The organism is Siphonobacter sp. BAB-5405 (genome assembly GCF_002872335.1).
GTDB lineage: Bacteria > Bacteroidota > Bacteroidia > Cytophagales > Spirosomataceae > Siphonobacter.
In genome coordinates, this window is the sequence record NZ_NJAG01000009.1 from 1 (window position 1) to 57671 (window position 57671).

Annotated in this window: 44 protein-coding genes and 1 pseudogene (1 of these 45 running past the window's edge); 20 read left to right on the forward strand and 25 right to left on the reverse strand. The window is 48.2% G+C overall.

Going from position 1 to position 57671, the window contains the following annotated elements; genetic code table 11:
- Positions 1-732 precede the first annotated feature (732 nt).
- From BWI97_RS09115 to BWI97_RS09165, 11 genes and pseudogenes are all read right to left on the reverse strand, one after another.
- On the reverse strand, positions 733-1932 hold the full coding sequence (locus BWI97_RS09115) for a serpin family protein (protein ID WP_102200808.1): 1200 nt from the start codon (positions 1930-1932) through the stop codon (positions 733-735).
- 139 nt (positions 1933-2071) lie between these two features.
- Positions 2072-4693 (reverse strand): glycoside hydrolase family 2 TIM barrel-domain containing protein, encoded by a 2622-nt coding sequence (locus BWI97_RS09120; protein WP_102200809.1) that lies wholly within the window; start codon positions 4691-4693, stop codon positions 2072-2074.
- A 109-nt stretch (positions 4694-4802) separates the two neighbouring features.
- Positions 4803-7094, reverse strand: coding sequence for a GH92 family glycosyl hydrolase (locus BWI97_RS09125; protein WP_102200810.1), 2292 nt, complete (start codon positions 7092-7094; stop codon positions 4803-4805).
- A 243-nt stretch (positions 7095-7337) separates the two neighbouring features.
- Positions 7338-8300 (reverse strand): lipid A deacylase LpxR family protein, encoded by a 963-nt coding sequence (locus tag BWI97_RS09130; protein WP_102200811.1) that lies wholly within the window; start codon positions 8298-8300, stop codon positions 7338-7340.
- Between the two features lie 169 nt (positions 8301-8469).
- Positions 8470-11579: pseudogene (locus BWI97_RS09135) on the reverse strand (efflux RND transporter permease subunit).
- 27 nt (positions 11580-11606) lie between these two features.
- On the reverse strand, positions 11607-12683 hold the full coding sequence (locus tag BWI97_RS09140; protein WP_102200812.1) for an efflux RND transporter periplasmic adaptor subunit: 1077 nt from the start codon (positions 12681-12683) through the stop codon (positions 11607-11609).
- A 30-nt stretch (positions 12684-12713) separates the two neighbouring features.
- Positions 12714-13973 carry a TolC family protein gene (locus BWI97_RS09145; protein WP_146010902.1) on the reverse strand — a complete coding sequence of 420 codons (1260 nt, stop codon included), beginning with the start codon at positions 13971-13973 and terminating at the stop codon, positions 12714-12716.
- Between the two features lie 253 nt (positions 13974-14226).
- Entirely contained in the window at positions 14227-15045 is an 819-nt protein-coding gene (locus tag BWI97_RS09150) for an ion transporter (RefSeq protein WP_102200814.1), read from the reverse strand.
- 193 nt (positions 15046-15238) lie between these two features.
- On the reverse strand, positions 15239-16750 hold the full coding sequence (gene pyk / locus BWI97_RS09155; RefSeq protein ID WP_094815743.1) for a pyruvate kinase: 1512 nt from the start codon (positions 16748-16750) through the stop codon (positions 15239-15241).
- 566 nt (positions 16751-17316) lie between these two features.
- Positions 17317-17733, reverse strand: a complete 417-nt coding sequence (locus tag BWI97_RS09160; protein WP_094815567.1) for a biopolymer transporter ExbD — start codon at positions 17731-17733, stop codon at positions 17317-17319.
- Between the two features lie 77 nt (positions 17734-17810).
- A complete protein-coding gene (locus BWI97_RS09165) occupies positions 17811-18500 on the reverse strand; it encodes a MotA/TolQ/ExbB proton channel family protein (RefSeq protein WP_094815565.1) in 690 nt (229 codons plus the stop codon).
- A gap of 248 nt (positions 18501-18748) precedes the next feature.
- Here BWI97_RS09165 and BWI97_RS09170 point away from each other — a divergent pair, with 248 nt between their 5' ends.
- From BWI97_RS09170 to BWI97_RS09200, 7 genes are all read left to right on the forward strand, one after another.
- Entirely contained in the window at positions 18749-19510 is a 762-nt protein-coding gene (locus tag BWI97_RS09170; protein WP_094815563.1) for a hypothetical protein, read from the forward strand.
- 92 nt (positions 19511-19602) lie between these two features.
- Positions 19603-22416 carry a pitrilysin family protein gene (locus tag BWI97_RS09175; protein WP_102200816.1) on the forward strand — a complete coding sequence of 938 codons (2814 nt, stop codon included), beginning with the start codon at positions 19603-19605 and terminating at the stop codon, positions 22414-22416.
- 179 nt (positions 22417-22595) lie between these two features.
- Positions 22596-23918 carry an MFS transporter gene (locus BWI97_RS09180; RefSeq protein ID WP_102200817.1) on the forward strand — a complete coding sequence of 441 codons (1323 nt, stop codon included), beginning with the start codon at positions 22596-22598 and terminating at the stop codon, positions 23916-23918.
- 85 nt (positions 23919-24003) lie between these two features.
- A complete protein-coding gene (locus BWI97_RS09185) occupies positions 24004-24657 on the forward strand; it encodes a GDSL-type esterase/lipase family protein (protein WP_094810060.1) in 654 nt (217 codons plus the stop codon).
- Positions 24658-24798: 141 nt separating this feature from the next.
- Positions 24799-25755 (forward strand): D-2-hydroxyacid dehydrogenase, encoded by a 957-nt coding sequence (locus tag BWI97_RS09190; RefSeq protein WP_102200818.1) that lies wholly within the window; start codon positions 24799-24801, stop codon positions 25753-25755.
- A gap of 125 nt (positions 25756-25880) precedes the next feature.
- Positions 25881-26228, forward strand: coding sequence for a BlaI/MecI/CopY family transcriptional regulator (locus BWI97_RS09195; RefSeq protein ID WP_094810171.1), 348 nt, complete (start codon positions 25881-25883; stop codon positions 26226-26228).
- Between the two features lies 1 nt (position 26229).
- Positions 26230-27579, forward strand: coding sequence for a M56 family metallopeptidase (locus tag BWI97_RS09200; RefSeq protein WP_102200819.1), 1350 nt, complete (start codon positions 26230-26232; stop codon positions 27577-27579).
- A gap of 32 nt (positions 27580-27611) precedes the next feature.
- Here the strand turns inward: BWI97_RS09200 and BWI97_RS09205 are convergent, their stop codons facing one another.
- From BWI97_RS09205 to BWI97_RS09240, 8 genes are all read right to left on the reverse strand, one after another.
- Positions 27612-28409: a YgcG family protein gene (locus BWI97_RS09205; RefSeq protein ID WP_102200820.1), complete on the reverse strand. Its 798-nt coding sequence runs from the start codon at positions 28407-28409 to the stop codon at positions 27612-27614.
- Positions 28410-28478: 69 nt separating this feature from the next.
- Positions 28479-28904: a TPM domain-containing protein gene (locus BWI97_RS09210; protein WP_102200821.1), complete on the reverse strand. Its 426-nt coding sequence runs from the start codon at positions 28902-28904 to the stop codon at positions 28479-28481.
- Between the two features lie 58 nt (positions 28905-28962).
- Positions 28963-29544, reverse strand: coding sequence for a LemA family protein (locus BWI97_RS09215; protein WP_094810068.1), 582 nt, complete (start codon positions 29542-29544; stop codon positions 28963-28965).
- Between the two features lie 159 nt (positions 29545-29703).
- Entirely contained in the window at positions 29704-30654 is a 951-nt protein-coding gene (locus tag BWI97_RS09220; protein ID WP_094810070.1) for a glycosyltransferase family 2 protein, read from the reverse strand.
- A gap of 51 nt (positions 30655-30705) precedes the next feature.
- Positions 30706-32385 carry a hypothetical protein gene (locus BWI97_RS09225; RefSeq protein ID WP_102200822.1) on the reverse strand — a complete coding sequence of 560 codons (1680 nt, stop codon included), beginning with the start codon at positions 32383-32385 and terminating at the stop codon, positions 30706-30708.
- Positions 32369-33328, reverse strand: coding sequence for a glycosyltransferase family 2 protein (locus tag BWI97_RS09230; protein WP_199181999.1), 960 nt, complete (start codon positions 33326-33328; stop codon positions 32369-32371). Before BWI97_RS09230 ends, BWI97_RS09225 begins: the two co-directional genes overlap by 17 nt.
- 116 nt (positions 33329-33444) lie before the next feature.
- The gene (locus BWI97_RS09235; RefSeq protein WP_102200823.1) at positions 33445-34854 is read right to left on the reverse strand and encodes a hypothetical protein; all 1410 of its coding nucleotides are present in this window, start codon (positions 34852-34854) and stop codon (positions 33445-33447) included.
- A gap of 15 nt (positions 34855-34869) precedes the next feature.
- Positions 34870-36006, reverse strand: coding sequence for an acyltransferase (locus BWI97_RS09240; protein ID WP_102200824.1), 1137 nt, complete (start codon positions 36004-36006; stop codon positions 34870-34872).
- A gap of 488 nt (positions 36007-36494) precedes the next feature.
- On the opposite strand from BWI97_RS09240, the gene BWI97_RS09245 reads away from it, so the two are divergent.
- Entirely contained in the window at positions 36495-37331 is an 837-nt protein-coding gene (locus BWI97_RS09245) for a polyprenol monophosphomannose synthase (protein ID WP_369826553.1), read from the forward strand.
- Positions 37332-37421: 90 nt separating this feature from the next.
- Here BWI97_RS09245 and BWI97_RS09250 read toward each other — a convergent pair whose 3' ends face one another.
- On the reverse strand, positions 37422-38162 hold the full coding sequence (locus tag BWI97_RS09250; RefSeq protein WP_102200825.1) for a glycosyltransferase family 2 protein: 741 nt from the start codon (positions 38160-38162) through the stop codon (positions 37422-37424).
- A gap of 250 nt (positions 38163-38412) precedes the next feature.
- Here BWI97_RS09250 and BWI97_RS09255 point away from each other — a divergent pair, with 250 nt between their 5' ends.
- Positions 38413-42324, forward strand: a complete 3912-nt coding sequence (locus tag BWI97_RS09255; protein ID WP_233207793.1) for an AAA domain-containing protein — start codon at positions 38413-38415, stop codon at positions 42322-42324.
- Positions 42325-42376: 52 nt separating this feature from the next.
- Here BWI97_RS09255 and BWI97_RS09260 read toward each other — a convergent pair whose 3' ends face one another.
- From BWI97_RS09260 to BWI97_RS09275, 4 genes are read right to left on the reverse strand one after another with little or no spacing between them, the layout of a single operon-like run.
- The gene (locus BWI97_RS09260; RefSeq protein WP_102200827.1) at positions 42377-42919 is read right to left on the reverse strand and encodes an NADH-quinone oxidoreductase subunit C; all 543 of its coding nucleotides are present in this window, start codon (positions 42917-42919) and stop codon (positions 42377-42379) included.
- Positions 42916-43458, reverse strand: coding sequence for an NADH-quinone oxidoreductase subunit B family protein (locus BWI97_RS09265; RefSeq protein WP_094810084.1), 543 nt, complete (start codon positions 43456-43458; stop codon positions 42916-42918). The genes BWI97_RS09260 and BWI97_RS09265 overlap by 4 nt, the downstream gene beginning before the upstream one ends.
- Positions 43455-43919, reverse strand: coding sequence for an NADH-quinone oxidoreductase subunit A (locus BWI97_RS09270; protein WP_094810086.1), 465 nt, complete (start codon positions 43917-43919; stop codon positions 43455-43457). Before BWI97_RS09270 ends, BWI97_RS09265 begins: the two co-directional genes overlap by 4 nt.
- Positions 43916-44350, reverse strand: coding sequence for a DUF4296 domain-containing protein (locus BWI97_RS09275; protein WP_102200828.1), 435 nt, complete (start codon positions 44348-44350; stop codon positions 43916-43918). The genes BWI97_RS09270 and BWI97_RS09275 overlap by 4 nt, the downstream gene beginning before the upstream one ends.
- 98 nt (positions 44351-44448) lie before the next feature.
- Between BWI97_RS09275 and BWI97_RS09280 the strand changes: the two genes are divergently transcribed.
- The 11 genes from BWI97_RS09280 (at position 44449) to BWI97_RS09330 (ending at position 54789) form a co-directional block, all read left to right on the forward strand.
- Positions 44449-45306, forward strand: coding sequence for a DUF58 domain-containing protein (locus BWI97_RS09280; protein ID WP_094810090.1), 858 nt, complete (start codon positions 44449-44451; stop codon positions 45304-45306).
- Between the two features lie 72 nt (positions 45307-45378).
- Positions 45379-46278: a hypothetical protein gene (locus tag BWI97_RS09285; RefSeq protein ID WP_102200829.1), complete on the forward strand. Its 900-nt coding sequence runs from the start codon at positions 45379-45381 to the stop codon at positions 46276-46278.
- A gap of 39 nt (positions 46279-46317) precedes the next feature.
- Positions 46318-47337 carry a VWA domain-containing protein gene (locus BWI97_RS09290; protein ID WP_102200830.1) on the forward strand — a complete coding sequence of 340 codons (1020 nt, stop codon included), beginning with the start codon at positions 46318-46320 and terminating at the stop codon, positions 47335-47337.
- 199 nt (positions 47338-47536) lie between these two features.
- Positions 47537-48187, forward strand: a complete 651-nt coding sequence (locus tag BWI97_RS09295; protein WP_094810096.1) for a ribonuclease HII — start codon at positions 47537-47539, stop codon at positions 48185-48187.
- A 209-nt stretch (positions 48188-48396) separates the two neighbouring features.
- On the forward strand, positions 48397-49236 hold the full coding sequence (locus BWI97_RS09300) for a MotA/TolQ/ExbB proton channel family protein (RefSeq protein WP_094810098.1): 840 nt from the start codon (positions 48397-48399) through the stop codon (positions 49234-49236).
- 124 nt (positions 49237-49360) lie between these two features.
- Positions 49361-49981, forward strand: a complete 621-nt coding sequence (locus BWI97_RS09305; RefSeq protein ID WP_094810100.1) for a biopolymer transporter ExbD — start codon at positions 49361-49363, stop codon at positions 49979-49981.
- Positions 49982-50023: 42 nt separating this feature from the next.
- Positions 50024-50569, forward strand: a complete 546-nt coding sequence (locus BWI97_RS09310) for a biopolymer transporter ExbD (protein WP_094810102.1) — start codon at positions 50024-50026, stop codon at positions 50567-50569.
- A gap of 93 nt (positions 50570-50662) precedes the next feature.
- Positions 50663-51502 (forward strand): energy transducer TonB, encoded by an 840-nt coding sequence (locus BWI97_RS09315; RefSeq protein WP_094810104.1) that lies wholly within the window; start codon positions 50663-50665, stop codon positions 51500-51502.
- A gap of 68 nt (positions 51503-51570) precedes the next feature.
- Positions 51571-51798: a hypothetical protein gene (locus BWI97_RS09320; RefSeq protein WP_094810106.1), complete on the forward strand. Its 228-nt coding sequence runs from the start codon at positions 51571-51573 to the stop codon at positions 51796-51798.
- 10 nt (positions 51799-51808) lie between these two features.
- Positions 51809-52756: a PstS family phosphate ABC transporter substrate-binding protein gene (locus BWI97_RS09325; RefSeq protein WP_094810108.1), complete on the forward strand. Its 948-nt coding sequence runs from the start codon at positions 51809-51811 to the stop codon at positions 52754-52756.
- A gap of 224 nt (positions 52757-52980) precedes the next feature.
- Complete coding sequence (locus BWI97_RS09330) at positions 52981-54789, forward strand: hypothetical protein (protein ID WP_094810110.1); 1809 nt, start codon at positions 52981-52983, stop codon at positions 54787-54789.
- A gap of 372 nt (positions 54790-55161) precedes the next feature.
- On the opposite strand, the gene BWI97_RS09335 is transcribed toward BWI97_RS09330, so the two are convergent.
- A protein-coding gene (locus tag BWI97_RS09335) for a sialate O-acetylesterase (protein WP_102200831.1) crosses the window boundary here: on the reverse strand, positions 55162-57671 show its 3' portion. It continues 349 nt past the right edge of the window; 2510 of the gene's 2859 nt are visible here — the last part of the coding sequence; the start codon falls outside the window, past its right edge; it ends in the stop codon at positions 55162-55164.

Below are 57671 nucleotides of genomic sequence, written 5' to 3' on the forward strand. Positions count from 1 at the left end.
ATTGATCGTAGTAGCTACGCAGGATCATATGGTTAATCCGGCGGCGGCAAGCGAATTTTCAGGGTACCTAAAAGCTCCATTGGTTGAACTAACGAGCAACTGCGGTCACCTGGCAACTTCCTGCGAATCAGAGAAAGTGACGAGTTTTGTACGGGCGTTTTATGGGTTGTGAGGAATTGGTTTCCGTTTTCCGTTTTCCGTTTTCCGTTTTCCGTTTTCCGTTTTCCGTTTTCCGTTTTCCGTTTTCCGTTTTCCGTTTTCCGTTTTCCGTTTTCCGTTTTCCGTTTTCGTAGGATAAATCCAGCAAAGGTAGCGGGGCGTGTTGTCCGTAGTATGTACTACGGACGCAAAAGTTGGTAGGCTGTGCCTACCGGGCGGGACGCACCCATACCCCGCATTGCATACGGGGCTATTGATAGGGAACCCCTTCGGGGTTAGTGAGTCGGGATCCAGGCCTGAATGAATTAGGAAAGGTATGGCAATTTAACCCCGGAGGGTTTTCATTTGACTAGCCATGGGTGCAACCCATGACTAGCTTCGCATTAGATTCCCCGCATTGCATACGGGGCTATTCAGGTTGAACCCCTTCAGGGTTTGTAATGAAGAAGCGGCCCTTTCGGATTTATAATCCATACCGCACAAAGGTACAATAGACGCGTCATTCGTAACATTCGCCACGGACGCAATAAATGGGCAAACTCACGTGTAAGAACTGACAGAAATAGACCGTACTTACAACGTCGCTACTTTTCCCGCAAACAAAATGACGTTGGAATTCTTTTCGCTGATGAAGAAAGCAAATGGACGATTGCAGACAAATGGAGCAGACGTAGAAGCAGAATTAGTTGGGAATAAGCCAATAGCAGTTACCGCCGCCGCTTCAGAGCCTTTTTCATCGGTGTTGATGTACGCCTTTTGCTTGACAAAGCCTACGAATAAATCATTCTGAGGGCGAATCCTGGTCAGGTTTGCTTCCTGTCTGCTAAAAACTTTCGACATACCCATTTGTGGGAGAATTGTATTCAGCTGATCTTCCGAGTCAAATTCGATTTCAAACCTGGGCAAAGCTACTTGGACACTTAGGGTTTGTAGTCTTTTTTGCAATTCATTCCAATGCGTCGTCGTATAGTTTTGAACCAGTGAATCAATCGATTGTCCTAAGTCAGGTAGCAGAATCGTCATGCGGTAATCACCTTTGCCGTAAGGTAGCTCGCAGGCGGCGTACCCTGGCATGGTTGCGTACTCAAAGTTATTCTCCTGACGCATCATTTTCACCAGCTTGGTGGTACCGTTAGCCTGACTAAACGACTCATCCCGCGTATGGGAGGTTTTGAACTGACTTTTCCAGTCCCCTTTGAAATACACGGCATTCATCAAAAGCATGAAGAGGTCAGAATCTACCGTATCCAGAATTTTATCAATTTTATTATTGGTTTTTTGCCGTGCCCAGTCATTGACGGGTCCAACTGTGGTAAGTGGTTTTACCTCCGCCTGAAAGTATTGTTTGAGGGTTTCGGTGTAGGAAGCCTCGACGCTCTTATCCTGTCGGTACCAGACTGAATTGGCGAGATTAACGGTAACCCGGTTGTCTACTTTGGGTAAGCCCTCCATCAGGATTTTGTACAGGCTGTTATACCCTTCATCCGTCAGGCGTAATACCTTTTTAACTTCCTCATACGATTCCTTTTCCGCACCGTTCAACAGCATACCCAGGGCAATGTGCAGACTCAGCGGAGAAACAAATACATTTTCAGAAGAATTAACCTGATTGATGCGGCGGAAGAAATCAAAGGCAAAATTCGTAGAATGCTCGACATAAGCCCGATTACCTAAGGCAAGCGGAATGCCTCCATCCTTGACCTCATCCCCGGATTTACAGCTCACGAAACCAAGAAGCAGAAAGAAAATCAATACAGAATTATAGCGTGTCATAGCGAGAAAGGTTTAGTACGGCTATGACACAAGCTCTATACGTTAAGTTGGAATAGATTCAGGAAATCAAGGCATTAAAACAAAACTTCCCGAAAGCGTTGTACTTTCGGGAAGCCAAATTTGAATCAATCTATAGCTACTATTGGATCGAAATATACCGTTCCGTTACATTCCAGCCTTCCAGTGAAACCAGCGGTTTGTTTTCCGAACCTGGCGTGTACTCCAGCGTTACCGTTTTCTGTTCACCGGGTAGTACCGAAATGTAATTGTCGCTGTAGAAGGTTGGCAAAATGCGTTGCTTCGTCTGCGACTGTACCAGCGAGAGTCGATTGAAGAAAGCCACCGGATTGCGGGCATCGTTACGCAAAGTTACTTCAATTTTGCCTTTGTCTACCTGTTTAGCCGTAGCCTGTACATCTGCGGTATTGAGTTGCTGCAAGCCCGAGTAGGTGCCTTTTTCATTCGGCAGCCAGTACAGGTTATCGCTGACGGTTTCCTTGTTCAGGTTCAACAGACGCAACGACAGGAATACGCCGTCTTCCTTCGCCGCTTTCGCCAGAGCTTTGGCCACGGACAGGTAGGGGCGGGCCGTACTGGGGCCGATTTCCGAGAATACCTGTGTGATGAGCGTTTCCTTGCCTTTCATATCGTACAGCTTCACCACCAGCATCAAATCGCGGTGGGTCTGGAAGGTGTTATTCGCCAGCATGACCATACTATCCGCCGGGTTGTACATGACGTGCAGCGGCTCGCTTCCGTTGTGCACACCGTACAGGCAGGCGTTGGGATCGAGGTAGTAATCGTACATCTGTCCGCGAAGAGACGTCCAGGGGTTTTGCGTTTTCCAGATGATCGTACCGGTATACCATTCCCACATGTGCGAGGAAAATCCTTCCATCAAAGCCCGGTACTGGTCGTAGTTGACAAGCTGAGCTTTCCGGCCAAAATCGCGAGTGTCCTTCGCCTTACCGTAGGGATCGATGTACTGATCGTAGCCAATGTATTTGTGATACTGCCAGACGGAATCCACTTGGGATTTGCCCTTGCTGTACTGCGGAGCTACGAGGTTTTCTTTGGGGATGAAACGTTCGAGCGACTGGATATCACCCACGCCCACGGAACCTACTTCGGAGTTGAACGGCCAGGTTTTATACGACCAGAATTGAGTAATGGGTTGAATACCGTAAGGACCATCGCCGTTGCCGCCGAGGGAATTGAATGACATATCATCGGAGTTCGAATAATCGATGAACCAACGCGTACCGTCCAGAGCGGGCAGGAGCGAATCGCGGAGCGGCAGCATGATGTCCGAAGGCAGCGTAATTTCGTTACCACCGCACCAGATCGCTAGCGAAGCGTGATTCCGGATCATTTTAATCTGATCGGCAGCGGATTCCAGGAACAGCGAATGATCGTCGGGATACTTCCGGCGGGTCCACTGATCGTCCAGTTTAGCCGGATCGACCCAGCGACCGTTGCAATCGCCCGAACCCCAGAAATCCTGCATGACGAGCAAACCGTAGCGATCGCAGGCTTCGTAAAATTCCGGACGTTCGGTGATGGCCCCGCCCCAGATGCGAATCAGGTTGAGATGCATATCGCGGTGAAAACGAATTTCAGCGTCGTACCGCTCGGGCGAAAAGCGTAATAGGGCGTCGGAAATAATCCAGTTACCGCCCTTGATGAAGATTTTCTGACCGTTGACGGATACCTGTTTACTTCGGGTGGTGGCATTCCATTCCGTCTGAATTTCCCGAACGCCTACCTGAATTTTCTCTTCGTCCGAAACCTTGGTACCCGCTAGAAACTGAATGGTCACCGGGTATAAATGCTGCTTTCCGTAGCCGTAAGGCCACCAGAGCTTGGGATTTTGAAGCGTGAAAGCGGGGAGATCAACTGTGAGGGAAGACTTTGCCGGAATACTTACTTTTTTCGAAACCTTGTTTCCCTCCAGCGTGTACTGCACCGTTCCTTCGATGCGGCTGGTGGTGGGGTTTTCCAGTTCGGTTGAAACCTTGATGGTCGCTGGTTTCTGCGGACCGTCGGGCATCCGAATATCGGGAACGAGCGTAACCACGTGCGGATTTTTCAGATGAACGGCTCCCGTTTTTTCAATCAGTACTTTATCCCAGATACCCGTGTTGCGGTCGCGAATGGGTTGAATCCAGTCCCAGCCCGCCACGTACTGGTGCGAAACGTTCTTGGCAATTGTCCCATCGCCCCCCTGACCGCCGTTGGGGTTACCCACCGGATCGGGAGGATAGACGATCACCGCCAGCCGGTTCGGACTGCCTTTTTTCAGGTACGGGGTAATGTTAAACGTCTTTCGCAGGAACATTCCGGTATGGGGCTTATCGGTCAGCTTTTTACCGTTCAGAAAAACGTCACAACTGTAATTGATCCCCCGAAACTGAAGCCATACCTGCTCGCTCGCCTGAGCTTCTTCTTTGAAATCCTTCACGAACCAGTAGGTATAATAGTCGCGACCCGTCTGGTAGATGTCCGGAATGTGCTGGTTGTTCATGCCGTAAAACGGATCCGGAATCTGCTTGTTATTCAGCATCGTCGTCAGGACCGTTCCGGGTACGGTGGCGGCTTGCCAGTCGGCCAGACTGTACGAAGGGTTGGACAGCTCAGTACCCTTTGCCGCTACGTTACCGATTGGAGCACACTTCCAGCCCGCGTTGAGTTCGTAGAGCTGTTGAGCAAAACCCAGTGCCGAAGTCAGCAGGGCCGCCAGCGTAAGTAAGGTTCTTTTCATACTATTGAGGGAAGAAAGGATTGAGATATAAAAGAATAACCTCCGGCAAAACCAGATTTAACGGTTTCGCCGGAGGTTACGTAAGGCCCTCCGGGCGGGGAAAGGTTACTTAGTCGTGAATCGAACGCGGACGATCGGCCGGAGCTACGCCGAAGCTCTGGCTGGGTTGCTTACCCATTTCGATTTCCATTTCACCGCCGTTCATCAGCTCTTTATGGAGTAGATAGGATTTCGTATACGGTTTACCGTTCAGTTTGATACTCTGAATGTATTTGTTCTCGGGACCGTTATTTACCGTTTTCAGGTGGAAGACTTTTCCGTTGCCGAGTTTCAGATCAACTTGATCAAATACCGGGCTGCCAAACACGTACGCTCCGTTGGCGGGATTGACGGGATAAAAGCCCATCGCCGACAGGATATACCAGGCTGACATCTGGCCTACGTCTTCGTTTCCGATGATTCCGTCGGGTTTGGTCGTGTACATGTGGTCGAGAATGTAACGTACTTTTTCCGCCGTTTTCCAGGGCTGACCCACGTAGGGGTACAGATACGTAATGTGATGGCTAGGTTCGTTTCCGTGGGCGTATTGACCAATCAAACCCGAAATATCGTTTGAAGCTTCGGCACCCATGTCGCCCTTCACGATGAAAAGTGAATCCAGCTTTTGCGTAAAGCCTTTTTCACCGCCTAATAATTCGATCAGGCCTTCCACATCCTGGGGTACCAGCCAGGTATATTGCCAGGCGTTTCCTTCGGCAAAGTCATCTTTTTCGTGACGCGAAACGAAGGGATTGAAGGGGGTCCGCCATTCCGTATCCGATACGCGGCCCCGCATGAAACGCGTGCTGGCGTCGAAGTTGTTTTTATAATCCTTGGCCCGCTTGCTGAAGTATTCATAATCGGCCGTTTTACCCAGCTTCTTGGCTACCTGAGCCACCGCCCAGTCGTCGATGCTGTACTCCAGATTTTTGGCTACGCTTTCGGTTTGCGTATTGGCGGGAATGTAGCCTTTCGCTTTAATGTAATCCAGTCCGCGTTCGTCGAGCATCGCCGATTTTTTCATCGCTTCAAAAGCCAGATTGACGTCAAAACCCGTGTACCCTTTCAGGATGGCATCCGAAATAATGGGCAGTGCACTGTTGCCGGGCATCGTATTGGTTTCGTTGCCCACCAGGTGCCAGACGGGCAGTTTCCCTTGCTGCTGGTAAATGTGCAACATGGTATTCACAATGTCATTCACGCGTTGTCCCTGTGTGATCGTCAGCAGAGGGTTCGCAGCCCGATAGGTATCCCAGAGGGAAAACGTCGTCAGGTTCTTGAAGTTCGCGTTTTTGTATACCTTCTGATCGGCACCCCGGTAATCGCCGTTGTGATCGTTGAACGTAGACGGAGCAATCATGGTGTGGTACAGAGCCGTATAGAAAACTTTCAACCGATCCTGATCCTTGGTTTGTACCTGAATTTTGCTCAATTCGGTATTCCAGGCCTCATCGGCATTCTTGGCTACCTGATCGAAATTCCAGCCCGGTACTTCGGCCTGAATGTTGGCGAGGGCGTTGGCTTCGCTCACGGGCGAAATGCCCACTTTCACCAGTACCTGATCGCCTTGTTTTGTGGCAAAACTCAGTACGCCTTTGATCTGGGTTCCTTTCGCCGCGTTGCCTTGTAAGGGATTTTTACCCTGGTACAGAGCAAATTTTTCGATGGGTTTCGAGAAAACGATGGCAAAATACAGCCGCTGATCTTTGGCCCAGCCCGTTGAGAAACGGTAACCAATCAGCGTCGTAGCATCCTTTTGTTCCAGGTACGTGTCCGTCGGACGGTCCCAGCCAATGCCTTCTTTCAGATCGATCAGAATATGGGAATCATCCGATTTTGGAAAAGTATAGCGGTGCATACCCACGCGTTCGGAGGCGGTCAGTTCCACCCCCACGTCGTAACGTTGCAGTTTTACGGCATAATAACCCGGACGAACTACTTCGTCGTCGTGGGAGAAACGGGACATATAGCCACTTGGTGAAGCTCCGGCTACGCTACGTTCCACGCGAACGGGACCCGTCGTCGGAATCATCAGGACATCACCCAAATCGCCAATACCTGTACCACTCAGGTGCGTATGCGAAAAGCCCGCAATCAATGAATCCGATACGTGATAGCCCGAGCACCAGTCCCAGCCATCGCCCAGTTTGCCGGGATTCGCCTGTGTGGGACCAATCTGTACGGCTCCGAAAGGTACGTTCGCTCCTAAAAAGACGTGACCGTGAAAGCCCGTTCCAATGCGAGGATCAACGTACTGCGTCAGATGCCCCGGTTTCATTTTCGATGCGGAGGATTGTGGTTTACTGTGTTTGCCGCACGCCGCTGCCAACAGGCCTAATGCCAGAATACTTACTTTTTTCATATATCAGGAACGGATGTACCGAGCAACGCCCGTCTTAATCCAAACGTAAAACTTTGCGTAACGAAGATAAAGCGACGGATTGAAGGCGATGTACTGAGAACCGAAGGATATTTTAAAATATTTTACAAATATGGGAATCGCCGGATGATATGAAAGAAAATTGCACAAAATCTGAGAAGCTATTTTAGAAAAAGCCAAAGGAGAGCAACGTGAAAAGGGGTTATTGGAGAGTGAAAGTCAGTGCTAACGAAAGCGATAGGCCGCAGAGAAACCGCCGTACTTTTCTACCTCATTTTGCATGGAACGGGCTTCTTTTTGTTTCAGGTCGAGTGTGGTCTGTAGTGTAAACCGGCGGGAGGCGTACGTTAAACCGATCTGATGCTGATAGATGCCCCGCGTAATTTCCCCGGCTCCGGGTCCCTTGCTTGACCGGAACAAACCTCCTTGTACGGTAGCGTTGTACACTTGATACTGATACCGGGGCTGAAAGAAAAGATACAATTCCGGAGAAGAAGAGCTGGGATTTCGGCTGATACGCGAATGAAACAGGGCTGACTCCGAGGCCGGACGAAACAAACCTATTTGCAGTAATAAACCCACCGACGCACGCGTAAATGTAGTACCCAGCTGAGCCTGCCCCAGTGCGTACAGGTCCAGCCACTTTTTCGGGGCAGGGAACAGATTATACGCATATTGAGCGTTCAGATTCAGACCCCATTCGTTGTTCAGCTGATTTCGCCAGCCTACGGGCGGAATGTAATCGAAGGTACGGTGAATGAATTTCTGAATGTTTTCCGCTCCTGAACGCGGGCCAATCGTACCCAAAGCCAGGTCAAGCTGTAAAACGTGATTCCGGCGGTAAAAAAAGGTAAATCCTTTGCTGGCGTATAGATAACCCGTATACGGACGATCAATCTGATTACGCTGGGCCAGAAAAACATTTTCTGGATTGAAAATCTGCTGTCCTAACTGGTAGGTAGAAATAACTTTCTGTAGTTGGGAGGTAGAGTCCCGCCGTTCATTCCAACGGCGGGGTACGTAGCGATAACTCACAAAAAAGCCGTTGGTATAATAGCCGTCGTGAAGGGTCCAGCGGTACGCGTCGTTTTCGGAAGTGATCTGAATTTCCTGGGAATAGGTTTGGGCCAAGGCCAGCCGGGATAATAGGAAAAGGCAAATCGTATACCGGAAGAAAGTAAAAGACATAAGCTTACTCGTAAATGCATGGGATTGAAGGATCTAGAAGTAAACATAAAAAAAGGTCTGATGTTTTACGTCAGACCTTTTGAGAAATGAGGGAATGGTAGCGATGGGACTGATACGATCGAATTGTTATCGCATTTACAAAACCCATCCATCGTCAGCAATCCTGCTGCTAATCCATTAGCTTCTTCCGACGCTCGCGGCCGCTGTATACCCATTCGTACACGGCGGGCAGAATCAACAGCGATAATGCCGAAGCTGTCATTAATCCACCAATAACGACGATGGCTAAAGGTTTCTGCGTTTCAGAGCCGATGCCGTGGGAAAGTGCCGCGGGTAACAGACCCAGCGAGGCCATCAGGGCCGTCATGATTACCGGACGCAAACGCGATTTAGCTCCTTCTTTGATGGCTTCGCCAAGTGGCATTTTTTCGTGTAGATTCTGTCGGAATTTATTGACCAGAATAACCCCATCCTGCGTAGCAACGCCAAAGAGAGCAATGAAACCAACCCCAGCAGAGATACTGAAATTCATACCCGTTAGCAACAAAGCCAGAATCCCACCGATGAGAGCAAAAGGTACGTTGAGTAAAACCAGAATCGAATCCAGTGCATTGCCGAAAGAGGCAAAAAGAATGAAGAAGATCAGCAGAATACTAATGGGTACAACAATGGACAACTGACGTTCGGCTCGTTGCTGGTTTTCAAATTCGCCATTCCATTTGATCTCATATCCCTTGTCGAGTTTGACCGCAGCTTGTACCCGCTGTTGAGCCTCCTCAATCGTACTGCCTAAATCGCGTCCCCGGACGGAAAACTTGACTGCAATGAAGCGGGCGTTGTTTTCCCGGTAAATGAAAGCCGGACCCGAGACGTTGCCAATGTTGGCAATTTCCTTCAGGGGTATTTTGCCGCCGTTCAGCGTAGGGACCTTCAGGTTACCGATTTGCTCAATTGATGAACGGAAGGGTAAGTCGTAGCGTAACCGCAAATCAAACTTGCGTTCTTCTTCGTACACCTGACTCACGGCCTTACCTCCAATCGCCATTTCAATCACAGCGTTGGCATCAGCCGCATCAACGCCATACTGGGCCATTTTGTCGGGATTTAGTGTAATCAACAACTCCGGCTGACCCAGATTCCGGAACACGCCCAGATCCTGAATGCCCTGTACTTTCTTGAGAATCGCGTAAACCTGATCCGCTTTTTTGTCGAGCACCTGTAGATCGCGACCCTGAATTTTAACCGCAATGGAGCCTTTCACGCCCGATACGGCTTCTTCTACGTTATCTGAAATGGGCTGCGAGAAGTTAAAGTCAATGCCCTGGTATTTGGCGAGTTTCTGCTGCATTTCCGCAATCAGTTCATCCTTGGAAAGGTCGCGTTTCCATTCCTCCTGCGGAAACAGATCCACGAAAAATTCCTGGTTGAAGAAGCCCGTCGCATCGGTACCATCATTCGGGCGGCCCGTTTGCGAGATAACGCCGCGTACTTCCGGAAACTGTTCGAATACCTGCCGGAATTTACGGGTATAGTGATATGAATCTTCCAGGCTGATACTGAGGGGCATACTGGCCCGTACGTAAATCGAACCTTCGTTGAGGTGCGGCAGAAATTCGGTACCGACGAAGTGAAAAGAAGCCAGCGAGCCAACCAGGAAAAGTACAGCCGTGATGATCGCCCGTTTGGGGTGATCCATGACGCGGTTTAGCAGGGGACCGTAGTTCCGATTCAGCCATTCGATGATGGGGTTGTGACGTTCGCGGACGTTCTTATTCAGCAACATGCTGCTTAAAACTGGCACCAGCGTTAGAGCCAGTAGCAACGCTCCCAACAGGGCAAAACCCATCGTAAAGGCCAATGGACTGAAGAGTTTACCTTCTACTTTCTGGAACGAGAAAATGGGAAGCAAGGCGGTAATGATGATCAGCTTCGAGGTAAAAATGGACTTACCCATTTCCACCGAAGTTTTCAAAATCCGGCCCATTTTGGCTCGTTTGTTAAACTTCTCCATGCCCTCGTGTTCGGCCCAGTGGGCCAGCATCACAAAGAGGCCTTCTACCATAACCACCGCTCCGTCGATGATGATCCCAAAGTCGATCGCTCCGATGGAAAGCAGGTTAGCCGACATGCCTTTGATTCGCATCAGAATAAAAGCAAAGAGCAAAGCCAGCGGAATGACAATCGCTACGGTAACAGTGGTTCGCCAGTCGGCCAGGAAGATCAGGAGAATGATCGTTACCAGCGTAATACCCATAATCACGTTTTCACCCACCGTATGCAGCGTATGGTTATTCAGCTCGGTGCGGTCGTAGAAAACCTTGATTTTTACGTCCGAAGGAAGAACAACGGAGTCAGGTAGGCTACTTTTTCTTTGAGCTGGGGTAATACTAAACCAGGGTTCTCGCCCTTCCGCATCAGTACGATCCCTTCAACGACATCGTCGTGATTGTCGCGACCCACAATACCCAACTGCGGTAAGGCTGATTCGTGAACCGTACCTAAATTCGACAAGCGAACGGGTACACCATTGACGTTTTTAACGATGACTTTCTCGATGTCAGACACGTTTTTGACAATCCCAATGCCCCGAACGACGAAGGCCTGCTGACCTTCCCGGAGGATATCGCCGCCCACGTTAACGTTAGCCCGTTGGAGGGCTCCGAACACGTCCAGGGCAGTCAGGTCATATTTAGCCAGCAAGGCCGGATTGATACTGACTTCAAACGTTTTCACCTGTCCGCCAAAACTGACTACATCCGCAACGCCGGGTACGGCTTTCAGGGCTTTCTCGATGGTCCAGTCCTGAATGGTTTTGAGTTCCGTAGTCGTCTTGCTTTTGGAGGCCAGCGTATACCGATAAATCTCCCCCGTGGGGCCGGCTGGCGGTTGAATCTCCGCGTCTACACCGTCGGGCAGATTGACGTTGGCTAGTTTCTGGCTGGCTTCCATGCGGGCGTTGAAGTTATCGACGCCGTCTTCGAAAACGATTTTAATGAAGGATAAGCCGAACAGGTTAATGGAGCGAATGGCCGTCTTGTGCGAAATGGAGTTCATTTCCGTTTCAATCGGGCTGGAAATGAAACGCTCGACTTCTTCGGCACTGCGACCCGGCCATTGCGTAATGATCACGACTTCGGTATTCGTTACGTCAGGGTACGCTTCAACGGGCGTATTATAGAAACTGACGGCTCCCGCAAGGATGACCAGCAGGGTCATCATAAAGACAATGCCTTTGTGTTTGAGGGAAAAGCCAATGATATTTTTAATGAACGTATTCATGATCGGACCCGGGAAGGGAGTGTGGGATTAGTCCGTTAATTCATTGAAAAGCAAGAGGGCACCTTCAGTAACCACGCGGTCATTATCTTTCAAATCGCCCTTGACGTAGCTGTAACGTGAGGTACTCCGAACCACTTCGACGGGTACGGCCACGTATTTTTCCTTACCCGCTGCTTTGATTACGAAGTACTTATCTTCACTAAAAATGACTGATTTCGGATTGACCGCCAGCAGACGTTCGGGCTTTTCAATGTGCAGCTTGATGGTACAGAACATCTGGGGTTTCAGTAAGCCATTCGGATTGGGCAAGACCACCCGGGCCTGTAGCACTTTGCTGTCATTATCAATCACCTGGCTGATGTTCTCAATGCGGCCCTGAAAGACTTTGTCGGGGTACGCCAGGGTCGTGATGTTGACCTGCTGACCCACCTTAACGGCTTCAATATCCGATTCGTAAATATTGATCAGGATCCAGACATCCGACAGATTGGAAATGGTGAACATACTGTTGCCATTGTCGGAACGAATCTGGGTATTGGGGTTGACGTTCCGCTCCACGACGTAGCCGCTTACGGGAGCCTTCACCAGAAAGGTAGGCTGATTACCCGACGACGTACCACCGTACATCTTTAGTACCTGCGTTGAACGATCCAATTCAGAGGTGGCGATTTCCAGTTGTTTACGGGCATTAAGCAGGTCCGATTCACTCGAAAACTTGCTTTTGTACAGTTGTTCGGCGTTATCCGCATTACGTTTGGCCATATCGAAACCCGCCTTGGCCTGATTGTAATCACGCTGGTACTGACTCACGTCGGCACTTTGAAGTTTCGCCAGTACCTGACCCTGTTTGACGTACGCTCCCAATTCCGCATTTACATCCAGTACATTACCGCTGACGATGGGGAAAACCCGATCCACCTGTTTCTGATCAAAAGAAACTTCCCCCGTGAATTGTAATTCCTGTTCGTAGTTGCGAACGTGAACGGTATCCGTCTTGAAAGCCGAATCCGTATCCTTCGAATTGACTTCCTGAGGTTCTTTGTTCGAGTGGCAGGCTGCCAGAGCGACCAGACTCAGCAAATAGAAAAACGATTTCGTTTTCATGAGGAGTGGGCAAAAGGGTAAAACCTTTAGTTAGAAAGTCTTGGCGTTAGTAACGTAATTAAGCTGTTGCTGAGCCTGATAGAGTTGATTACTCAGGTTAATGAAATTCAGCTGAGCGTCTTTGTAGGAGCGTATTTTATCAATGAAGCTGACCAGATCAATCACGCGTTTCTGGTAGTCAATTGTTGCATTTTTACTGATGTCCTGAATGCGTTGACGGTACCCCGGATCGAGGTTTGCCTGGAGTTGTTGGGCGTGTTGCCACTGTTCGTAGGCGGAAATGACTTCCTGTCTTACCTGTAACTGACTCTGATTGATGTTCTGAGTACTTTGTTCGATACCGATTTTAGCTGCCTGAATATTGCCCTGATTTCGGTTTTTAAAGGGCAGATCCATAGCTACCTGCAAGCCATAGTAGTTGGGATACGCCTCACCAAAGCGTGCGTAGTTGGCTCCAACCATCAGTTGTGGGGTCGCCAGTGATTTCTGATACGTCAGATTCTGCTGAGCGTAGGTCGTTTGGCGTTGGGCTGCTTGCAAATCGGGACGATTCGCGACGGCCTGATCCAGTAACTGATTGAGCTGAGGAGAGGCCGAATCGCTGATCTGAAATTTCGTGCGGTAATACGTAGAAGACGTATCGGCTAGGAGTATACGTAAAGTTGCTTCGTCCTGACTGATCTGATTGCGTAAATCATTGATGGCGGCGTCCGTATTTCGCTGTTCCAGTTCGAGGCGAGTCACTTCGTATTCAGAAATAACGCCCAGTTTTAGTTGAGCCCGGAAGGCGTCGAGCAAATTTGCCAAACGAGTCCGTTCTTCCTGAATGAAGGCATACTGAGCCTGTTCGCTGGCCAGAGTACCGAACGTTTGAGCGAGCTGATAACGTAAACTCCGCATTACATCCTGAAAAACGGCTTGTTGAACCTCCGTATTCGCTTCATTCAGGGCCACTAGCTTACTCCGACGACCCGCCAGATTCAAAACTTGCTGAAGTTGCCAGCTGTAGGCACCTCCCGTCGGGTTAAGCTTGTCACCTGAAGGGTTGGTCAACGGAAGTACCTTCGACGTATTCGGATTGAAGGCATTAAAGCCAAACTGAAAATTGGGATTGTCCCAAAGTTTCGCCTGCTGAACGACCGCTTCCGAAAGGTTGATGTTGTATTTCTGAGCCAGCAGAGCAAAGTTTTTCTGAAGAAACTGCTGTTCTGCCTGAGGCAAGGTCAGACGGAGCGTGTCCGTCTGACCATAGGATCGCTGGGAGACCGAGAGAAACAGGAGAAGACTCACGAGCACCCTTGAAAATTGAATAAGCTTCACTGCCGTATAGTTTAAAAGTGGGGTCAGTATTCAGAACAGGCCTTACTTTTTGTGCTTGTCGTCAGCAAAGGTTCATCTACGAGTTTAGAGAGAGTTTAAAGGAATTTTAAAAGCGAATTAAAAGAGATCAGACGGCAGATTCCTGCGTGAAAATTACACGGTAGGCCTATCGAACAGTACTGACACAAGCCGAAAGGCAGTTGTTCTACGATACGAAAAACATTTAAAGAGGATGGCCACAAAATTTGCAGAAGACCGCGTCCGCATCGTGACCTTCCCGGCCACAGGAGGGGCAGGATTCGCTGCTGTGGTTTTTGTTACGGGCTGCCGCCGCGATTTCATTGGTAATGATCCCGGTCGGAACGGCAATGATTCCGTAACCAATCAGCATGACAATACTGGAAATAAATTTTCCCAGGGGTGTAACGGGTGAAATATCTCCGTACCCTACCGTAGTAATCGTTACAATGGCCCAGTAAATGCTTTCCGGAATGCTGGAGAATCCGTTCTGACGGTCTTCCACCAAATACATGACCGATCCCAGAATGGTTACCAGCATAAGAACCGTAAGCATGAAGATGCTGATTTTCTTTAGACTGGCCCGAATGGCAACACTCAGAAACTCTATTTCGGTAAGAAAATGGGTGAGCTTGAAAATGCGGAATACCCGTAGGAGTCGTAGAGCCCGAAGTACCAGCAGTGATTGGGCACCAACGTAAAAAATGCTCAGGTAGGAGGGAACGATGGCGAGCAGATCAATCAAGCCCAGGGGACTGATTACGTACCGGATTGGTCGTCGAATGCTGATGAGTCGTAACAGGTATTCGAGCGTAAAAAGCAGAGTGAAAGCCCACTCAAGTCTAAAAAACAAAACTCCGTACAACCGATGGTAGTGCGTTACACTATCCAGCATGACGACGAGAATGCTACCTAAAATGGCAAAAAGCAAAGCAACATCAAAGGCCTTTCCTGCCGCGGTGTTCGATTCGAAAATAATCTCCTGTAATCGCTCCCGCCAGGTTTTGCTAGGGTTTGGTTCCATGGGGGAAAGGTAAAAAATGTAAGTCGGGGGTACAAGAAGGAAAAAAGGAATGAACTAAATCCCACTCCAAGAAACGTTGCTGCTATCGTTTATAACGGGACAAGAGACGACTTCTCCTCCTCTCCTCCAATAAAACAAAACCCCGTTACTTAAAAACTTAAGTAACGGGGTTTTACCGAATGGTTCAAACAGCCTATTGTTCCGCCGCTACTTCGTCCGCAATTTTATCAATCACACCCATTTTCACCGTGTTGGTGCGTAAATCCTGCTGGGCGGGTACGCTCAGTAAGGTTACGAACACATCACCTTTTTGCAGGTGTCCCTGTTTTACCAGGATTTTTGCAATGTCGTGTGAGATTTGTTCGGTACTGAGGTTTGCACTGTCGTAATTGAATACGCGTGTGCCCCACAATAGCCCCATCTGCGTCATCAGGTTTTCGTCCGCTGAGAATACGAAAATATCCGCTTTCGGACGGTGAGACGACAAACGATACGCCGTGTACCCACTGTTCGTAATGCACAGAATGGCTTTCGCCTGTACGTCACGAGCCAGACGGCAAGCGGCGGCAATCACCCGGTCGTTCAGGATGGTCGGCGAGTTTTCTTCGCCCTTCAGCATGTGATTTTTGAAGTAAATCGCTGATTCATCCCCGTATACGATCGGAATAGTGTTCTGTTGCTCTTCCACGGCTTCGATAATGTGCGTCATCGTCGAAACGGCTTCGATGGGGTACTGTCCTGAAGCTGATTCTGCCGAAAGCATGGTTGCCGAAGCTCCATCCAGCACGGCATTGGCTACGTCTGAAGTTTCCGCACGCGTAGGACGGGGAGAGCTCGTCATCGACTCCAGCATTTGCGTGGCTACGATAACGGGTTTCGCCTGCTTGATACACTTGCGGATCATCGTTTTCTGAAGCTCAGGTACCATGGCACCGTCCAGCTCAACGCCTAAATCACCCCGGGCCACCATTACGGCATCCGTAGCTTCGATGATGGCATCGAGTACTTCAGGAACGACCGCTTCGGGTTTTTCGATTTTAGCAATGATTTTTGAGCGACCGTTACGGGCTTTGATTTTTTCTTTAACAGCCAGAATATCTTCAGCGGAACGAACGAAGGAAAGGGCGATCCAGTCCACGTCATGCTCCAGACCAAAGATCAGGTCTTCTTCGTCTTTTTCAGTCAGAGCAGGTAAGCCTACTTTCGTGCCGGGCAGGTTAATGCCTTTCTTCGATTTCAGGATACCACCGTACACCACTTTCGTGAGTACTTCTTTTTTATCGTAATCGATAGATTCTACCAGTACCTCCAGGTTACCGTCATCCATCAGGATGCGTTCGCCGGGTTTTACGTCCAGGTACATCGAAGTATAAGTCGTACCTACACGCTCAGAAGTTCCCAGCAGATTTTCGTCCATAACGAAAGTCAGTGGGTTTCCTGCGACGAGTTCAACGCCGTTATTTTCTACGAGTTGGGTACGAATCTTAGGTCCCTGTAAATCCTGAAGGATGGTAAGGTTTAAGCCATGTTCGGCGTTAATTTCGCGAATAGCCTGAATGCGACTCAGGTGGTCAGCGTGCGTTCCGTGGGAAAAGTTAAGCCGAAAGATGTTCGCACCAGACTGGGCGAGCTTCAGCAACATTTCTTTGGATTGGGAAGCCGGACCAACGGTGGCAACAATTTTGGTTTTTTTCTGGTAAGGCATGTGTACGGAATACAAGTGTTCGAGTTTCCAGGGCCGCAAGTTAGGGTTTCGTCCCGGAAATTCCAGTTTTCAGGAATGGAAACGTTTCGGAAGGTAGGGAAATTTTCTTTGGCAGAAGCGTAGGAATAAGTCTTAAACTAATATTTTCCAGACGAAAAGCCATACGATTCCGAATAAAACCTCCATTAAATGAGGCCTGCCGGGTATCCATAAAATCCAGAAAACTTGCTAATTAAAAATAGATGAGCTTCGGGAAGTCTATTGAATGGCAAACAGCTGGAAAGACAGTGACGTGTCTCCCAGAGGACAAACGGGGCAACCTGCACCAGTTGGAACCTGCATCAGTAGTAGACGGGTGAATTCACCCTGCGTGGCATACAAGGCTACGTATATTGAACCCCTCCGGGGTTAGCGTACTTCATTAACAATGCAGGTAACCTCATTCAGGCCGTTTTGAATGTTAATTCAGGCCTCTTATAATTAGCATATACGATCTCACTAGCCTTAAAAACAAAACCTCCCGAAGGCATTAAAGCTTCCGGGAGGTTAGTAGGTCTGTACTTTTCTTACTTCGAACTGGTCGCCGTAGGTTTTGCGGAAGTAGCCAGTACGAGTTTGGCTCCTACCTTCGCCGTTACGTCCGCTACATCTACCAGATCCTGGACGGAACTGGTTTTCTCGATTCGTACCAGTACCACGGGACTTTCCTGCCCTTCGGCTCGTGTGGCTAAGGCACTCTCCAGTTCAGCGGCTCCTACAATTTGCCCTTCCACATTATACTGTTGATTAGGCATCACCGACAGGTTAATTACCTGCGAGGGCGTTGAAGGGGCCGTTGACGATTGCGGCAGCAGCATCTGCATGGCCGATGGACTGGCTAACGTCGCAATCATCAGGAAGAAAATCAGTAAGAAGAAAAGAATATCCGACAGCGAAGCAGCCTCAATATGACCACGATGCCGATTCCGACGTTGTATTTTCATGAGTAAGTTTGGAGTTTAGGGTTTGGAGTTTTGAGTTGCTAGAACAATCTAACGCTAAACTCAAAACCCTAAACGTTCTAAGCTGATACAGGTTGGTAGAGTACGTCCAGGAACTGGTTGGTCGCGGCCTGCAGGCGAGCGACGGCCCGATCCACCATGCCGTTCAGGATGGTCAGAAGGATGTACGCCAGAATACCAACGGCAAGACCCGAAGCAGACGTGATCATTTTTTCGTAGATCCCGCCCGAAATGGTACCAATGCTCAGGTTATTGGAAACGGAAATGTCGTGGAAGGCCCGAATCATCCCGGCTACGGTACCCAAAAAGCCGAACATGGGAGCGATAGCCGCTACCGTACCCAGTAGACCCAGGTTTTTCTCCATGTACGAAAGCTCCAGCTGGGCCGTATTGCCCATGGCCTGTTCGATTTGGGGAATGGGCGTTCCGATGCGGGTGAGTCCTTTTTCCAGTACGCGGGATACGGCTGACTGGTCGTTCCGGCAGAGCTGACGGGCCGCATTCAAATTACCGGATTGTACTAATCCCCAGAAGCTGGCCTCGAAGGATGCTCCCAGAGCGGTCGCTTTTTTAAGATACATCCAGCGTTCAACGAACAGGTAGATCGTTACAAACAGCAGGACGGCGATGGGGATCATAATCCAGCCACCGGCGGCCAGCAAATCGATAAGGCTGATGGATTTTTCGGCTCCGGCAGCAGCAGGTGCAGCCGTCGAGTCGGCGGTCATGTTAAGTGTCTGTAACAGCATGCGTACGGAAAATCAAAAATGGTTGATGCTAAGTCCTTCTAAATACGAAAACAACGCGTAATTCTTGTACAAAGATAGATTGCAATGCGAAAATACTTTCCTAATACGCATTCAGGTGCGTCCGAAGAAAAAACTTTCGCGTAATTGCTTCGGATAAGTAACTGAAAGTACGGTTTTTAGTTTTGATTTGGTTTTGCTTTTGGACGTAACCTATGCTGGGGAGTTTTAAAAAAATCTTTTTATGTGGGATGTTGGGCTTGCTTATAGGGGCCTGCCAACGTCCAGAAGATCAATTCAATAAAGGCTGGATGACGCGTGATGTAGACGTCGAAAGCCCCACGGGAATTCCTTCGGATTCAACCAGTGTATTGCCGCGAGAATCGTACCTTCGGTTTTACCCCGAAGGCCGACTGGCCTGCTATACACGAAGGGGCAATTACCAGTTAATGGATTGGGAGCTGTCGGCGGATGCTCAGACCATTTACGTGAACCGGCAGGCTCTGGCTCTGCCCGCTCTGCAATTGAGTGTCTATACGATTTTTCCCAGCTCCTGGTCGGCCCGCCTGCCCGGTAGCGATTCCGTCCGGTTGTTTAAATTCAGTACGGTATTTTCCCACCCCGAACATGATCTGCTTCACCCCAATCAGAACAAATGGCGGTTTAAGTCAACGCACCGACTGGCCGAGGCAGAATTAAAAGCTAAGGTTGCCGGGCATATGCAATACGCTGCCGATTACTTCGACATTGTCGTAAAACGTGAACAAGGCTATTTCGAACCCCGTTTTTTGAATTTACCTGTCCGTTTTTATCAGGGAGCCATGGGAGTACAGCGGTTCAGTTCAACCCCAGTAGCGTGGCGAAATTTATTCTACGATGATACCGAAGCCCTGAAAGCTCTGGCGTATTATCAGCTGGCTTTCAGACAGCTACGGTATATTCCGCAGGAAAAACAAATGCTCGTCGGACTACAGAAATCTTTCGAAAAAATGGCCACTTTTCTCAACGAGTAATCCGGCAATACAACCATTCAACCAGTCCCTCTAACTAGTTACCTAAAAGTTTCGTTTATTGCAGAAACTTAAACAACCTAAACGAATTACCCATGCGAGTGCGTCCAACCCTATTACTCGGAATGCTGCTGCTGGCGGCTAATGTGTTAGCTCAGCAACTCAACCAGCCCATTCCCTTCGACCCCCAAACCAAAGTGGGCAAACTGCCCAACGGGTTGACCTACTACATCCGCAAAAACGCTGAACCCAAGAACCGGGCTCACCTCATGCTGGCCGTGAAAGTGGGAGCAATCCAGGAAGAGGATCCCGAAAACGGACTGGCTCACTTTACCGAGCACATGGCCTTTAACGGGACCAAGAATTTTCCCAAGAACGAACTCGTCAGTTTTCTTCAGTCCAATGGCATCAAGTTTGGCGATGATCTCAACGCCTTTACCAGTTTCGAACAAACGGTATATTTTCTGCCCGTACCAACGGATTCGATGAAAGTGTTCTTACGAGCCTTTGATATTCTAGAAGACTGGTCACACGATCTGACCCTGGACGAAACCGAAATCAACAAAGAGCGGGGCGTCATTCTGGAAGAACTACGGGGCGGCAAGGGAGCTTCCCAGCGGATGCGGGATGAGTACTTTCCCGTCATCATGAATGGTTCGAAGTGGGGCAAGCGGAACGTCATTGGTACAGAGGAAATCCTGAAGAACTTCAAACCCGAAACGATTCGTAACTTCTATGAAACCTGGTATCAACCCCAGAATCAGGCTATCATTGCCGTGGGTGATTTTGACGTAGCTCAGGTTGAAAAGATCATCAAAGAGAAATTTGGAGCCATTCCGGCGGCCACGAATCCCAAACCCCTGGGTGAATTTCCGATTCCGGCCAACAGTGATACGAAAGTGGCCATCGTAACCGATAAAGAGCAGCCCTACACGATTGTTCAGATTCTGACGCGACTGCCCGAGTTGAAAGAAAAGACCTTCGCCGATACGCGGGAAAAAATCAAGCGGTCTTTGTTCAACCAAATGCTGAATAACCGCTTGCAGGAATTGACGCAAAAGGCCGATCCTCCATTCCAGTACGGGTTTAGCTCCACGAGTAGCTTCCTGGGGAATTACGACTCCTTTGTAAGTGTAGTGGTTGCGAAAAATGGCGGCATTGAAAAAGGGCTGAAAGCGGTACTGGACGAAAATGCCCGCGTGGCCAAATTTGGCTTTACGGCTACGGAGCTGGAGCGAGCGAAACAAAACCTGCTAACGGGTACTGAAAAACGCTTCAAGGAGAAAGATAAAACCAAGTCGGAAGCATTTGCGATGGAGTACATGAATGACTTCATCAATGATGTACCTTCCATGGGCGTAGAAAAAAACTTTGAGTTCGTAAAAGCTGAATTGCCCGGTATTACGCTCGAAGAAGTGAATGCCTTACCTAAAACACTGCTGACGAAGGAAAACCGGGCCGTTATTGTAATGGCTCCCGAAAAGGACAAGGCGACGCTTCCGAAAGAAGCCCAATTGCTGGACTGGATCGATAACTCCGGGCAGAATGTAACGGCTTACGTGGATGAAGTCATCTCTAAACCTTTGCTGGCGGCAGCACCCAAAGCGGGTAAAGTAACCGCCGAAAAGCAGATTCCCGAAATTGGTGTAACGGAGCTGACGCTTTCCAACGGACTGAAAGTGGTACTGAAACCCACGGATTTCAAAAACGACGAGGTGGTGTTTAGCTCGTACAGTTTCGGGGGAACTTCGCTGTATCCATTAGCGGATTACATCGACGCTGATCAGTCGAATGTGATTGCCGCCCAGGGTGGGGTAGCGGAGTTCTCAGCTACGCAACTCAAAAAATACCTGACGGGTAAAGTGGCTAATGTTTCTACCTACGTGGGTGAACTGACGGAGGGAATGAACGGCTCTTTCTCACCCAAAGATGCTGAAACGGCCCTGCAACTCATTTACGCGAATTTTGTAATGCCCCGTAAAGACCCAGAAGTCATCAAAGGGTATCTGGGAAATATGAAAGATGAGCTGGAACAGAAATTCGCAACCCCCGATCCGCAGGGCGTCTTTTTCGATACGCTTTCCGCAGTAATGGGTGGCTATAATCCCCGCCGGTTACCCATGAAACCTGCCGATGTGGATAAGATCAACGTGGACAAAGCGATGCGTATCTATAAAGAACGCTTTGCCAACGCGTCGGATTTTACCTTCTTCTTCGTCGGAAATTTCAAGGTTGACGAATTTAAACCCCTGCTGGAAAAATACCTGGGTAGTTTGCCGAGTACGGGTAAAAAGGAAACGTACAAAGACCTGAACATCCGTCCGCTGAAAGGCAAAGTCAACAAAACCGTCTATCGCGGGATTGACGACAAGGCAGCGGCTCAACTCGTATACTCCGGCGATTTTGTGTATACGCCCGAAAACGAAACCAATTTGAGTGCCATCGAAGAGATTCTGAATATTAAGCTCATCGACGAAATTCGGGAAAAGGAAAGTGGCGTGTACTACATCTACGCTCAGGCCAGTGCCGAAAAACTACCGAAGCCTCATTATACGCTGAGCATCGGCTACGGTACGAATCCGGGTCGTATTGAAGAACTAGCCACCAAAACGCTGGCGATTCTGAACGACATGAAGAAAAATGGTCCTTCACAAGCCGATCTGGACAAGTACAAAATCGAAACCAAACGGCAACTGGAAGTACAGATGAAAGAGAACCGTTTCTGGCTGGGATCCCTGTCGTCGAGCTACCAGAAGAGCGAAGACCCTAAAGATGTACTGAAAGAAATGAAGCTGGTCGATCAGGTAACCGTCGCTTCGGTAAAAGCAATGGCCGCCAAGGTATTCGGTGGTAATCTGATTAAAGCCGTACTGCTGCCCGAGAAAAAGCAGGCCACGAGTAGTAAATAAGGGAAAATTCAGCACCCTAAAGAGCCGGATGAATGGAAGCATTGCGTAACCATTCGTCCGGCTTTTCTCTTAAATTTTATAGAAACTAGAGGGTAAATCCTGCCGGAGACCGTCTATTCGAAACATGCGGGTTGTTCTTCTAAACCTAATTACCTCTTTACGCACCCAATGGTATGAATATGAATCCTACACAGGTAAGCGATCCCCTGGCGTCTACGAAAATGGGAAATTTCCGCTGGACGGTCGTGGCTTTACTCTTCTTCGCTACTACCATCAATTACGTTGACCGTCAGATTATTGGGTTACTCAAGCCAACGCTGGAAAAAGAGTTCAACTGGACGGAATCTGATTACAGTCTGATTGTAACCTTCTTTTCGGCCGCGTATGCCGTGGGCTTGCTGTTGTTTGGACGAATTGTCGATAAAGTAGGTACGAAGATGGGATATACTATTTCCATCATATTCTGGAGTATTGCCGCCATGTTACACGCCTTGGTGAGTAGTACGGCCGGTTTCATCACCGTACGGGTATTATTAGGTTTAGGCGAAGCCGGAAACTTTCCCACCGCCATCAAATCCGTAGCCGAGTGGTTTCCTAAAAAAGAACGGGCACTGGCCACGGGAATTTTTAACTCCGGAGCAAACATCGGAGCCGTGGTAGCTCCCATTATGGTTCCCTGGATTTTAGGCGTTTACGGCTGGGAAGCGGCGTTTTTAGCGACCGGAGCCATTGGTTTTGTATGGCTGGTGTTCTGGCTGGTTCTGTACGAAGTACCCGCTCGTAAGAAAAACATGGATCCCACCGAGTACGCTCACATTCACAGTGATAGCGATCTGGCGGCAGCTACGGCTGAAACCGAAGGTGGTTCCGTATCCTGGGGTCGGCTGTTGGGCATTCGACAAACCTGGGCTTTCATTTTCGGTAAAATGCTCACCGATCCCATCTGGTGGTTTTTCCTGTTCTGGTTGCCTTCGTACTTTGCTGAACGCTTCCAGTTAGATTTGAAAAAACCGAGTCTTCCGCTGATTATCGTATATACGGCTACGACGATTGGTAGTATTGGTGGCGGCTATCTGTCGGGCTATTTTATCAAACGAGGTTTCCCCGTATTCAAGGCTCGTAAAACGGCGATGCTCATTTTTGCTCTGGCCGTCGTCCCCATCATCAGTGCTAAATACATCAACGATATTTGGGTAGCCGTGGCCCTGATTGGTCTGGCCGCCGCCGCTCACCAGGCCTGGAGTGCAAACATCTTCACCACTGCTTCGGATATGTTCCCCAAACGAGCCGTTAGTTCAGTGGTCGGCATGGGTGGTATGGCCGGTTCCATCGGCGGTATGCTTTTCCCGATTCTGATTGGCTATCTGCTGGATTACTACAAAGGACAGGGTAACATTGTCGCTGGGTACAACGTGGTATTTATCATTTGCGGTTTTGCCTATCTGGTGGCCTGGGGTGCCATGCACATCTTCGCTCCCAAAATGGAAGAGGTAAAACTTTAAGTTGCATAAGCCAGTATTTTCCGGCTTTTTTGAAGGCGAATGAAAGATCTTTCATTCGCCTTTTTCGTATTAAAAACCCTTTTGCATGAAAAGCAAGTTATGGTACGGATTGGTCTTAACCCTTCTGGTGACGATTCAATCCTACGCTCAACAGCAATTTGAGAAGGAAATTCAGGCATTTGAAACGCAGGACCAGACCACGCCGCCGCCGAAAAATCCGATTCTGTTTGTGGGGAGTTCTACCTTTCGGCTGTGGTCGGATATGCAGGAGGCCTTTCCCGAGCAGCCCATTATCAACCGGGGCTTTGGCGGTTCTACACTGACGGACGTCGTATACTACTACGATCGATTGATTCCCAAGTATAAGCCGAAACAGATCGTCATTTACTGTGGTGAAAACGACATCGCTACGGGTAAGAACGCTAAGAATACCTACCTGGAATTTTTCAGATTGTACGGAAAAATCCGCAAGGATATGCCCCGAGTACCCGTGATTTTCATCTCAGCAAAACCGGCTCCTTCCCGCTGGGACAAACGGGATGCCATGCAGGAATTCAACCGACTTGTCAGCTCTTTCTTGGATGGCGAAGAGGATGCCGATTACCTGGATGTATGGCCCGTAATGTTGAATGAAAGTTTGCGTCCCGAACCCATCCTGTTCAAAGCCGACAGTCTGCACATGACTCCTGAAGGCTACCGCCGCTGGACCGAAGTACTGAAACCTTTGTTAGTAGATTGAACAGTTTTCAGTTTTTGGTCTGCAGTTTTCAGTTATAAGCTTGCAAATAAAACAGTGTAATGATCGCAGAATTTTCAGTTTACAGTTTAATAGGCGACCACTGAAAACTGTAAACCGAAAACTGTAAACTAAGCAAACTTTATGAACATTGTCTTATTAGACGGCTATACGCTCAATCCGGGTGATCTGGACTGGGCTCCGCTGGAGCAGCTGGGTTCTTTCCAGGTCTATGACCGCGTGAAGTCCGAAGAAGTAGTTGAAAAGGCGAAGGAAGCCGATATTCTGCTGACCAATAAAGCAAAGATTACCCGGGAAGTGCTGGAGCAACTGCCCAACGTAAAATACATTGGCGTGACCGCCACGGGGTACAACATCGTCGATACCGAAGCCGCCCGGGAACGGGGCATTCCGGTGACCAATGTGAGTGATTACAGCTCCCGGGCCGTAGCCCAGCACACCTTTGCCCTGATGCTGCATTTCACGAATGACGTGGCTCGTCTGGGCGAATCAGTGCGAGCCAAGGCCTGGGCTCAGAGCCCGGATTTCTGCTATTCCTTTCAGCCGTTGACGGAGCTTTCCGGAAAAACGCTCGGACTGGTGGGTTTTGGAAGTATTGCCAAACAGGTTGCTCAGATTGGTCATGCGTTTGGCATGCGTATTCTGGCCCATCGTCGGCACGCGAAACCCGAATTAACCCACCCCTACGTGGAAATGGCCAGTCTGGAGGACGTGTTTCGGGAAAGCGATTTCGTATCGCTGCATTGCCCGCTCACGTCGGAAACGCAGGGGCTGGTGAACGCCGAACGCCTGAGCTGGATGAAGCACACGGCTTTGTTGATCAATACCGGTCGCGGTCCGTTAATCGTAGAGCAGGACCTGGCGGATGCTCTCAACGCGGGTACAATTGCCGGAGCGGGTCTGGACGTACTCTCCGTCGAGCCACCCAGTCTGGATAATCCACTCACTGAAGCTAAAAACTGCCTCATTACGCCACACGTAGCCTGGCTGGCTTTCGAAGCCCGGCGGCGGTTGCTTCAAATGGCAGCCGATAACATCCGTGCCTTCATGAACGGTACACCAATCAACGTGGTGAATTAGAAAATGATGCCTCACAAATCCGAAGAAAAGCCAATTGTTGGACCTTTCTTCGGATTTATTTATCAATGCTATAACTAGTGAATTAACTATTTTCGTAGATTTCCGAAAATTTCGGATGTATGGTTATGGAAAAATTGACTCCCGCTGAAGAAACGGCCATGCTGACGCTCTGGCGATTAGAACGCGGTACCTTAGGCGTCATTCTGGAAGAAATGCCCGAGCCCAAACCGCATTACAACACCCTGGCTTCTGCTTTTAAAAACCTGGAGAAGAAAGGGTACGTGCTATTTCGCCGATACGGGAATGTATACGAGTACTATCCGGCCGTAAGTCGCGAACAAGTGGCGGATCGGATGGTGGAAGAGTACTTCGATGATTCGTACAAGAACCTAGTTACGCATTTTGCCAAGGAGCAAAAGATATCGGCGGAGGACCTGCGGGAAATTTTATCCATGATCGAAAAAGGCCAATAATATGCAAACGCTGGTGTATCTCTTACAGGTGAGTTTAAGCTTGGCGGGTTTCGCGGGTTTATACGCTTTGTTACTGAAAAAAGAGACCTACTACCAGTGGAACCGCTGGTATTTCTGGGTTGCCGGAATAGCCTCGCTACTGGTTCCGGCCTGGAACGAGTGGTTTTCGCAGCGGGAAAGCATCCAGCAAGTAACCACATACGTACCGGATTTGAGTTTTCAGTATGCTGCTCAACAGGTAGCCGACTCGCCGTATCCGTCAGCGGAGTCCATGGTACTAGGGCTTTGGTTGATGGGCGTATTGGTCATGAGTGTTCGCCTGGTACGCCAGTTGAGGAGTGTGTATCAACTCTACCGAAATTCCCACATGCAGTATGTAGGGGAGCAGAAGGTGCAGGTACCGGCGTCCGAAACGGCTCCTTTCTCCTTTTTTCACTGGATCTTTATGAATCCAACCCTGTTTACTCCTCTGGAACTCAAGGAAGTACTCTTGCACGAACAGATACACGCCCGGCAAGGTCATTCCTGGGATGTACTGATGGGGGAGATCCTGCAAATCGTATTTTGGTTTAATCCCCTGATTTGGTGGTGGAATAAAACGGTCCGTCAGAATCTGGAATATCTGGCCGATTATACGGTACTGGCTAGCGGCCTGAACGCCCGGCATTATCAATACCATTTGTTACGGCAAAGCGGTCTGGCCGTACCCGTACGTACGCACTTTAGCGTTTCTGAACTCAAAAACCGGATTCGTCAAATCAATACCCCTTCGTCGGCCCCCTGGAAGGGAATCAAGTTATTGCTTCTAGTGCCCTTACTGGGCTTCTGGATTATGGCGTTTACGCCCCGGCGAGTCATGGAAAAAATCGTAATACTACCCGCCAGGCAACAGCAACCGGTAGCCACGGATACGATACCTCCGGTTCTGCCCGCAAAAATAATCCTGAAGAAGAAGCGAACGCCTCGAACGAAGTCTACGAATTTGCCTAAAGCAACCTCGACTACGCCAGCTACGTACGCGTATTTCCTCGACGACCGCAAAACGACCCGTGAAGGAATAGACGGCTTAAATCCTGATGAGATTAAAGAAATGCAGATCGTAAAATCGGAAGCTGAACCCACGCGAAAAGAACTTCGCATTTACACCCGGGAACCTGTTCCGGTACAAATGAAGGTCAACGCTGCTGCTAAGCCGCTGTATCTGGTGAATGGGGAAGAGGTTGAAAATTTAGATGCGATCAAACCCGACCAGATCGAGAGTATTAACGTTCTGAAAGACACGAAGGCAACGGAGCATTACGGAGAAAAGGCAAAAAATGGAGTAATACTCGTTACCTTGAAAGAGCAATAGAAAAGGCCCCATACAGGGGCCTTTCTTCATTTTTAGTAATCCCCTCCGGCACCGCCGCCACCAAAACTACCCCCCCCGAAGTCCCAGCCGCCACCACCGCCGCCGCCGCTGTTGCCTCCCCAACTACCGGAAGAGCTTCCCCAGCTTGACATGGTAGCATAGGGAACGAACCAAGGCATACCACCCCCGGGACCGCCCGAATTTCGGCAACCGCGTCCCATCAAACGGGAAATAACAATGAAGCCTACGACGGCAATGACCAAAAAGATGATTACGCCGCTCATCGGAAGCTCCGTATCGTCACTGGCCTGATCGTTCTTGTATTCTCCACTGGCCCGGCGAATGATTTCGCTGGTCGCGTCATCCAGCCCTTTGAAGTATTGTTGCTGCTTAAACGCCGGAGCAAGCTGGTCAGAAATGATGCGTTTGGCTACGGCATCCGGAATGGCTCCTTCCAGACCATCTCCGGAAGCAATGTATAGTTTACGCGTTTCCGTGGCCCACAGTAACACGAGGCCATTGTCTTTGTCTTTCTGTCCGATACCCCATTTACGTCCGATCTGAAAGGCATAGTCGCCGGGTGGATAATCGCCCGTCGTTTTCACGATCACAATCACAATCTGATTGGACGTGGAATCCATGAAACCTTTTAGCTTTCGCTCGAGCTGGTCTTTTTCGCCGCCCGCTAACATCCCTACGTAATCATTAACAAAACGGGCTGGAACCGGACGCTCGGGGATATCCTGGGCAAAAGCAACAACAAAACTCAGAATTGCAAAGACCAGCCAGAGTCCCTTCCGTAGCACTTGCAAAAATGGCTTGTGGGTCATGACTGTAATAAATAAAAAATGGATGGTACTAGGGGCAAGCTGTAGCCAATCCCATGAATAAGTAGATAATTACTGGAATGAAATGTCATCGGGAAGCTCATTGCGATCCTCTGACTGGTAATGGAAATACGCCTTTAACTGCTTCCCTGCCATTTCGATACCCGTTCGCAACCCCGCTACCAAATCATCCTGCCGGAAGTGTTGCCGCATGGCATCGCGGGTAGTATCCCAAAAATCAGCCGGTACCACCTTATTGATCCCATCATCCCCCCAGATGGCAAATTTCCGGGCTTCCAGAGCGATGAAAAATAGGACGGCATTTCGCTGGGCTGTTTTATGCATTTCCAGCTTGGCGAATACTTCCTTCGCTCGTGCAATGGGGTCCAAGGGTGAAGGTGATTTCTCTTCAATGTGTACCCGAATCTCACCGGAAGTTCGCGTTTCGGCCTGCTTGATAGCCGCAATGATTTCCTGTTGCTGAGCCTCGCTAAGCATATGTGATGGCTGATAAGCTTCGAGGACCAACGTACACGTACGCTGGCCCTCAAGCGAATTAGAATTGAACTTTTGGAGCTTTTTCCGTTCCTGGATCGGATTCGAAGTACGCTTTAGCAGGGAAACCAAACATACCGCTGAGCAGATTGGTCGGGAATGAGCGAACCTTCTGGTTATACTGCTTAACGGCGTCGTTGAAATCGTTACGGGACACTTTGATTCGGTTTTCCGTACCTTCGATCTGAGCCTGCAAATCCCGGAAACTATCACTCGCCCGCAGTTGGGGATAATTTTCAGCAACGGCCAGTAATCGGGACAGCGAACCATTCAGTTGCGACTGAGCCTCTTGAAAACGCTGAATATTTTCGGGTGTAAGCTGATCGGCGGTGAATTTAATGGATGTTGCATTGGCCCGGGCATTCACTACATCCGTAAGCGTCTTCTGTTCAAAGTTGGCTGCTCCCTTAACCGTGGCAACCAGGTTCGGGATCAGGTCGGCCCGCCGTTGGTAATCGGATTGCACCTTACCCCAAGCGGTGTTTACATTTTCGTCCTGTTGTACTAAACCGTTGTACGAGCAACCGCCCATCAGTACAACTAAAACAATGATAGCAATGGTAGCGATGATTCCGCGTGACATATTCTATGAAAGGTTTTAATTCGGGTTTTGGCTGACTATTTAAAATTGTTGGGCCAAAGCTAGTTTTTTCGGCCAGACTTGTATACGATTTTGGGATGAAATGAAAATAGCCGGATGGTCGATCCGGCTATTTAGTGATGAACGGAAAGCCCGCGAAGGCTATTTTTCCCACTGCTTATTGAGAATTTTGGATTTAATGATAAAAAGCGGTCGGCCTTTCGACTGAAAAAAGATCCGCAGTACGTATTCACCGATAATTCCGAGGCCGAACAAATTCAGTCCACCGAAGAAGATAATGGCAAATAGCGTCGCTGGAAAGCCTTGCGGAACGTCCATGCCTAGTACATATTTCTTGATGAGGTTGTAAATGAAATACATCATCGAGAAGGCAATGGCGGTACCGCCCAGTCGGGTAAGAAGCTTGATGGGAAACTCGCTGAAGTTGAAAATCCCGTTGTAAGCCAGTTTAAACAACAGAGCAAACGAATATTTCGATTCACCCGCTATTCGTTCGTCGCGTTCGTATTCTACGCCCGTCTGCTTGAAACCTACCCAGGTACGCATCCCCCGCAAATACCGACTTTCTTCGGGCATCGCATTCATGACGTCTACAACCCGACGCGAAACCAGAGCGAAATCGCCGCTATCGAGCGGAATATCAATGTAAGAAATAGAACGTAGAATCCGGTAGAAGGAATGGTACGCCAGCCGTTTGATCCAACCTTCTTTCCGTTTCCGCCGTACGGCGTACACCACGTCGTACCCTTCTTTATAAAGTTTGTAAAAGTCTTCGAGTAATTCAGGAGGATCCTGTAAATCACCATCAATCACCATGATGGCTTCCGTGCCCCGTGCTTCGTTCATACCGGCCGAAAGAGCCAGTTGGTGACCGTGATTACGGGCCAAAAACACACAATGATAACGCGGATCGGAAAGAGCCAGTGCCTGCATGAGCGTAGCCGTATTGTCGCGGCTGCCGTCGTCGATGAGTACCACCTCAATCGTAAGCGGGAGGCGGTCCATCAGACTATTTAAACGCTCCACCAGGTGAGGAAACGTCTCACTCTCGTTATACAGGGGGGCGACTATCGAAATTTGTGGATTATTCAATGGGAAAGTTGCTAAGAAGGTTGCCGCCAAAATTTACTGACAAAAATAGACTCAAATTGATAACTTATTCAAGGTTGGATACCGTTTTAGCGTCGTACCGTCCTGATACAGAACCTGAAGCTCGTAGGACCCGGGGCGTAGCATATCCTTCGGTAGCTCTGCTTTACCCCCTACACCCGGTCGAAACGGATTGCGGCCCGTATTAGGCAATGCCTGAAAAGGAATCAGATATTGATCGGAGCGTTCCTTCGATTTGACGTGTAGCAACAGCATACTATTACGGCCCCGAGGAACCGTAAGATCCGGTTGGGTAAGCAGGTAATACGTGGCGGTTTCCTGCGTTTGTAGGGATACAGCCTGGCTTTCGGCGGACTGAGCCAGCACTGGATCGAAAAAGTGAATCGGTGGGTTGTAAATTCCCTGTTCCAGTGGCGTCATAAAGTTACGCTGAATATACGGCTCCAGAAACGATCCACGCGTGGCTCCCAGACCGATGCCCGCATGGTATTGGTTGAAGGTAGCCGTCAGTAAGTTCTTCCGTCGGTCTTCGACAATCGGGAAGTACGCCAGATAAAGTCCCAGATAGATCAATACGCTGGCGGGGATGAGCCACTTCGGTGTTCGGGCGTAATCGCGTCGCATGCTCAGCCAGGCCATATACGCTACGCAAAGGAAAAGCGTAGGGTAAAGCTTGTAGTTACTGATGAGCATGACGTGGTAACCAAAATGCGGTCGTAAGACGGCAATGATGGTGTTGTTGGCCAGTAGAAACAGGGCCGTACCCAACAGGAAATCCTGCACGAAACGGTCCTGATCCGGTACGGATGATACGCCCGTTGTACGGAAGTAACCAAGTAATACCGGCCAGATGTTTTTCCGGAACCACAGGACCGCAATCGTCATTAATCCAACACCGGCCAGGGTCGGCAGGATGTAACGCCAGGGGGCGGAAGCATTCGGGAAAAAATCAAAAGCCGCTCCCAGGTAGGTGAAGAAGCCCAGCAGGGATAATTGCGGAGCTTCAAGAAATTTACTGAAACTCTTCCCGTTTGCCGTCGAGGGATAGTGGTAATAATAGCCAGCAATAGCCAGAGCCATAGCTAAACCCCAGATGAGGAGAAAAGAGTACCGTTTGCGTAAAACCAGAATAACACCGCCCGCAATCCAGACAAACATTCCATTGCTCATCGTGAACGTCGTGATGAAGGCCAGTACCAGGGCTCCGGCAGCCGAAGCGGGTGTCCCTTTGGCCAGTACAAAGAGCGTAGCAAAGGCAAAAAAGAGCAATGGTTCGTGTTGCAGCCCGGCGTTGGTCAGGAACGTCAGCAGGTAATGTTGCGGCTGAAACATAAAAAAGGTAACCGGCAGGAAATACCACAGCGACAGCCGCATTCGCCGAAATGCCAGTAGGAACAATACCCAGATAAATACCTCAGTCAGGTTCGCCAGGGCCTGCATCCAGACGTATTGCAGCTCGCCCGTCAGGTAGTAGGTAGCCAGTACGAGTAACTTAGCCGTTACCATCCGGTGCTCGTTATTGGGCAGGAAAAGCCAGTACGCTTTTTCGGACCAGGTAGGAGCTTTCTGAAATTCCAGGAAGAAGCCGGAGAGCGATTCGTAATCGTCAAACCAGGCTACGTTTAATACATAGGAGAAGAAAAAAACGATAAAAACAGCAAGCGGTAAGCCAACGATAAGCTGAGATAGGAACGAATTACTGGACGTCTTCATCGAAATTAATTGATTCGGAAACAATGAACTCCGGGCGTTTTTTTAATTCATCGAAAATACTGCCGATGTATTCACCCAGTACGCCGATGGTCAGCAGTTGGATGCCGCCGAAGAAAATGACCATGATAACCGTGGAAGCCCACCCCGGCACCAGACTTTGCGGACGCAACACGCTGCTGGCAAACACCCATACGGCTAAACCAAGCCCCACCAGAATACTAATAAACCCCAGTGAAAGAGCTACTGTCAGGGGTTTTTTGCTAAAATACAACAGGCCGGTCTGAGCAAATTTCAGCATCTTCGAAAGCGGATACTTCGTTGCTCCGGCAAACCGCTCCTCCCGGGAATACTCGATGGGTACCTGCTTGAAACCCATCCAGCTAATCAGGCCCCGGATGTATTTATTGCGTTCCTGAAGTTTTTTAAACTCCCGGATGACTTTGGCATCAATCAAGCGGAAATCGCCCGTATCCAAAGGCAGGGGAACTTCCGACAATGAATTAATAACCCGGTAAAAGGTACGAGCCGACCAGAGTTTGAAAAAGCTTTCCCCCTTCCGCTCTTTCCGTACGGCATACACTACGTTAGCCTGTTCTTTCTGGTACAGGTCTACCATCGCCGGGAAAAGCTCTGGTGGATCCTGCAAATCGGCATCGATGATGATGGCAATATTGCCCGAGCAGTATCGGATTCCCGCCGATACCGCCGGTTGGTGACCAAAATTTCGCGAAAACGAGAGTACCCGTACCCTGGGGTCCTGTACAGCTAACTGCTTTAACAGGGTTAAGGTTTTATCACGACTGCCGTCATTGATGAAAACCAGTTCGTAACGCCAGCCCTGGCTTTGTACTACCTGGGTGAGTCGCCGATAGGTTTCACCAATGACTTCTTCCTCATTAAAACAGGGGACAATAACCGAAAGATAAATCTCTTCAGGATTCAAGGTAATAAGGATTAAATGATGGATTCTACTACGTAAAGCAGAAGTATATAACCGTACATGCCTTCGAAACGGGTAGTAAGCCGGCCTATCTACTCATCAGTCAAAGAGCGAAAAGGTTACTCTTTGGTTTGTAAAATCAATGCTTTTTTACCGAAAAACTGCGATTCACACTTATTCCAAAGGTGGGTTGTATTTTCCTTGATGTCTTCCGTAAACAAAGATGCTGGGACATGCTGAAGCGGTGCAATGGTCACGGTATCCTGCTTCGACTGCCGGATGTACGCATAACGCTCTGTTAATTCTCGATCGTACTGAGCGGCCGTTCCTGTGGTTAAGTCGCGGGTCATCATCCGGAAGTTCTTGTTGAACGCGTACGCCACGGGTACGGCCAGCAAGGCCAGCACCAGCAAGGCCTTCAGAATGGCGGGTTGGGCTACTTCAAGGCTTTTCGTTTCCCGAAGCCAGAGTACGCTTACCGTCAGGTTATAAAACAGACCCGTCATGTAGAAATAATAGACCGTATTAGTGATGCGTACCGGCACTTCATCCATACCAACCCCGTAAAAATACGGGAAGAAGAGGAGGGGCGTCAGTCCCGCCCAGACCAGCCAACCCGCCCAGGGACGAATCCGCAGGTACGAACGGAACGCCCGATCTTCCCGGTGAGCCAGCCATACCAGCCAGAATACCACAAAAATTAAAATCAGTGGCATCCAGTGCAGGGCCAGTTCAGCCGTCGTACGGAACGACATGGGAAGCGAGAAGACCAGATTACCACCCAGTGGATTCGCGTGCTGACGCACTTTCGAACCCGGCGATTGCAGAATGAAGTAGCTACTGACCAGCGTGACCCCTAGCAAAAACACTAAACGCAGGTCGAGCTTACGGTTGAAAAGCAGTTGGTACAACAGAAAACTGCCCAGCAGACCGCCCAGTAAAATGACGAACATTTCACAAAGCCCTACAATACCCACAATGAATACGGCTGCCAGTACTAACCAGGCATTGGCTGCTGTAGAAGAACGACTTTCGTACACTTTACTTAGAATGACCAGCAGGAAAGTCGTCAGGATCTGGGGCAAAATGTAGGTATACGAAACCGTAGCCCAGTAAAAACCTTCAGCCAGACTCGCCATTTGCAGGACATAGGCAATGACCAGAGCCGCCGTAATCATGAATTTATGAGCGGACGAAACCTTGAATAAAACGCCGACCAAAGCATACAGCGACCAGAAGGTCGTTAGCAGATAGACAATCGGCAGTACTTTGAAATACCAGAAACCATTGGCAAACAAAGGCGTCACGTGGAAGAGGACATTCGCCAGGTAGCGTCCGCTCCACTGTTCGTAATAGAACTGCGTAGACCACCAGATGCCGTAATCACGGGCCATGTAAGCAAAACAGAAATCGTCGGCAGCACTGGGGTGATTATAAAAACTCAGGGCAATGATGGGAACTACCGTAATGAGCAGGAGGAATACCCAGGCTGGTAGAATCCAGTACCTTTTCGAAAGAAAGTCAGACATAAAGCGTGGAAGGCATTAATAACGAAAGCGATTTTTAAGGTTGTTGATGGGTTTTTCAATGATGTACCAGGATAACGTAGCTACTAGAATAGTTAACAAGGTATACGCAGCAAAGTTGAACAGATAGCTTTCTTCCAAGGCTGGGATCTCCCGGTAAATACGGTGCATCAGGCGATACACGGGGTGGGTAGGCGGCGTATGGTAGTGGTTATACACAAAGTTGTGATACAAATAAATACCGTAGCTGATACGACCCAGGTAGATGCTGACCGGGTTTTCCAGTATCCACTTCATCACCCCATCGTAGCCTAAGATGGCTTTCCCAATCAGGAAAAAAGCAAAGATGGAACCCGCTAGTCGCTCGAATACACTGTTGAGGGATTGATGCGGATCGGCAGAAATATGGTACCAGTACAAACTGCCCCCCAGAATAATCAATCCCAACCAGACCAAGGCCGTATGACGGAAAATTCGCTGAAAATGGCTCAGTTGGAAAATGTAGAGATAGGCGAGAAAACCACCCAGTCCGAACGAATCCAGGCTGGTAGGCATCAGTACGTAGGAAACAAACCAGGGTTCGCCTTTCAAAAAATAGTACAACCGCAGGGAAACACTGCCAACGATAAACGCAACGAGTATTTTAGGCAAATGCCGGGTAGGAACGAAGAAAACCAGGAACGGGAAGAAGATGTAAAACTGTTCTTCCACTGCCAGCGACCACAAGTGGTCCATCGACCCGAGCCAGGTTTCGTAGTGGGCAATGTAAATATTGGTAGCGTACAACGCCAGCCAGAGAAATTTTTCGCGGGCAGGGGGTACGTTAAACAGAACCAGCAGAAAAATAACCAGATAATAAATGGGAAAAATCCGGATAGTACGGCGAATGAAGAATTTCTTCAGATACGTGCTTAGACCATTTTCACGGGGCTGGTACTGATGCTTGCTCTCAATTAGAATACGGGTAATGAGAAAGCCACTCAGTACAAAAAAGATCGTAACCCCAATGGGACCAATGGGAAGGGTATTGAACCCGGCCAGCAGGTGATCGTATAAAACCAGAAAGACAGCGATAAAGCGGATTCCGTCCAGTTGCTTGAAGTAGGATTCCTGTTTTATTGCGGTTCTCGGTACATCTATCGGGGTTGCTGACATGGAAACGATGAATTTATATCGCAGTATGCTATGGTCGGTTGATCAGAATCAGGTAAAACGAGCAAACACCGACTAACCTTTGAAATAAACCAAAGGAGCCTAGTTAACTCTAATGACTTACGAACGGAAAGTAAAGGCTGTGGATGAGCTATGAATCAGTCCTTTGAAGCCGTGAATACTACTGATTCCATTCAAAATCAGGGGCTAATTTCTTAAAGTTCTTTCAAATAGCCTTGAATTATTTTTTGGTGAAACCGTTCATCCACTCATTCAGATGGTTCTGAGAACGGCTCAAAGCCTCTGACAATGAGTTAGTTTTATTGGAATTAATCCACGAAATTTGCTGTACGATCTACGCTGCCTTAAAGTATTTTAACGCTCCAGATGAATGAGTAAGGTCGTTTTGACGTTACTAAATTAATTCCCTCGAATTTTTTGATTGGCTTCGGCTAACCTAACCATACCCTGATTTCCACCTGATTTGGTTTATGGAAGCACTTTCTGTTTTTACGGGTACCTCTACACCGCTTTTGATGAATGGGTCGAAAGAGCGAATCGTCGTGATTCCGACTTACAATGAAATTGAAAATATTGAAACGGTTCTTCGCAAGGTTATGAGCCTGGAGCCGACTTTCGATGTTCTGATCGTGGACGATGGTTCCCCCGATGGTACGGCTCTTAAAGTGAAACAATTGCAGGATGAATTCGGTGATAATCGCATTCACCTGCTCGAACGCAAGGGTAAGCTGGGCCTGGGCACGGCCTATCTGACGGCTTTTAAATATGCCCTCAAAAAAGGCTATCAGTACATCTTCGAAATGGATGCGGACTTTTCCCACAATCCCGACGATCTGGTACGACTGTGGCGGGCCTGTGCCGAAGAAGGCAACGATCTGGCCATCGGTTCGCGGTACATTCAGGGCGTAAATGTGGTGAACTGGCCGATGGGGCGGGTACTGATGTCGTATTTTGCCGGTGTCTACGTGCGTTTCATTACGGGAATGCCCGTGATGGATGCGACTGCGGGTTTTAAGTGCTACCGTCGCCGGGTGCTCGAAGCGATTGATCTGGATTCCATTCGTTTTGTCGGGTACGCCTTCCAGATTGAAATGAAATTTACTTCCTGGAAGTATGGATTCAAACTCAAGGAAGTACCGATCATTTTTACCGATCGCACGAAAGGCGTTTCCAAAATGTCCACGAAGATTTTTAAGGAAGCTTTCCTGGGCGTCATTCAGTTGAAAGTAGACAGCTTCTTTAAACGTTACATCCGCGAATCCGTAGAGACGTTTGAAGCGATTAAACTGGAACCCCAGCGGAGCTAGATCCGTCCGTACGCTATAAAAGGAAAGCCCGTCAATCACTTGACGGGCTTTCCTTTTTATAGCAGCAAATCTGGTCAGTAACCGGATGAATCAATCAAGAATTTTCCACTTACCCAGACCCCATTTCGACAGGCGATACAAAAGGGATGTTCGCAGTACGCCCAGTCCGTACTTGGAACTGCGAAGGAAGTTGATGGAAGAAGCTTCATCAAAATACTTGGTCGGGCAGGTTACTTCCGCAATTTCAAAGCCTTTCCAGAAAATCTGGGCAATCATTTCGTTATCAAATACAAAGTCGTCATCGCACTTGTCGAAGGGGACTTTTTCCAGTACTTCCCGCGAGAAGGCCCGGTAGCCCGTGTGGTATTCGGATAATTTCTCGTTGAGTAACACATTTTGTACAAAGGTCAGAAAGCGATTGGCAATGTACTTGTACATGGGCATTCCGCCTTTCAAGGCTCCCTTGCCCAGAATACGTGAGCCAAATACGACCGGATACAAATCATTTCCGATGATGGAAATCATGGCCGTCAGCAGCAGAGGCGTATATTGATAATCCGGGTGCAGCATAATCACAATGTCACCGCCCAGTTCCAAAGCCTTTTTGTAACACGTTTTCTGGTTTCCTCCGTATCCTTTATTAATGTCGTGGCGAATGACGTGCTGAATGCCCAGGGCTCGAGCGACTTCTACGGTGTTATCCGGACTATGATCGTCAACGAGTACCACTTCATCCACCAAATCAAAAGGGATTTCCCGGTACGTTCGTTCTACCGTAAGAGCGGCCCGGTACGCGGGCATAACCACAACGACTTTTTTATTATTGTACATAGATAGTAATGATCCACACCTCGCCCTGGTTAGTCAAACTTGGCACGGGTAAACAAGAGGAGTTTGCAGGGGAATTGAAATAAACCTCAAATTTACGTCTACCCGTTGGTATTATTGGTATAAGCAACTAATTCCTCCGAAGAAACCCATCGTTACTTTCTACAAAAAGATCAGATGTGAGCCTGAGTGAAGTAGAGATTAACCTAACGAAAGCCGGCAAAGCAAACAGGTTGACGCGTTTTAACGTAGATTGTCAGAGATTCGCTCGCCCGCAGGCGGCGTCCTTATTATGAAGAAGTTTGATAAATCAAGCATTCGGGTGTTTCAGCGAAGACTGGCCAATCTGAGTCCCCGAAACCGATCGCTTTTGCTCCTAAACTTACCGCAGGAACAGTTTCTGGATGTGCATGACCTGGATTTCCTGTTCGGCACCTCTTCGTTTGAGGTCATTACGGCCTGCATTGCGGGTAAAAGCAACGTATTACTCTGCGATGTACTTGATGCCCGGTACGAAAAGGTCAATGAAGTTTCCAAACGCCTCCGACGCATGGCCCGTACCGCCGCATTTATCGAGGCCGAACGGGGTACCGAAGACCTGTACCTGGGCTGGCCGCTGGTGCAGGGGAAGTTCTCGGACGGTACGGTGGTACGGGCTCCCTTGCTGTTCTGGCCAGTGAATGTACGGGTGACTCCGCAAAATCGCTGGGTACTCGATCGCCGGGATGAACCGCTTTCCCTGAATCGATCGCTGGTTATGGCCTACGCTCATTTTAACGGGCTACGGCTGTCGGAAGAGTTGTATGAAAAAGATTTCGAAGACTTTCCGAAGGATGCTCTGGCCTTTCGGACGGCTTTGTACGAATGGCTGAAAGAAACGCCCCTGTCCCTCAATTATAATTCTGACCTGTTCGAAAATCAGCTTCAATTTTTTCCAAAACTTTTAAAAAGCGACCTTGAACGTACCGAACGCAATGGCGAGCTTCAGCTATTGCCGCACGCCATACTGGGCATTTTTCCCCAGGCCGGTTCGTATCTGGTCCGGGATTACGAAGCCCTGCTGGCGGACGAAACAGAAGCGTATTCTTCTGTGGAATCAGTCCCTACCCAATACCAGAAACTGCGGGAAGCGGATATGCTGACCCCATTTTTGCTGGATGCTTCGCAGGAAGCGGCTTTCCGGCGAATTAAAAAAGGCGAATCACTGGTGATTCAGGGACCACCGGGAACGGGGAAATCCCAGTTAATCTGTAATCTCATTGCCGACTTCACGGCTCAGGGCAAACGGGTGTTGGTCGTGAGCCAGAAACGGGCGGCGTTGGATACCGTTTATGAGCGGCTTTCGCTGGCGGGCTGGCAACCTTTTGTGGCAAATCTGCACGATTTTCAGCACGATCGGAAAAGCCTGTACGATCAGATTGCCGGACAAATTGATCGAATTGACGAGTACCGACGCCTGAATACCAGTCTGGATGCGATCTTACTCGAACGGGAGTTTACACAAAATGCCCACCAGATTGACCGGATTCAGCAGGAGTTAGAGGATTTCAAAACCGCCCTGTTTGATACCCGTGTTTGTGGGCTTTCCCCGAAAGAATTATATCTGACTTCCCAGCCGCAGGAAGATCATTTTGAACTGGGCGAATCGTACCAATCCTTTCACTTTGATACCTACGCCGAGACGCTACGGCGGTTTAAACGCTACGAGTTGTATGCGACCCGTTTAGGAACCGATCATCCCTGGGCGGACCGGGTGAATTTTAGTGGGTTAAGTTTTCAGGCAGTACCGCAAATACGAGCCCTGATCCAAGAAGTACCGACGCAGATCCAAGAATTCAATCACCAATGCGAACAACTGATTGGGCGAAAACTAGGCTGGACGGAGATGCGTACCCTGCCGGTTGAAGCTTTGCAGACCTTTCAGCGTCAACTTACTCCAGAATTAGAACCCTGGCTACAGAAAGTATACCGGCAGCAAATTCCCGATTGGGGAAGCTGGCCCGAACGACGGGCCCTCGAACGAATTGAACAAGCCGGCTTGCTTCACACGACGCGGAGAAGTTCAGAATTGATGGAATTCCGTGCTCGCCTGGAAACGGCTCTGCAAGCCCGTACTTCTATGGTCAAGTGGTTATTTTGCAAGGAAAAAGAGATCATTCGGGCCGATGCCGAACAACAAGGGCTATCGCTGGAATTGGCTGATTTGCAAGAATTGAAAACCCGACTGGATCGCCGGATCGAAGCCGAGCAATACATGCGAAGATGGACGGAGCAAGCGGAGGTGACGGTAGTTGTGGAAGATTGGTCGGTTTCCAGGGAACACTGGGAACGCATATCAATGCAACTCAAGCAAGCCAGTGAATTATATCAACAGATACAACGGGGGCCTTCGTTACTAAAAGAGCTACATTTTGAAGGCTTACGGTCCTTTCGTAATCAACTGGAAACGGCTTTGCAACTAGCGGACCAGTTCCAGAAGGCGTATCAGTCCTGGCGAGTGTACCTGACCGACAGTCAAATCGAACAGCTGATCCAACAGCCCGATATTGCCGTTCCCGTTTTAACGACGAGCCTTACGGACGATTTTGAATGGTTGCACGAGTGGGATACGCTTAAAAATCACCTTAGTACCGCCGAACGGGAGATACTTCAGCGGTATGAGGGGCAAACGCTCGTAGCCGCTTTCGATAATTCATTACGACTAGCCTGGCTCGATCACCTGGAAGTACAGCATCCCATTTTACGAAGCGTATCGGGGCTGGGCATGAGCCAACGGGAAGAGGAATTACGGGCAGCCGTCATTCGGAAACAGGAGCTGGCCGGGGAGATTGGCCGAATGCGATTGCGTGAACAAACCTACCAGTCGCTCGAAACCAATCGGCTGGGAAATACCATTACGTATCGTGACTTACGTCACCAGGTAACCAAGAAGCGGCTGATTTGGCCCGTGCGACAGGTACTGGCTACGTTTGCAGAAGAGATTTTTTCATTGGTACCCTGCTGGCTGGCCTCGCCCGAAACGGTATCGGCCGTTTTTCCGTTTCGTCGGGGGGCAGAACCCTTATTTGATCTGGTCATTTTTGATGAAGCTTCCCAGTGCTTTGCTGAGCAGGGCTTACCAGCCATGTTTCGGGGTAAGCAGGTTGTGATTGCGGGCGATAGTCAGCAACTTCAACCCTCGGATTTATACCGTGTTCGGTTTGAAGAAGAAACGGAAGACGTACCTGAACTGGAAGTCAGTAGTTTGCTGGAACTGATGGCCCGTGACTTGCCGCAAGTGATCCTGCAGGGGCATTATCGCAGCCGATCGCTGGATTTGATCGATTTTTCCAACCAGCATTTTTACCAGAATCGCCTGAAGTTACTGCCGGACTTTCAGGAAATGAACCGCCGCGAAGGAGCTATCCGATATTGGAAAGTAGAAGGCGAATGGAAAAATCAGAATAACCTCGTTGAGGCCGAAGCCATCCGCTCGCTGGTGGAAGACTTGGTACGGCAGGAACCCGAGCGGTCCATCGGGGTGGTGACGTTCAATGCTCCCCAACAACGCCTGCTGGAAGATACGCTTGAGGGCCTTTCCCCCAAGCCTGATTCATTATTCATTAAAAACCTGGAAAATGTACAGGGAGACGAACGGGATATTATCATTTTCTCCATCGGCTATGCTCCTGATGAGCGGGGTAGGGTAGCTCTGCAATTTGGTGCACTCAATCAGGCGGGGGGCGAAAATCGGCTGAATGTAGCCATCACGCGGGCTCGCGAACGCATTTATGTGGTGACGAGCCTCTGGCCGGAACAGCTACACGTGGAAGAGACCGTAAATGCCGGACCTAAACTGCTGAAACAATACCTGAACTTTGCCCGCCAGGTGTCACAGGGTGCGTATAAACCGCAACCGATCATCACGGCAGAACTACAGTCGAATCAATTACTGAAAGATCAACTGCAAAGACAGCAGCCCCAGTGGAAAAACGAATTACCCTTTGCCGATCTGGTCGAGAAAGAGCAGGAATACTATAAACGGCTGATTTTGACCGACGATGATGTGTATTATCAAAGTTTAAGTGCGAAAGAAGCTCACGCGTACTTTCCCCTAAGTCTGGAGCGGAAAGGGTGGCGGTATCAACGCATCTGGAGCCGGGAGTGGTGGAAAAGGCAGGGTTAGGGCACAAAAAAACCGTCTTCAGAGAAGACGGTTTTTTTGTGAGCCCAGAAGACTAGGATAAATCCGTATTCTGAGCCATGCCTTCTGCATTAACGCCGTACTTTACTTCAATGCCGTGGTACAGCTCCTGTTCTGAATAATCTTTCCGGAGCGGATGCCCTTCCCAATCTTCGGGTAGTAGAATCCGGCGTAAGTCCGCATGGCCGTGAAAGTACACGCCCATTAAATCATAGGCTTCGCGTTCGTGCCAGTCAGCCGTTCGCCAGATTCGGCTCACGCTAGGTACCTCAGGCAGGGTCTCATCCTGCGTTTGGCGGGGCACTTTTACTTTCAGACAAAGCGAATGTTCGTAAGGAATCGAAAACAAATTGTAGGCTACTTCCAGCGTATCCGCTGAGGGGCCGTTGTCAAGAGCGGTCAGGCAGGAAAGTGAATCGAAATACGTTCGTTCATCATTCCGCAGGAAATCACAAATGGGTACGAGAAACTCTTTAGCGATCGTCAAATTCGGCATTAATCCCAACTCTTCTTCGGCTACCAAAGCTTCCATACCGAATTCCTGAGTCAACAGGGATTTAAGTTCGGAGAAAGTCATGCGAATGTTGGTTGTTCAAATTTTTCAAGCAAACTCAAGGCGGCTGTAGGTTCCTGCACACTTTCATGCCGGATTTTATCCTGCAACTTCATAATAGCCCCAATTAACGCTTCGGGGCGGGGTGGGCAACCCGGTACATAGACATCCACCGGAATGATACGGTCTACGCCTTTCACAACGTGATACCCATGTTCCCAATAAGGGCCACCACAGTTTGAGCAGCTTCCCATGGAGATCACATAACGAGGTTCAGCCATTTGTTCGTATAAGCGGCGAATCCGGTCGGCCATTTTAAACGTAACGGTTCCGGCTACAATCATCACATCCGACTGGCGGGGGGAAGGCCGGGGAAAGATACCAAAACGCTCCAGATCATAGCTGGAAGCGAAGGTCTGCATCATCTCAATGGCACAGCAGGCCAGTCCGAAGCCCATGGGCCAGAGGGAGTTCAGACGAGCCCAGTTGAGCAGATCCTCAGCGGTGGTCAGTACCACGCCGCCCTCTCCGGTTTTGAACCGACTATCGAGAAAACTTTTCATTGATATTTCTTATTTACTTTTCCATACAGGTCCGTCGGAACCTTGGAAGGTATGTGCGTAACCTTAGCTTGGGGGCGTACCCAGTCGAGGTGTCCTTTTCGCCAGGCATACGCTAAGCCTAACGCCAGAATGCCGATGAAGAGGAACATCTCCAGTAAAGCAAACATTCCCCAGCGGCCATTCGTTTCCTGGATTAAGGATTCTTGTCCAAAAACCGTAGCCCAGGGAAATAGAAAGACGAGTTCTACGTCGAAAAGTAAAAAGATCAGGGCAATACTGTAGAAACGAATGTTAAACTGCACATTGGCATTCCCTACGGGTTCCTCACCGGATTCGTACGTGCTGAGCTTTTCTTCGTTAGGCCGGGCCGGACGAATAAAACGGGCAATGGCCAGCATTACGGCCAGAAACAGAATGCCCGCAATGAGGAAAAGCAGTATGGAGCCGAAATCAGAAATCATTTGCGTTTGAGTATCTTTTTGAGGCGGACGTTGCGAGCCGTATCCGCTTTTGAGCTATCGGGCTGGGCTGGAGCAGACTGAGCACGGGCCTCCTTTTTACTCCGTTCGTCAATGGCCGTCAGACTATCCACGACGCCCTGATAAATTTCCTTGAATCGATTGGGTTGAGCAATGTAGTAACGGTAACTGGCTCGGTACGAACCGGTATCGGCTCCGTACTTTTTCAGAATGTCTTTTTCCAGTACCTGAAAAGCCACCAGCGAAGAATCCTGGGAACCTAACCGAAGCCGGGTGATGCGTTGTTCGGCCAGATGAATGTCTTTCAGAATCTGCACCATTTGCTGTTCCGGTACGAGGTGTTCCGGAGGGGAAGGAGCATTGGAACAGGCCGTAAGCCAGGCCAATAATGGGAGCAAAAGACGCGTTTTCATGTTTTATTTTAGCAAAGTTAGGTAGTTTTGGCAGAAGGCAGCTACAAAACCTGCGTAAACAACTGCCTTTAAGAAGGCTGCCTTAAACGGACCGTCGTATGAATGATCTGCTTTCAAAACTTCGTAATTACGAAATTCGGATACGGAAGGCCGTTGATTCTCAGATGCACGGCAATTTTAAATCCGTATTTAAAGGTTCTGGACTGGAGTTCACAGACCTGCGGCAATACCAGTATGGTGACGACATTCGTCTTATTGACTGGAACGCATCTTCGAAGGGTCATGGTCTTTTTTTAAAGATATTTAAGGAAGAAAAAGAGCAGACGGTGTTTTTTATGGTGGACGTAAGTGCCTCCCAGGACATTGGTCGGGAGGATCGTTCGAAGCTGGATGCCACCAAGGAAATCTGTGGTGTACTGGCTCTGTCGGCCATGCACGAAGCCAGCCACGTGGGCTTGTACTGCTTTTCGGATCAGAAGGAAAAATACATTCGTCCGGCGAATAGTCTCAAACACGGGTACCAAATGATTCTGGAGCTGTTTCGACTCAAACCCGAATCGCTTAAAACCAACTTATCCGAAGCCATTTTATTTGCCCTCAATATCCTGCGGCGGAAAAGCGTAGTCATTCTTATCTCCGATTTCATTGATACAGGCTACGAACAAAACCTGAAAGCTCTTGCCAAAAAGCACGACCTGGTAGTGGTACACCTGTATGATGAACGGGAGGTAAATATGCCCTCGCTGGGTATTATTCCAGTCTATGATAAAGAAACCCGCCGTACCTTGTGGATCAATACGTCGTCGTCGCAGTATCGCAAAACCACCCGTCGGGTATTTGAAGAGAATCAGCAGCGACTGGAGACGCTTTGTAAGCAGTACAATGCCAATTATTTATCCGTCGATACGCAGGAAGATTACGTACCCAAACTCATTAAACTGTTCCGGGTAAAATAAGTAACGAAAGAAAATTCAGTGGATCGGCGGTAAGATTTCAGCCGTCTGTCAAACGCTTAATATTAGGAATACGTGAGAAGCTGGGTTGGTACCATTGTTCTGATTCTTACCTTTTTTTCATTTCAATCGGCTCTGGCTCAGCCGGAAGGAAAGTTTTTGTCTCTGAAATTTAAAGTAGGTAGTCCGGTTCAGTATGCTCTTAGTTATCGTCACAATCCGGGCGACGAAGTGTTTTTTCCGGATTCCACCCATGATTTTACGCCGTTCCGCTTTCTGAAACGGGAGTATTTCCCCACGCGTACCAACGCTGCTGGCAGTGTCGACAGTGTGGTCTATACGCTAGTGTCTTTTGAAATCGATTCCGTGCAACCCCTGAAGCTACCGGTGTACCTGCTGCGTAAACAGGATTGTACGGCGGTCTATGCTCCGATGCAAACGATTCGACTCCAGCGGTTGGTAGACCCGCGTGCAAAATCCGTGCTACTGAAATCAAGTACGAATCTGGTTGTATTGGATACACAGATAAATTACCCACTATTCTTTATTATCCTGCTCATGGCAGCGGTGCTGGGTGGATTGATCTACTGGTTGTTTGGAGCCGCGATTCAGCGTCGCTGGCGACAGTTTCAGCTCTGGCGAAGGCATCTGGAATTTCGGGGCTCTTTTCAACGCTATCTGCGGGGAGCGGCCGATCCTAAGCAAGGCGTGATGAACGTAGAAAGGGCCGTATTCCTCTGGAAACGTTATCTGGAACGCTTGGAAAGCAAACCCTTCACGACCTTCACCACGAAAGAGGCCGTTAGTCAATTCCCGCAGAACCCGCAACTCGAACAAGCCCTTCGTGAGACCGACGCCGTTGTATATGGTGGGGTAGCTTCGCCCCAAACGCAGGAATCCCTACGTATTCTGCGGGATTTGGCTGGACGAACGTATCTTCGGCATCGGCAAATTATTCTAGCTAAAAATTCCTGATTAAAAAAAGGCAACCGGATTGCCTGTCTGAGCTTGATTATGGGTGAGTGGTTTTCGTTAAAGTGGTTTGGAATCGGTACCCTGGGAGGCTTTCACTGGGCTCAGCCGTATTACCTGTACGGAATCGCTGCAGTACCCTTTCTCTTCTTTCTACGGCGAATTTTCTACGGAAAATCCCGCCAGCGACTCAACGTAGCTTTTCTGGCTAAGGAAGTCAAAACCAGCTGGGTACAGTACCTACGCTACCTGCCCGCCGTTCTGAGTGCTCTAGGAATCATGTTAGTATTAGTGGCCTTAGCCCGGCCACAATTGATTAAGGAAACAGAAGAACGTTTCTCTGAGGGAATTGAAATTGTATTAGCCTTGGATGTATCGGATTCCATGCTGATGAAAGATTTAGCTCCAAATCGTCTTGAATCAGCTAAAAAAGTGGCTACGGAGTTTGTAGACGGTCGTTTTCAGGATAAAATTGGACTTGTCGTCTTCGCAGGGCAGGCTTTTTTTCTATGTCCACTTACTACTGATTATACGTTACTCAAGCAGCAGATTGTTTCCATTAAACCTGACATCATTGCAACGGCAGGTACGGCGATTGGTTCGGCTCTGGCGAATTGTATCAACTTGATGCGGGACAGTGAAGCCAAAAGCAAAGTAGCCATTTTGCTAAGCGATGGTGATAATACCGCTGGTAACCTAGATCCCATTACGGCAGCTCAGTTAGCGAATGCGTACGGGATTCGGGTGTATACCATTGCGATTGGGAAAGAAGATGCCGTTGTCACCCAGGATTCAACGGACATGTCCCTAGAAACACTTGACACGGAGGTACTGAAAGATATCGCCCAGCGGAGCAAAGGACAGTTTTTTCAGGTACAAGACACACGTGCACTGAAAAGCGTGTTTGACCGGATCAATCGTCTGGAGAAAACAAATGTCAAAGTATCTTATTATCAGGATATTAAAGATTTTTATCATATCTACCTGAAATGGGCAATTTGCTGTCTATTGGGAGCATTAGCCTTGAAATGTACCTTTATTGGTAATATTTTAGAAGATTGAGAAAGACAGGTAGTTTTACGAACTATTTTTTCGAAAAATTTTCTAAGCAGATAGCCGCTGACAGTCAATTTATTATAAATAAATTAAATAGTTTTAGTAAAAATTTGCACTCTATTTGTAAAGTTTATGATAATATTGTTGGCTATTTTAAATGTTCCTACACCATTTGAACGGAAGGGAGCATTCAAATTATAGAATAATGCTGAAACAATTCTATCATTTGCAAAGTATAGAAGCGGGGTTAGATGAAGTGGGTAGAGGGTGTCTGGCGGGGCCGGTAGTGGCTGCTGCGGTGATCCTTCCGAAAGACTATATGAATCCTTTGCTCAATGATTCGAAACAGCTTAGCCGTCTGGAACGACAGAAATTGCGAGTAGAGATTGAACGAGAAGCCTTAAGCTGGAAAATCGCCGAAGCCAGCACGGAAGAAATTGACCGGATCAATATTGCAAAAGCAAGTTTTTTAGCCATGCATCGAGCGGTGGAGCAACTAACCGTTCAGCCAGAACATCTGTTGGTCGATGGCAATCGGTTTGTTCCTTATCCAATGATTCCGCATACGTGTATTGTGAAAGGGGATAGCCTGTTTGCTTCCATTGCCGCTGCCTCAATTTTGGCAAAAACGTACCGGGATGAACTCATGGAACAGTTGGCTCTGGATTATCCCATGTATGGATGGGAGCAGAACGTGGGCTACCCAACCCCTAAACATTGCAAAGCTTTACTAGAGTACGGAACGACGCCTTGGCACCGAAAGACCTTCGGACCAGTAAAAAATGTGTTAAAATCGGATGAATTAACGTCTCAGAAAAGTACTGATTTGGTCGATTTATCTACGGGATATTCTTAAATTAATACAATTTTTTAGAATTCTTACAAAAATTTTCACAAAACCTTAACGTCGGGAATGGGAAAAAATACAGTAGATTTGCTGAATCGTTTACTCGGTTTCGAGGGACAAAAACAAAATTTTCTTTCGTAGTTGCTTAGGACGTCAAATTTTATTTTTCTTTACACCAACAAACCAAAGTTTCACTAAACCCTAAAATTACCAAACTAATGAGTAACACTACCAAGACCCCTACTCCCGCTGCCAAGCCTGCTGCTGCTCCGAAGAAGAAGTCGGGGGGCATTCCGTCTGGTCTTATTATTCTGATTTTGTTTATCGTTGCTGAGCTGTTCTATCACTTTTACTTAGGTGACGGTAGTCACTTCGAAGGAGGAGATCACAACAACGAACCGCTGCCAGGCGATTTCTTTGGTATCGTTTACAAGGGAGGTTTTATTGTACCCATTCTGTTTACCTGTTTCCTGACGTCTTTGACGTTCACTATCGAGCGTCTGTTTACGCTGGGTAAAGCAAAAGGAACGAGCAGCATCGACGAATTCGTTCGTAAAGTACAAGTTCTGTTGAACCAAAACGATATCAACGGAGCCCTGAAAGAGTGCGACAAACAAAAAGGTTCTATCGGTAACGTAGTAAACGCTGCTCTGAAAAGATATCAGCAATTGACGACTGATACGCAATTGGACAAAGAACAAAAACTGGTTGCCCTGAGCAAAGAAATCGAAGAAGCTACGAGCTTGGAAATGCCTTCGCTGGAGAAAAACCTGACGATCATCGCTACGCTGGCATCTGTGGCTACGCTGATCGGTCTGCTCGGAACGGTATTAGGTATGCTTCGTTCATTCGCTGCCATGGGTCAGTCAGGTTCTGCGGATTCAGCTGCTCTGGCTGCTGGTATCTCTGAAGCTCTGGTAAATACGGCTTTGGGTATCGGTACTTCAGCTATCTGCTTGATCGCTTATAACTACTTCACCAGCATCATCGACGGTATCACGTACAACATCGATGAAATTGGTTTGAGCATCACGAACAACTTTGCTGCTCATTACTAGGCGTTCCTAAAGAGGCTCAGCAATGAGCTTCTTTAAAAGATTGTCGGAATTATTAAGTTTTTAGTTTGAAAACGAATAATTTTGATCAACGAAACGTTTAGTTATAAAATCAAAACAGGTAGCGATGGCAAAGGTTAAAGTAAAACGTCATGGAGTATCGATGGACATGACGGCCATGTGCGACGTAGCTTTCTTGCTGTTAACATTCTTTATCTTAACGGCAAAGATGCGTCCTCAGGAGGCTGTGCAGGTCACTACTCCAAATTCTGTAGCCCAGGAACCCCTTGCCGCGACTGATGTCATCACGGTATTGGTTTCTTCGGATGGCAAAATCTTCATGGGGGTGGATAACCATCAGGTACGTTTAGGAATGCTGGAGCAAATGTCCAAGCGTTACAATGTGGCCTTCACGGATCCCGAAAAAGAAGCTTTCCGCTTGTCTGAAAACTTCGGGGCTCCGATGGCCAACATGAAACAGATCCTGGACATGGACCCTGCAGAGCGTAACAAGCCCGGCGTACAGCCTGGTATTCCTAGTGATTCCGTTCGTAACGAACTTTTCTACTGGGTAGCAACGGCTCGTCAGTACTTTGGTAGCCAGGGAGCTAAATACAAGGTATTAATTAAAGCGGATCAGAATGCTCCTTATAAAACGGTGAAGCAAGTAATTGCTACCATGCAGGAGCAGGACGTGAACAACTTTAATTTGATTACAGGTCAGGAAACGAAACCCACTTCCATGTAGAACTTGAAAGTTCACTTTCAAATTCTTTAAACTAACAACGCAATGGCAGAGATAGCACAAGGTGGTGGGAATGACAAAGGTGGTAAAGTCCGCAGTAAAAAGGTATCTACCCGTGTAGATATGACCCCCATGGTAGACTTGGGCTTTTTATTGATTACTTTCTTCCTGCTGACTACTACGCTTCAAAAACCGGTTACCATGTTCTTGGGTATGCCGGCTAAGGACAAAGAGAAAGAAAAACAAGAGACATCTCCTATTAAAGAGTCTGAGGCAATCACTGTATTGCTGGGCAAGAAAGATGGATCAGATGTCGTATACTGGTACCAGGGTACGGGCAAAGATGTCGCTTCGACGCAGGTAGAGAAAACCTCATTTGCAGCCAGTGGCGGTCTTCGCGATGTGCTTCGTCGGAAGAAGAAGGAAGTAGGTGAGAAATTCTTCGTCGTAATCAAATCTAAGGATGATGCTTCGTACAAATCCTTGGTTGATGTACTCGATGAAATGGCTATTTCCGGAATCGACAAGTATGGTATTACCGACATCAACCTGAACGATAACAAGATTATCGATAAGGCAGAAGGTAAATAGTCAAAATAAAACTAAGAGTATAGTTGTAAAACTAAATTTTTAGTTTTAACTTTGAATCAATCTTTTAGAACGTTTAACTAGTTGCCTACTCTTATGGCAGAAACAATCAAAATAACCAACGATACCACCTTAGAAGATCTGATTTTTGCGGGTCGTAATAAGGAGTATGGTGCATACGACCTCCGTCGCCGGACGTCCCGTAATGCCCTGATTGCTACTGGTATTGCTCTTTTGATTGTTGCGGCCTTCTTAGCTGCCCGCTTGCTTGCTGCAACGATCGGTGAAGAAGAGAAAGAGGTAGAAGTAAAACTGGCGAACATGTCAGAGCTTCCTCCTCCTCCGGAACAACCAAATCAGCCACCGCCACCACCACCACCACCACCACCACCACCAGAGGTGCCGGTGATGAGCACGACGGCGTTCCTTCCTCCTGAAATTAAGGAAGATACCGAAGTTCCACCCGATGTTGAGCCTCCCAAGCAAACCGAACTGGTAGATGCTCAGGCTGGTAAAGAAACCGTAGTAGGAGATCCTAACGCGGTTGAAATCGTAGCCATCGAAGAAGGAACTGGTAAAAAACGCGAAGAGGTTATCGAGGTGAAACCGGCTGCTAAAGAAGAAGTCTTTACGGTCGTTGAGCAAGCTGCTCAGTTCCCCGGCGGTGATTCAGAAATGTACAAATACCTGAATAAAAATATCAAGTACCCACCTGCAGCTCAACGGGCTAACGTACAGGGGAAAGTATTTTTAAGCTTCGTAGTTTCTCCAGATGGAAGCATTTCTGATATCCAGGTACAAAAAGGTCTTGGTTTTGGTTGCGATGAGGAAGCAGTCCGCGTGGTAAAGTCAATGCCCCGCTGGAAACCTGGTCGTCAGTCAGGTCGGGCCGTGAAATCTCGCTTTAACTTGCCGATTTCATTCGTACTCGAATAATCTGAAATAATAATTAATGAAAATGGGTCAGCATCTTACACGGATCTGACCCATTTTTTCTAAAAGCTATGCCAAAACCCATTAGTGAACAAGTAAACGGTCTGATTGGGCTGATTATCCCACTAGGATATGCGGCCATGGGCTATTACCTGATTGATGCTGCGTCGACGATAGCCGCTAGCGGAGTCTTATCTGAAGACATTGCGAAAGTATTAGGCGGGCTTTTTATTGGGTACAGTCTTTTGAAGCTTTACTGGGCTTATCGTAAATGGCTTCGTAATCAAGAAGAAGAGTAAATCAACGTCCATGAAAACTGCACTAAATTATTTCGGAATAAGTATGCTGGCAATGTTAGCCTTAACAGGTTGCCAGCAGAAAGCAGGGGATAATCCCGAGGAAACGGTATCAAGAGGCGAAATCTTAGTAGCGGTAGATGAATCCCTACAGCCCATATTGCAGGCTGAACAGGAAGCTTTTGCAGACAAAAACAAATATGCAACCGTGCATATGTCCTACGTTCCTGAACTGACGGCCATCCAACTGATGTTACAGGATTCCGCTCGTGTGGCAGTAGTGACCCGGCATTTGAAAGCCGATGAGAAAAAAGTATTTGAAGAAAAAAATCTGAAATACCGGGCCATTCACATGGCCACCGACGCTGTGGCTTTTATCACCAATGGCCAAACCAGCGATACCCTGATTTCCGTAGATGAAATTGATGGGATTATGAAGGGAAGGATCAGCCAGTGGAATCAATTAAAACACGGAAAATCTTCACAAAAAATTTCCTTCGTTTTTGACAGTGACAATTCGAGCAACTTGCAATACTTATTAGATACGCTCAGAATAGCCGATAAAAAACAAACGCCTATTTACGCGGTTAAATCTAATAAAGAAGTCATAGATTACATTCAGAAAACACCTGGAGCGATTGGAGTTATCGGTGTAAACTGGATCAGCGATATTGATGATCCCGAGCATCCCCGATTTATGAAAGGCATTAAGGTGATGGGAGTGGCTCAAAAGACGTCGACGGATCTGGAACAGTATTACCAGCCTTTCCAATACGCGATAGCTTTGAAAAAATACCCCCTCAATCGGAATGTTTACATGATCACCAAAGAAGCTAAGCGTGGTTTGGGTACGGGCTTCATCAACTATGTAATGACCGACGCTGGTCAACGAATTGTTCTGAAAAGCGGCCTCTTACCGGCTAATCAGATTATTCGCTTGGTACAACTCCGTAACATGTAAGCTAGGGGCGATTTGGATATAAATCATTTTTTTCTTTAAATTGTGCAACTATTTATTTAGTTAGTGCGTTATACAAGAGTGGGACATAAAAAAAGACTTGAATTGAAATTCTAACAATTCTCTAATTTTTTTTATAATCGCTGGAATTACAGTAATTTCGAATCCTATAATCAATATTGTTGAACGTAAGGTATCACCTTCCCAAAACCCAATTTTCTTCTACGATGAGAGTGAAATTCAAATCGCTAATTCTGGTAGCCGGGATGCTGGCCTTGGGTGCAACGAGCTCGTTTGCACAATCGCCAGAAGTTACAGGAGCATTAAAGGCTCTTGAAGCAGATCGTCTTGGTTCAGCCCGCGAGGCTTTGGAAAAGGCGGCGACTTCCTCCCCATCGGCTGAAAATCAGTTTTATTTAGGGTATTACTATTTAAGACTGGCTAGTGCCGAAGACGAAGGCAGTGTGAAAATCGCTGAATATCTAGATAAAGCAAAAGCTGCTTTTGATAAAGGCGTGGCGGACGATGCAAAATCGAAATTTCCGCTAAATAAAGTAGGGCAGGCTGGCGTATTGCTGGGTCAGGGTAAATTGGCTGAAGCAACAGCTCTGATTGATCAGGTTTTAGCTGACACGAAGAGCAGAGATGAAGATGTACTGTGGCGAGCTGCTGAAGTATATACGTTGTTCACCAAAAAAGGACAGGCTAACGATCCGGGCAAAGCAATTACGCTGATTGACCAGATTGCTGGTTTGAAAAAGAAAAAAGATCGCCCTGAATATCAAATTGTCAAAGGCGATGCTTACCTGATTAAAAACGAAGGTGGTCCGGCTATTTCGGCTTACGAGGAAGCACTTCGTTTACAGCAGGATACGCAAATGGCTGCTTTGGCCTATACGCGGATGGGACGAGTTTGGAAACGCGGTAAGAACTACTCAAGTACCCAGACTTCCTATAATGACGCTATCAAAGCAGATGAAAAATTTGCACCTGTCTATTGGGAATTTGCTGAATTATGGTTGTTCGCCGGTAACTACAAAAATGCTGCCGAAAACCTTGATAAATACATCCAGTATAGTGAGGAGTCTCCAGACGTAATTTTACGTTACGTGAAATTTGCCTTCCTGGCTCAACAGTATCAGAAAGTAGTGGATGCTCTGGCTAAAATCGAAGGAAAGGTAAATGACCCCGATCTTCCCCGTATTAAAGGTTGGTCTTTGACGGAATTAGGACAATACGAACAAGGAGCTCAAAACCTGGAAACGTTATTGAAATCTAATCCGAAAAAAGTTTACGCGGACGATTATCGTTACTTAGGTATTGACTACCGCGAATTGAAGCAGGATTCGTTAGCGATAATGAACTTCGAAAAAGCTGCTGCGGCAGGGGATACGGTATTCAATAACTACGAAGAAATCGCTAAAATTCGTCAGGCTCAGAAACGTTACCTTGATGCAGCGAAGGCATACGATCAATCCATTGCCTGGAAAGATAAGCGTCCTGACAAACGCCCAACGTACGCAGATTTCTACCGCAAAGGTATCGCTTACTACCAGCACATTAGCTCCGCTAAAGATACGACGGTAGTACCCGAGGCGGTCGAATCATTTGCTCGGATGGGAACTATGGCTGACAGTACGGTAAAAGCAAATACCCAGCTGACACCCGAACAAAAAGAATCACTGCAAGGATTCGTAGTAATGACTCCGCTGTGGCAGGCTCGTTCAAATCGTTTGTTTACGGATCGTGCGAAGGCGTTGCCTTACTATGAGCAGTACATCGCTGTAGCAGATACGGCTAAAAATCAGAAAGAACTGATTGAGGCGTATCAGTATCAGGCTTACTACGAGTTCCTGGTAACGAAGGATAATGACAAGGGTAAAGATTACATGAGAAAAATTCTTGCTCTTGATCCTGAAAATGCAGAAGCAAACCGTATCCTGAACCCGCCTGCTCCAGCTGTTGCTCCTAAGAAAGGTGCAGCTAAACCAAAAACGGCAGGTGCTAAGGCTAGTTCAGCTCCGGCTAAAAACTAAGCTTAGTTTTACATTACTAAAAAAAAGAGTCTCGGAAACGAGGCTCTTTTTTTATTGCTATTGCCAGACAGAGTAGACGCATAGATAGTAGGATATTGTTTGGTGAAAGCTTTAAATTGTACGTAGAGCCGAACAGATATCTTTCATCTATTGCGAAAGTCCAGCGGATGGGTTGTACTTGCTCAAAACCAGGATGTGAAAACTTGTATCGCAATGTTTAGTAATAACAAATTCAATGAGTTGAAAGAACCTATATAGATACAGAAGGCTGCCTCTCTGGAATGAATACAGGTAAAAACGAATAACAGATTTCAGATACAAAAAAGCCTGCGTCAATTTGACGCAGGCTTTTTTGTATCTGAAATCCTAAGATTAAGGTAGAACCGTTAAACGCTTGGTACGTTCAAAGCCATCTACCCTGATGCGGACGATGAAAATGCCCGGTATACGGCCTACGTTGATAAACTTCCGTTCGTTAAATTCATTGATAATCCCACTGTATAAAACAACGCCTGAAGTAGTCACCACACTCACTTCGGCCCCTTTCCAATTCTCTTTGGTTTCGAGCGTGAAGGCTCCGTCTGGACTAGGGTTTGGGTAAACACTAAAACCATCCTGAGCGGGATCGTAACTATAATTGAAAGGCTGTGATACAACAGAGGAGCACTCAAACCTTCCTACGGGTGCAACGTTGTACTCAATTACACTTCTAACCGTATACACTCCTTCTTTAAGCGGTTTGAAGTAAACAGAGTTGAACGTACTCGTATCCGTACCCATAATCCACGAATTACGCGTACCTGGGATATTTGCCTGAGCTTGTAACGTATAAGGACCTACCTGAGCGATCTTTGGCGTTTCGGGGTTTGGGCGAGCTGATACCGTTACTTTATCCGATTGGTTTCTGCAGCCGTTCGCATCCGTTGCCTGGGCATAGTAATCACCGCTAATACGTGCCGTCAATAGATCCGTATTAGAAACCTGCTGGTTTGCGAGCAACCAGGAGGGTCGCTCTGACGTAATGGCCCTTAACGTAACGGTTTCGCCTTCACAAAATGCCAGTTTTCCTTGCAGCAAAGCGACGGTAGGTTTAGCGGGTAAAGGATTCACTCGTAAGCTTACCGGATCAGACACGGGCGAAGGACAACTAGCCTGGCTGATGGTTTGAACCGTATACGAACGGGCTGTATTCGTCGAAATACTCAGCGTAGCCGCGTTGTTGTAGTTCCACAAATACGTACCATCCGATGGACTCGAAGTAAATTCAACCGTTTCGTTGGCACAAATAGTTACATTCCGGTTCGCATCGATAGCCCGGTTCGCCTGAATCGTTGGCTTTGCGGGAATGGGATTTACAGTGATCTGAACGGCATCAGAGGCTACCGAACGACACTGATCAGCGTTGAGTACCTGTACGGAATAATTACTGCTCGTAGTAGGCTGAATGGCTTTACTGGTAGAACCATTACTCCAGACGTATCCTACGGCAGTCTCGTTAGTCGTCAATACGCGGGGTGTACCTGCACAGAAGCTAGTCGGGCCATCGGCGGTGATACTGGGCTTGGACGGACGTGAACGTCTGCCTAAGACAATGGGCTCGGCACTGTAACTACAACCCAGCAAATCCTTATAGGTCAACGAATACGAGCCACCTTCGGCCCCCTGAATAGAAGGCGTAGTAGCTCCGGTATTCCAAACGTTATTCGCTCCGTAATTGGACTGTAGTGTAGGGGTAACACCTTCACAGAAGTACGTACTGCCCCCATTATCTTTTAGAATATCACCACCAATCACCGGACGATCGGGTACTTTATAAGGCAATGAAAATACCGTGGTGTTCCCATTTTTCATCTTGGCCATATAAGGGTCACCCTGACCTACGGTAACCGTTGCTCCGTTTTGTCCATTGCTCCATCCATACGGATTTTGATTGGGAACACTCAGGGTAAGCGTATTGGTGTTACCACAGGTGGCTGAAATAGCAGTGAGCGTATTAGCCAGCTTAGGTATCGAACGGTTGAAGACACTACTGGACATCAGAGCATCATACCAGCCCTGAGCTACCTGATTGTAAGCATTTACATAAAAGTGAACACCTCCCGAACGAGGAATACCGTAGCTATCCGTGTTAGGTCCTAAAAATACGTTGGGTACGGAAGATGCTACCTGGGTCTGGGCCGCAATGATGTTAGGGGATACGCCATTGTTATAGCTGGTACGAGCGACTACCCAGCTAAGCTGATCGTAACCCAGATCCTGACGACTCTTTTGAATGACTGCGGTTAAATCGTTGACGTAATTCGCCATCGGCGTATTGATCGTCGCTGAATCATCCGCTTCTCCCTGCATCCACAATACCGTACGGGCACCCGTAATCGACAAATAGTACGTTAGAATATTTTTCAGGTTATTATAAGGATAGCCCTGAGCAAAGTATTTAAACTCGTCGGCACAAGTAGTGCAATAGCGACTGATGGTACGTTGTCCCTGCGAAGATTCCCGCCAGTTTTGAATCGTAGTACCGCCAAAAGCCCCGTTGTAGAAGAGAACCGGCACATTCAGATTTTGCGTCAGCAATTCACCCAAACGACCCCAGTAATAAGATCCTACACCAACCGGAGCTATATCCTGAGAACCGCTCATTTTTCGGAAGGTAGGCAGCATCGGATACAGAGGACTGGCTGCTTTTCCCGATACCACATCATACCGATAGAATTGAGGATCCTGTCCATTACTGGGAGCTCCAGTTCTGAAATTTGAAGGATTGGCAATCGTTACCCGGTCATCGCTGGGATCAACGGGGGTAGGCTGGTTCTCGGAGGCTTCATAAGAAACCCCCTGAGCATTGGACTGACCCGCAAGTACGAATACCTCACCCACGC

Coding starts and splice junctions, on each gene's coding strand:
- BWI97_RS09330 (WP_094810110.1), top strand. CDS start 52,981: ATGAGAGTGAAATTCAAATCGCTAATTCTGGTAGCCGGGATGCTGGCC.
- BWI97_RS09185 (WP_094810060.1), top strand. CDS start 24,004: ATGAAAAGCAAGTTATGGTACGGATTGGTCTTAACCCTTCTGGTGACG.
- BWI97_RS09250 (WP_102200825.1), bottom strand. CDS start 38,162: ATGTACAATAATAAAAAAGTCGTTGTGGTTATGCCCGCGTACCGGGCC.
- BWI97_RS09175 (WP_102200816.1), top strand. CDS start 19,603: ATGCGAGTGCGTCCAACCCTATTACTCGGAATGCTGCTGCTGGCGGCT.
- BWI97_RS09320 (WP_094810106.1), top strand. CDS start 51,571: ATGCCAAAACCCATTAGTGAACAAGTAAACGGTCTGATTGGGCTGATT.
- BWI97_RS09245 (WP_369826553.1), top strand. CDS start 36,495: ATGGAAGCACTTTCTGTTTTTACGGGTACCTCTACACCGCTTTTGATG.
- BWI97_RS09240 (WP_102200824.1), bottom strand. CDS start 36,006: ATGTCAGCAACCCCGATAGATGTACCGAGAACCGCAATAAAACAGGAA.
- BWI97_RS09310 (WP_094810102.1), top strand. CDS start 50,024: ATGGCAGAGATAGCACAAGGTGGTGGGAATGACAAAGGTGGTAAAGTC.
- BWI97_RS09280 (WP_094810090.1), top strand. CDS start 44,449: ATGAATGATCTGCTTTCAAAACTTCGTAATTACGAAATTCGGATACGG.
- BWI97_RS09265 (WP_094810084.1), bottom strand. CDS start 43,458: ATGAAAAGTTTTCTCGATAGTCGGTTCAAAACCGGAGAGGGCGGCGTG.
- BWI97_RS09225 (WP_102200822.1), bottom strand. CDS start 32,385: ATGAAGACGTCCAGTAATTCGTTCCTATCTCAGCTTATCGTTGGCTTA.
- BWI97_RS09150 (WP_102200814.1), bottom strand. CDS start 15,045: ATGGAACCAAACCCTAGCAAAACCTGGCGGGAGCGATTACAGGAGATT.
- BWI97_RS09195 (WP_094810171.1), top strand. CDS start 25,881: ATGGAAAAATTGACTCCCGCTGAAGAAACGGCCATGCTGACGCTCTGG.
- BWI97_RS09120 (WP_102200809.1), bottom strand. CDS start 4,693: ATGAAAAGAACCTTACTTACGCTGGCGGCCCTGCTGACTTCGGCACTG.
- BWI97_RS09305 (WP_094810100.1), top strand. CDS start 49,361: ATGGCAAAGGTTAAAGTAAAACGTCATGGAGTATCGATGGACATGACG.
- BWI97_RS09115 (WP_102200808.1), bottom strand. CDS start 1,932: ATGACACGCTATAATTCTGTATTGATTTTCTTTCTGCTTCTTGGTTTC.
- BWI97_RS09290 (WP_102200830.1), top strand. CDS start 46,318: ATGGGTGAGTGGTTTTCGTTAAAGTGGTTTGGAATCGGTACCCTGGGA.
- BWI97_RS09295 (WP_094810096.1), top strand. CDS start 47,537: ATGCTGAAACAATTCTATCATTTGCAAAGTATAGAAGCGGGGTTAGAT.
- pyk (WP_094815743.1), bottom strand. CDS start 16,750: ATGCCTTACCAGAAAAAAACCAAAATTGTTGCCACCGTTGGTCCGGCT.
- BWI97_RS09130 (WP_102200811.1), bottom strand. CDS start 8,300: ATGTCTTTTACTTTCTTCCGGTATACGATTTGCCTTTTCCTATTATCC.
- BWI97_RS09315 (WP_094810104.1), top strand. CDS start 50,663: ATGGCAGAAACAATCAAAATAACCAACGATACCACCTTAGAAGATCTG.
- BWI97_RS09125 (WP_102200810.1), bottom strand. CDS start 7,094: ATGAAAAAAGTAAGTATTCTGGCATTAGGCCTGTTGGCAGCGGCGTGC.
- BWI97_RS09235 (WP_102200823.1), bottom strand. CDS start 34,854: ATGTCTGACTTTCTTTCGAAAAGGTACTGGATTCTACCAGCCTGGGTA.
- BWI97_RS09165 (WP_094815565.1), bottom strand. CDS start 18,500: ATGCTGTTACAGACACTTAACATGACCGCCGACTCGACGGCTGCACCT.
- BWI97_RS09215 (WP_094810068.1), bottom strand. CDS start 29,544: ATGTCACGCGGAATCATCGCTACCATTGCTATCATTGTTTTAGTTGTA.
- BWI97_RS09140 (WP_102200812.1), bottom strand. CDS start 12,683: ATGAAAACGAAATCGTTTTTCTATTTGCTGAGTCTGGTCGCTCTGGCA.
- BWI97_RS09190 (WP_102200818.1), top strand. CDS start 24,799: ATGAACATTGTCTTATTAGACGGCTATACGCTCAATCCGGGTGATCTG.
- BWI97_RS09180 (WP_102200817.1), top strand. CDS start 22,596: ATGAATCCTACACAGGTAAGCGATCCCCTGGCGTCTACGAAAATGGGA.
- BWI97_RS09170 (WP_094815563.1), top strand. CDS start 18,749: ATGTTGGGCTTGCTTATAGGGGCCTGCCAACGTCCAGAAGATCAATTC.
- BWI97_RS09205 (WP_102200820.1), bottom strand. CDS start 28,409: ATGACCCACAAGCCATTTTTGCAAGTGCTACGGAAGGGACTCTGGCTG.
- BWI97_RS09270 (WP_094810086.1), bottom strand. CDS start 43,919: ATGATTTCTGATTTCGGCTCCATACTGCTTTTCCTCATTGCGGGCATT.
- BWI97_RS09325 (WP_094810108.1), top strand. CDS start 51,809: ATGAAAACTGCACTAAATTATTTCGGAATAAGTATGCTGGCAATGTTA.
- BWI97_RS09200 (WP_102200819.1), top strand. CDS start 26,230: ATGCAAACGCTGGTGTATCTCTTACAGGTGAGTTTAAGCTTGGCGGGT.
- BWI97_RS09275 (WP_102200828.1), bottom strand. CDS start 44,350: ATGAAAACGCGTCTTTTGCTCCCATTATTGGCCTGGCTTACGGCCTGT.
- BWI97_RS09300 (WP_094810098.1), top strand. CDS start 48,397: ATGAGTAACACTACCAAGACCCCTACTCCCGCTGCCAAGCCTGCTGCT.
- BWI97_RS09160 (WP_094815567.1), bottom strand. CDS start 17,733: ATGAAAATACAACGTCGGAATCGGCATCGTGGTCATATTGAGGCTGCT.
- BWI97_RS09260 (WP_102200827.1), bottom strand. CDS start 42,919: ATGACTTTCTCCGAACTTAAATCCCTGTTGACTCAGGAATTCGGTATG.
- BWI97_RS09210 (WP_102200821.1), bottom strand. CDS start 28,904: ATGCTTAGCGAGGCTCAGCAACAGGAAATCATTGCGGCTATCAAGCAG.